The sequence below is a fragment of the Streptomyces sp. NPDC110618 genome (assembly GCF_055657065.1).
The window spans coordinates 114,628-172,298 of record NZ_JBVKBN010000001.1; the positions used below are offsets into that span (position 1 = coordinate 114,628).

A 57,671-nucleotide genomic window follows, 5' to 3' on the forward strand; every position below is an offset into this window, starting at 1 on the left:
CCGGTGACGGGGTCGGCGGCGTCGATCACACGCCGCTGCGCGGCGGTCGGCGGTCTGGTCACGGCGTGCTCCTTCCCACGGTGTGGCACCCGGTGCGGCTCCACCGTTGGGAAGGCTACGGCGAGGGTCTGACATTCCACCCGGCGATCACCGGCCGCCCGTGCTCGGTGCTCAGCCGGCACACGGTCCCGGTGGCCAGCTGGAACAGCGCCCCGTCCGAGGGCGGCAGCCCCAGTCGCCGCGCCGTCAGGACGCGCAGGAAGTGTCCGTGCGCCACCAGCACCACCACGCCCTCGGTGTTGGCGTGCGCCGCGTCCACCGTGGCCAGCACCCGGTCCGCGCGCCTGCCGACCTCCTCCACGCTCTCCCCGGGATGCTCGGGCGGCCCCGGAGCGACCCCGTCGGCGAACAGGAACCAGCCCGGCCGCTCACGCTGGATCTCGACCGTGGTCACGCCCTCGTAGGCGCCGTAGTCCCACTCCCGCAGGTCCGGCTCGATCCGCGTGGAGGTCAGCCCGATCAGCTCCGCCGTCTCCCGGGCCCGTTGCAGCGGGCTGACGAAGGCCGCCCCGATCCGGTGCGAGCGGATCAGCGGCACCAGCCGCCGCGCCTCCTCCCGCCCGTGCTCGGTCAGCGGAACGTCCGTCGTCCCGGTGTGACGCCCCGACCGCGACCACTCGGTCTCCCCGTGCCGCACCAGCAGAAGATCACTCATGCCCCACAGGCTAGATCCAGCCGGGAGAAGTCACGACAGCTCGCGGGCCCACTGCTCCAGCCGCGCGAACTCCGGCTCCCCGAGCCCCCGGCGCGGGTCTGCCCGCAGCAGCAGGGCGGGACCGGCGTGGGACTCCTCCACGTGCCGCACGTCCAGGTCGGTCACCATGTCGTCCACCCACACGAACGGTCGCCCCGCCGCCCAGGCCACCACCTGGCGGGTCTTCCAGTACAGGCCCTCGGGGTCCGGGACGAACAGGTCCGTGAACTCGATGACGGGCAGGTCGTCGGGGAGCCCGATCACCGGGGCGACGTACTCGTTGGCCTCGTGCATCCAGGTGGTCGCCCAGGTCAGTTCGTAGGGCAGGGACTGAAGCCGTGCCCCGTGGCCCGGGTGCAGGCGCACCGGCAGGCCGCGGCGCAGCCGCCAAGAGCCCGGGGGCTGCCGGTTCGCCCAGCTCGGCGGGTGGACCCTGCGGGTGACATAGTCGCGGTGGCGGGCGAAGACGGCCCGGAAGGGGTTCAGGGGGCCGTCGACGTCGAGGAGGAGCAGCGGGCGGTCGCTCATGGCCGACGACCTACCCGTCCACCGCCGCGGGTATCCGCCACGGCCGCGGCCCGCTGCCGCGGTTGCCCGCTCACCGCCCCCGGTATCCGCTACTGCCGGTATCCGCCGAGGAAGCGTCCGATCCGGCCGATCGCCGCCTCCAGGTCGTCGGCGTGCGGGAGGGTGAGGATGCGGAAGTGGTCCGGGGTGGGCCAGTTGAAGCCGGTGCCCTGGACGACCTGGATCTTCTCGCGCAGCAGCAGGTCCAGGACGAACTTCTCGTCGTCGTGGATCTTGTGCACCTTCGGGTCGAGGCGAGGGAAGGCGTACAGCGAGCCCTTGGGCTTCACACAGGACACGCCGGGGATCTCGTTCAGCTTCTCCCAGGCCACGTCGCGCTGCTGGCGCAGCCGCCCGCCGGGCGCGGTCAGCTCCTTGATGGACTGGCGGCCGCCGAGCGCGGCCTGGATGGCGTACTGGGCGGGCGCGTTGGCGCACAGCCGCATGGAGGCCAGCATGGTCAGGCCCTCCAGGTAGTTGCGGGCGTGCTGCTTGGGCCCGGTGACGACCAGCCAGCCCGAGCGGAAGCCCGCCACCCGGTACGTCTTGGACAGGCCGCAGAAGGTGAGGACGACCAGGTCGGGGGCGAGGGCGGCGGCCGAGTGGTGGACGGCGTCGTCGTAGAGGATCTGGTCGTAGATCTCGTCCGCGAAGACCATCAGGCCGTGGCGGCGGGCGAGGTCGAGGATGCCCTCGATGACCTCCTTGGGGTAGACCGCGCCGGTGGGGTTGTTGGGGTTGATGATGACCACGGCCTTGGTGCGGTCCGTGATCTTCGCGGCCATGTCGTCCAGGTCCGGGTACCAGTCGGCCTGCTCGTCGCAGAGGTAGTGCACGGGCTTGCCGCCCGCGAGCGTGGTGACGGCCGTCCAGAGGGGGAAGTCGGGCGCGGGGATGAGGATTTCGTCGCCGTCCTCCACCAGCGCGGTCACGGCCATGGAGATCAGCTCGGAGATGCCGTTGCCGAGGAACACGTCGTCGACGTCCACCTCAAGGCCCAGCGTCTGGTAGCGCCCCGCGACAGCCCGGCGGGCGGAGAGGACACCCTTGGAGTCGGTGTAGCCGTGCGCCTGGGGCAGCATCCGGATCATGTCCTGGAGGATCTCCTCCGGCGCCTCGAAGCCGAAGAGCGCGGGGTTGCCGGTGTTCAGGCGCAGCACGCTGTGGCCCGCCTTCTCCAGCGCGTCGGCGTGCTCGATCACCGGGCCGCGGATCTCGTAGCAGACATCGCTGAGCTTGTTCGACTGCCGGAACTCCATGCGCCCCTCCAGGATCTGGTGTTGCTTGGTTTTACCAAGTGGGTGCTTGGAAAGTCCAATGACATGTCTAGACTGCGTGCCATGTCACCACGCCGAAGCTACGACCAGTACTGTTCCGCCGCCCGCGCGCTCGACGTCGTGGGCGACCGCTGGACCCTGCTGATCGTCCGGGAACTGCTGGCCGGACCGCGCCGCTACACCGACCTGCACGCGGACCTGCCCGGCGTGAGCACCGATGTACTGGCCTCCCGACTGAAGGACATGGAGCGCGACGGCCTGACCACCCGGCGCCGCCTGCCCCCGCCGGGCGCCGCCTACGTCTACGAACTCACCCCGCGCGGACGGCAGTTGCTGCCCGTCCTCCAGGCGCTGGGGGAGTGGGGGCGGGCCGAACTCGGCGAGCGCAGGCCCACGGACGCGGTGCGCGCCCACTGGTTCGCGCTGCCGCTGCTGAGGGAGCTGGAGGGGGAGGGGCTGGTCGAAGTGGCCCTGGAGGAGGGGCGGTTCCATGTGTACGCCGGCGCCGAGGACGGGCCGGTCTACGGCGACGGCCCCGCCCCGGCCGAGCCCGACGCCCGGCTCGCCCTGGACACCGGTACCTGTACGGCCGTGGCGCGCGGCGAGTTGAGCGTGACCGACGCGGTACGGGACGGCCGGATCACGGTGACCGGCGACGGCACGCTCGCCAAGGCGCTGCGCGAGGGATAGACGCCGAGGGCCCGCCGCACCGGAGTGCGACGGGCCCCTGCACGGAAGCGGTCAGGCCCTGGTCGGCCGCCCGGAGCCACGCGTCAGCGTGTACCCGCCGACGCCCGCCAGCGCCGCCAGGATGCCGCCCACCGCGGTCCACACCCAGCGGTCGGACCACCAGCCCGAGGACCAGCCGTCGTCCGGGTCGATGCTCGACAGCACCGCCGAATCCTGCTCCTCCGCCTCGGACTTCACGGCCACTCCCGGCACCAGCGGCTCGCCCAGCGAGCCGTCCACGGCCGCCGCGCCGCCGATGTCCTTGGAGTCCACCCGCACCGAGGCGTCCACCGGCAGACCCAGGTCACCGGTGGCCAGGTTCACCACGGTCAGCCGGATGTAATAGGTGCCCGGCAGCGGGTCGTTGGCCCACGGCTCCGACCAGGCCCGCACCGTGCGCAGCACACAGGCCACCTCCACCGACGGGGCGTTGGCCGCCGCGGTGCGCGTCTGCGCGCCGTACTGGCAGGACTGGCGGCGCCGCAGCCCGTCGTAGACGTCGACCTGCCAGGTCTGCGCGGCATGCGTCTCGGGCAGCTTCACCGTCGCCTTCACGGTGGGCCGCTGCCCGGTGTCCGCCGGGAACGACCAGTACAGGTAGTCACCCGCCGAACCGGACGCGGTGGCGTCCTGGCCCTGCTCGATCTCCGTCGCCGTACGGAAGGAGGTGCCCGCCTCGGTGGGGGCGCCGTCCTTCGGCTCGTCCTCCGCCAGCGCGGGTGCCGCGGACAGGCCCAGCATCAGCAGGGCGGCGGTCAACGTTCTTGTGATCCGCATCAGTTGGTCCTCCAGACCGAGACGCGCCAGCGCGACAGCCAGCCCCAGACGAGCCCGGCGAGGAAGCCGGTCAGAATCAGCACGCCCAGCAGCCACCAGCCGCGCCCGAGACCGAAGGAGGCCACATCGTCGGAGTCCGACGGGCCGTCGACCACGTCGATGGTCAGCTCCAGCGGCAGACCCGGCGTGGTCTTCACACCCGAGGCCGCCGAGAAGGAGTGCGTGACCTGGAGGCACACGGTCTCGGCCGGGTCGTCCTCGCGGTCCGCCTTGGGGTAGCGCACGCCCGTGGAGACGGTGTCGGTACGGCCGTTGCCCGCCGCCTCACCGCGCACGATCTCGCGCCCGTGCACCGTCACGGCCCGCAGCAGCACCCCGTACGAGGGGTTCACCGCCCGGTCCGCGCCCACGCTCACCGAGGCGCGCAGCTCCTGGCCGGGCTCCACGTCCACCCGGTACCAGCGCTGCTTCCCGAACTCCTCGCGGTCGGTGTACAGGCCGGACTTGAGGGTGGGGGCGTCGGGGCAGCGGTCCGCGCCCTCGGTGGCCACCGGGGTGACCACCGGGTCGGCCGCCCGGTCCACCAACTGGTTGACCCGGTCGCGCAGTTCGTCGGTGTGCTCCACCGAGGTGTACGTCCCGCCGGTGGCCTCCGCGATACAGCTCAGCTGCTGCCGCAGCTTGGTGCTCGGGACCAGGCCGAGGGTGTCGATGGTCAGCCCGATGCCCTTGGCGGCTATCTCCCGGGCCACCTCGCACGGGTCGAGCGGGGCGCAGGTGTCCTCGCCGTCGCTGATCAGCACGATGCGCTTGGAGCCCTCGCCGCCGTCGAGGTCGTCGGCGGCCTGCAGCAGCGCGGGGCCGATCGGGGTCCAGCCGGTGGGCGTGAGCGTGGCCACCGCCGCCTTGGCCTCGGTGCGGTCCAGCGGGCCGACCGGGTAGAGCTGCGCGGTGTCCTTGCAGCCCGTCTTGCGGTTGTCGCCGGGGTAGTTGGCGCCGAGCGTGCGGATGCCCAGCTCCACCTCCTCGGGGGTGGCATCCAGCACCTCGTTGAACGCCTGTTTCGCGGCGGCCATCCGGGACTGGCCGTCGATGTCCTTGGCCCGCATCGAGCCGCTGACGTCGAGGACGAGGTTGACCTTGGGCGCGTCCTCGCCGGTGGGTTCGCCGGCCGCCGCCCCGGCCGGGAACGCCAGCCCCGCCGTCAGCGCGGCGAGGAGGGCACAGGCCCCCGACGCCAGCCGTGTTCTTGTGATCATCGGCGGATCTTATTGATCTGGAGTGTCACGCTCCAAAACGGCCCGTCACCGCAGGGGGTTGGGCAGCAGCGTCCACTGGTCCCCAGGCGTCCGCGGCGACAGCCTCATCAGCGTCAACGCCTTGGTGGGCAGCGGCTCTTCGCGCAGGGCCGCGAGATCGGCGGTACGCGGCAGGTCGGGTACGGCGCTCTCCAGGGCCGCACCGAGGGCCGCCGCCGAACCCGCGGTGCCCGCGAGGGCGCCCGCCACCAGGGAGCCGAACAGCTTGCGGCGCAGGGTCGTCACATCGTCGGTGACGATGCGTCCGGTCAGCTCGGGCAGGGCGATGCCGTGTCCGGCCAGCCGGGCCGGGCTGATCCGGATGTCGGCGAGGTCGCGGTAGACCAGCCGCGCCGGGGCGCCCTCGGCGTCCAGTACGACCAACAGGTTCTGTCCGTGCGCCTCCAGGGCCACGCCCAGCTCCAGCAGCCGCAGCCCGACCGTCAGCGCGAGCCGGGCGAACGCGGCCGTCCAGTCGGCGCGGGCGGGGAGTCCGGTGGTGGCGAGCGCGGCCACCGGCACCACCCGCTCGCCCGCACCCGCGTACTCCTGCGGCGACTCGCGCAGGACGGCGGCCAGGTCGGGGGAGTCGGCGGTGGCCGCGCCCAGGGTGCGCGTGAAGTGCAGCAGCCCGTCGGTCCGTTCGGCCAGGGACTCCGCGAACGCGGACAGGGTCGCCGACAGCGCGATGGAGTACCCCGAGATGTCCCGCACCGACGAGGTCAGCCGGGCGCTCAGCGCGGTCTTCACATGCGGCCCGTCCGGCAGCGCCAGCGTACGCAGCGACATCAGCGGGCGCGCACCCGCGACCGTCCGCTCGCAGGGCCGCTTGAGCACATGCGCCGCCTGCCAGGGGTGCACCGGGATCAACAGGCGCCCCCCGTCCCGCAGCTCGCCCGGCCACACCCCGGTCAGCAGGCACTCCTCCTCCGGCACCGGCCACAGCCCCAGCTCCACCTGCGGCCGGTGCTCGGGACCGTAGGCGAGCTGCTCGGCCACCGAGAACCCGGGCCGGGAACGGCAGTTGGGGTGGTACGGGTGCCCGTCGACCACCCGCTGCTCCCACTCCCAGTCGTGCACCGGCCACTCTTTCGAGGGACCCGGCCGACCGGCCCTCGACAGCGCCAACGAGGCGACGCTGTGCGCGAGTTCACCCACGAAGGGCGTGCCCCGGGCTGCGCCCAGATCGGTCATCAACAGCGCCGGATCGTCGTACCCCGTCTCCTCCAGCCGTACCTCGGTGACGTACGCGGCGGTGGCGTACGGGTCCGCGCGCGGCCCGGTGAGCCGGCGGCCGTCGGAAAGGCGCAGGGTGAGGCCGTCCCCGCGGCTTTCCCGGGCCGTCACCCACGGCAGCGGCTCATGGGCCAGCGCCCGCCACAGCCGGGTCAGGACGGCTGCGCGGGCGCCCGGAAGCTCCGCCGTGTAACGGGGGACCAGAGCCGGGCGGATGTCGGCCAACTCGGCCGCCACCTCGGCCTCGGCGGTGGGGGGACGGTGCACGGGCGGGCTCCTCGGGTACCAGTAGGGCGGCAGATCGGGCGGTGACTTGCAGACATACTGATCTTCACCGCCCGAACGGACCGTAGAGAACGAGTGAAGCGCGTGACACTCATGCCCCCGCCCGCCAACGCCGACGCGGCCGCCCGGCGCGCCGACGTCGCGGACCGCGCCGACGCCCTCGCGGCGGCGCCCCTGCTCAACTGCCTGCTGCGGGAGGTGGCCGAGCCGATCACCGGGACCGGGGAACCGTACACGCACCGCCTGCCCAGCGGCAGACTGCTGCGGGTACGCGGCGCGCGCCGCCCGGCCGCGCCCGAAGTGCGGGTGGGTGACCGCTGGGTTCCCTTGGGCCACGCCGAACTGGTCAAACTCGTCGCCGACGAACTGCGCCGCCACACCGGCCGGGACAACCACGAACTGCCCGCCGAGATGGTCGACAGCCGGGACGCGGTCGCCGCGCTGCTCGCCGCGCGGGCCACGGCGACCCCGCCCGCCGACCCGTACGTGCGCTCCGAACAGTCCCTGGTCACCGGACACCCGCACCACCCGGCGCCCAAGGCGCGCGGCGGCGGACCGGTCGCCGCCTGGCTGCCGTACGCGCCCGAGGCGTACGCCCGCTTCCCGCTGGTCCTGCTCGGCCTGCGTGAGGACGCGGTGGTCGAGGAGGGTGACACCGGCGCCCTGGACACCCTCGGCGAGGCCCCGCCCGGCTACCGGCTGCTGCCCGCCCACCCCTGGCAGCTCGACCTGCTCGACCTCCGACCGGCCTTCGCCGACGGCCGGCTGATCCACCTGGGCACAACGGGCTTCGACACCTGGCCCACGGCCGCGATCCGCACCGTCTACGCGCCCGACCGGGACCTGTTCCTGAAGTTCAGCCTGGACGTGCGCATCACCAACGACATCCGCCGCCTGTGGCGCCATGACCTGCTGAAGCTGCGCCGCACCGACGAGGCGGTGTGCCGCGCCTTCGCCACGGGCCCTGGCGCCTGGCTCAGCGACCGCGGCTACCGCACCGCCGACTTCGCCTTCGAGGAACTGGCGGTCCTGGTCCGCGACGGCCTCCACGACCGCGTCCACCCCGGCGCGACCCCGCTGCTCGCGGCCGCCCTGGCGGAGGGCTTCCCGGGCAGCCCCCTGGACAGCGCCGAAGCCCCGGAGGCGTGGTGGGAGGCCTACCTGGCGGCGGTGGTCCCACCCGTCCTCACCGCCTTCGCCGACCACGGCGTGGTCCTCGAAGCCCATGCCCAGAACACCCTCGTCGCCTTCGACGCCTCCGGCCTCCCCGCCCAGGCCCTGTTCCGCGACGCCGAGGGCGTGAAGCTCCTCACCGACGTGGACCGCGCGGCGGGCTGGGAGCGCCTGGTCTACTGCCTCCTGGTCAACCACCTGTGGGAGGTGGGCGCCGCCCTGTCCGAACGCCACGCCGGGCTGAACCCCTGGCCGGCCGTGCGCCGGTCCCTCGCCGCCCACGACCTCCCCGAGATTCCCGCCCTCCTCACCACCCCCACCCTCCCCGGCAAGACCAACCTCCTCCTGCGCTGGACCGAGGCGGACGGGGCGTCCGCCCGCTATAAGCAACTGCCCAACCCGCTGTGCTGATCTAGGCTGACCGTGTGCTGCGCCAAGTCAACGCCGTCCGATACGTCACCCCCCTGAGGTCGGGCGGCTCCGTGCCCGGTGTCGTCGAGGCCGACGACCTGGGGACCTACGTCGTGAAGTTCACGGGCTCGGCGCAGGGGCGCAAGGCGCTGGTGGCCGAGGTGATCGTGGGGGAGCTGGCGCGGGCGCTCGGGCTGCGCTTCCCCGAGCTGGTGCTCGTGGACTTCGACCCGGCGATCGCGGACGGCGAGCCGCACCAGGAGGTGCGGGAGCTGCACAGTGCCAGCGCGGGGATCAACCTCGGCATGGACTACCTGCCGGGCGCGAAGGACTTCACGCCGGAGATCGCCCGGCACTTCACCGTCGACCCGCTGGAGGCGGGGCGGATCGTGTGGCTGGACGCCCTCACCGTCAACGTCGACCGCACGGTGCACAGCTCCAACCTGATGGTCTGGCCGACGTTCGGCACCGCGCCCCCGCGCCTGTGGCTGATCGACCACGGCGCGGCCCTCGTCTTCCACCACCGCTGGGACACCTCCGACCCCGCGAAGGCGTACGACTTCCGCCACCACGCCCTCGGCCACTCCGCCCCCGACACCCGGGCCGCCGACGCCGAACTGGCGCCGAGGGTCACCGAGGAGCTGCTGCGGGAGATCACCGCCGAGGTGCCGGACGCCTGGCTGCTGGACGAGCCCGGCTTCGCCACCGCCGAGCAGGCCCGCGAGGCGTACGTGGGTTATCTGCACGCGCGCGTGCGGGCCTCGGCGTCCTGGCTGCCCACCGACTTCCCCACCCGGGAGGAGATCGCCGCCGAGGACGCCCGTCGCGCGGCACGCACACAGCAGGGCCGCCCGGACTGGCTCAAGCGGGTCCCCGACCTGCACGGCAAGCCGGCGGCGGAACAGGATTGGTCGGTGCACCTGGGATGAGTCATGTGGTCCGGATCGAGTACTGCACCCAGTGCCGGTGGCTGCCCCGCGCGGCCTGGCTGGCGCAGGAGCTGCTCACCACCTTCGAGACGGAACTGTCCGAGCTGGCCCTGAAGCCCGGCACCGGGGGCGTCTTCGTCGTCAGCGTCGACGACGAGGTGGTCTGGGACCGCCGCGAGCAGGGCTTCCCGGAGCCGACGGCGGTCAAGCAGGCCGTACGCGACCGAGTGGCCCCGGGGAAGTCCCTGGGCCACTCGGAAAAGTCCGCCACCTGACGGTGCGGGGCGTCAGCCCTTGAGCTGTTCGTACGCGGGCAGGGTCAGGAAGTCCGCGTAGTCCTCGTCCAGCGCCACCTCCAGCAGCAGGTCGTGCGCCTGCTGCCAGTGGCCGGCCGCGAAGGCCTCCTCGCCGAGTTCGGCCCGGAGGTTCGCCAGCTCCTCGGCGGCGACCTTGCGGGCCAGCTCGGGAGTCGCCTTCTCGCCGTTCTCGAACTCCACGCCCGCGTTGATCCACTGCCAGATCTGGGAGCGGGAGATCTCGGCGGTGGCCGCGTCCTCCATCAGGTTGAAGATGGCGACCGCGCCCAGCCCGCGCAGCCACGCCTCGATGTAACGGATGCCCACCTGCACGGCGTTGACCAGACCCGGGTACGTGGGCTTGGCGTGGAGCGAGTCGATGGCGATGAGGTCCGCGGCCTCGACGTGGACGTCCTCGCGCAGCCGGTCCTTCTGGTTCGGCCTGTCCCCGAGCACCTTGTCGAAGGACTCCATGGCGATCGGCACCAGGTCCGGGTGGGCGACCCAGGAGCCGTCGAAACCGTCGCTCGCCTCGCGGTCCTTGTCGGCCTTCACCTTCTCGAAGGCGACCTTGTTGACCTCCTCGTCCCTGCGGGACGGGATGAACGCGGCCATGCCGCCGATGGCGTGCGCGCCGCGCTTGTGGCAGGTGCGGACAAGGAGTTCGGTGTACGCGCGCATGAACGGGGCGGTCATGGTGACCGCGTTGCGGTCCGGGAGCACGAACTTCGGCCCGCCGTCACGGAAGTTCTTGACGATGGAGAACAGGTAGTCCCAGCGTCCCGCGTTCAATCCGGAGGCGTGGTCGCGCAGTTCGTAGAGGATCTCCTCCATCTCGTACGCGGCCGTGATGGTCTCGATCAGCACGGTGGCGCGGACGGTGCCCTGCGGGATGCCGACGTAGTCCTGCGCGAAGACGAACACCTCGTTCCAGAGGCGGGCCTCCAGGTGCGACTCGGTCTTCGGGAGGTAGAAGTACGGGCCCTTGCCGAGGTCCAGCAGGCGCTGGGCGTTGTGGAAGAAGTACAGGCCGAAGTCGACGAAGGCGCCGGGCACGGGCGTGCCGTCGACCTGGAGGTGGCGTTCGTTCAGGTGCCAGCCGCGCGGGCGCATGACGACCGTGGCCAGCTCCTCCGGGACCTTCAGAGCGTAGGACTTGCCGGACTTCGGATCGGTGAAGTCGATCTTCCGGGTGTAGGCGTCGCTCAGATTGAGCTGGCCGAGGACGACGTTCTCCCAGGTCGGCGCGGAGGCGTCCTCGAAGTCCGCGAGCCAGACCTTCGCGCCCGAGTTGAGGGCGTTGATGGTCATCTTGCGGTCGGTGGGGCCGGTGATCTCGACCCGGCGGTCCAGCAGGGCGGGCGGGCACTCGGCGACGCGCCAGGAGTCGTCCGCGCGGATCGCGGCCGTCTCGGGGAGGAAGTCGAGGGTGGAGGTGCGGGCGATCTCGGCGCGGCGCTCGGCCCGGCGGGCGAGGAGTTCGTCACGGCGGGGCGTGAACCGACGGTGCAGCTCGGCCACGAAGGCGAGGGCCGCGTCGGTGAGGACCTCCTCCTGCCGGGGCAGGGGCTCGGCGTCGACGATGGCCAGCGGGGACGGCGCTGGTGCGGACATGAGCTGTCACTTCCTTCAGCGGTGGCACCGGGTGCCAGCGGCACGCAGGGGTCGAGGAGCGCCCTCTGTGCGGTCGGGTGCTTCTGAGCAGTGGATAGTAGTTTCCTTATCGTGGAACTTCAATGGTTTGTTGATGTCGAGATTCTCCGGGTCGAGGCAAGGTGTCGCTCAGTGCCACCCCGCTCACTCAAGGTGGACCAGGTCCGCCTCGGTGTCGATGTCGTACGGCCGGGCCACGTCCCCGCACTCCACGAGCCGCACCCGCGCCCCACGCTCCTTCAGGTACCCACGTGCCCCTTGATCCCCGGTCGCGGCCTCGGCGATCCCCGCCCAGTGCGCGGCCCCGAACAAGACCGGATGCCCCCGTACGCCGTCGTAGGCGGCCGACACCAGCGCCGACTCCCCGTCGTAGGCGCCCAGCACCCGTGCCACCGCCTCCGGCCCGATCCCGGGCTGGTCGACCAGCGAGACCAGCGCGGCCCGCGCCCCGGTCCCGGCGAGGGAGTCCAGCCCTGCCCGCAGTGAGGTCCCCATCCCCTCCTCCCAGTCCGGGTTGTCCACCAGTACGCAGTCGTCGAGCCGCGCCCGCTCCCGTACGGCGGCGGCGCTCGCCCCCAGCACCACATGGATGCGCGTACAGCCCGCCGCGCGCAGTACTCCGACCGCGTGTTCGACGAGCGGACGTCCGCGATGTTCGAGCAGGGCCTTGGGGCGTCCGCCCAGGCGCCGGCCCCCGCCCGCGGCCAGGATCAGCCCGGCGACCTGCTGTTCGTTGTCCGTCATGTCTCCTGCATACCGGTACACCGCGAGGACGGCCCGGTTTCCGAGGGCTGAATTTCGGTCCGCGCGGTGGCGCGCCGCGCGGCGGTGGCGTTTACTGACCCGCGTCCCACGGGCGCCCGGTGGTGCCCAGGGGGCGCTCGGGCGGGCCACTACGTGGACGCCCACAACGGCGTGCGCGGGGGGAGAGCGGTGTTGCGGAGCTTGGGGCAGAGGCCGGTGACCGGCAGCGGTGAGGATCCGAGAGTGGCGGAACTGCGGACCGCGGTGTCCCGGCTGCGCCGCCAACTCGCCGCGCTCCCGGCCGAGTTCCCGGACAAGGCCATCGCGGAGGACGAACTCGCCAGCCTGGCCGCGATGACGGTCACCGGGGCGCCCGAAATCCCGCGCTTACAACGCTCGTTACTGCTGATCGCCGGCGCGATCGGCTCGGTGAGCGCTCTGTCCCGGGGGCTGAGCGACGTACGCAGCGCGGTGGAGCTGTTCGGGGAGCAGCGCGGTCAGGGGAATCCGCCGCGGTAGCCGTGGTCCGCGGCGCGGTGCTCGAACTCGTCGCACAGGTGGGTCTCCTGGACGAACCCGCTGCGCAGGGGCCAGTACGTGAAGATGCCGTGCGGCCCGTGCTTGTCGTCGCACCGCCGGTAGAGGTCCTTCACCTCGCGGAAGCAGGCCAGCCCCGCCATCATGCCGTTGCCTGCCGGGTGGTAGTCGGACCAGGCGCACGAGACGCACGCCTTGAGGCGGGTGCCGTCCGGCAGCGCGGTCGCGATCTCGCGCAGCGCGGTCTCGAAGTCGGGGTGGGTGGCGCTCGGTTCGCGGCCGTCCAGGCGCAGGGTGAGGGTCAGGTGCTCCGACTCCTCGGGATACCAGAGGTTCAGGGCGCAGTGCAGGGACGCCATGCGCTCGCCCCGCCCGGCGACGTCCACGGGCAGGGGCAGCTCCCACTCCAGCAGGCACGACCACAGGTCCCCGTCGCGCAGGTCGAACATCGGCTCGGGCGGCTCCCCGCCCACCGCGCCGAGCCCGTCCATGGCGTCGCCCTCGAAGCGGACGCCCCTGATCGTCGTACGGATCAGTTCACGGCCGTCCGACTCGAAGACGATCTCCTGCGAGCCGTGCCGGTCGGTGTACCGGCCGGGCCAGCGCGATAAGCCGGTCATGAGGGGTTCTGGGCGGTCGTCAGGGCCTCGGAGAGTTCCTGGGCGATCTGCTGGAGGACCGGGACGATCCGCTCGGTGGCCTCCTCGGTCACGCGCCCGGCGGGGCCGGAGATGGAGATGGCGGCGGCGGTGGGGGAGTCCGGCACCGAGACCGCGAGGCAGCGGACCCCGATCTCCTGCTCGTTGTCGTCGACGGCGTACCCGAGGCGCCGTACGTCCTCCAGGGCCGCCAGGAAGCCCTCCGCGGTGGTGATCGTCTTCTCCGTCGCGGCCGGCATGCCCGTACGGGAGAGCAGGGCGCGCACCTCGGCGTCCGGCGTGTTCGCCAGCAGGGCCTTGCCGACGCCGGTGGAGTGCGGCAGGACGCGCCGGCCCACCTCGGTGAACATGCGCATCGAGTGCTTGGAGGGCACCTGGGCGACGTAGACGATCTCGTCGCCGTCCAGCAGGGCCATGTTCGCCGTCTCGCCGGTCTCCTCGACCAGGCGGGCGAGGTAGGGGCGCGCCCAGGTGCCGAGCAGCCGGGAGGCGGACTCGCCGAGCCGGATCAGGCGCGGGCCCAGCGCATAGCGCCGGTTGGGCTGCTGACGGACGTACCCGCAGGCCACCAGGGTGCGCATCAGCCGGTGGATGGTCGGCAGCGGCAGCCCGCTGCTCGCGGACAGCTCGCTCAGACCCACCTCGCCGCCGGCGTCCGCCATCCGCTCCAGCAGGTCGAAGGCGCGCTCAAGGGACTGGACGCCACCGCTGGCGGACTTGGCGGAGTCGGTGGTGCTGGCGCTGGACGTCGGCACGGCGCGTTCCTTTCGGGACTGGCGGGAAGGGCAGCAGCCTACCCGGCAGGCAGTTGACTCCTCGCTTGTGCATAGCTACGTTCTGCGTACTGGAATTCTATTTCCGCTTTGTGGAAACGTCCAGAGTGGCGGTGTAGAAGGCGCTGAGCAGCAGTGTGCCCTTGACGACGCCGGGGCGGGAGTGAAGACTCCTTCAACAGAACGTTGAATTCCGTGCTGGGAGAGGCGCGGAGAGAGGGGTTCGGGTGGCCGACGTAGAACTGGTGCTGCGCTCGACGCGCGTCGTCACCCCGGAGGGGACCCGGCCCGCAGCGGTCGCCGTCACCGCCGGGAGGATCACCGCCGTACTGCCCTACGACGGACCCGTGGCCGCCGGCCGGACAGAGGACCTCGGCGACGACGTCCTGCTGCCCGGACTGGTCGACACCCACGTCCACGTCAACGACCCCGGCCGCACCGAGTGGGAGGGCTTCTGGACCGCCACCCGCGCCGCGGCGGCCGGCGGTATCACCACGCTCGTCGACATGCCGCTGAACTCCCTCCCGCCGACCACCACGGTCGAGCACCTGCGGATCAAGCAGCGGGTGGCCGCCGACAAGGCGCACATCGACGTCGGCTTCTGGGGCGGCGCGCTGCCCGACAACGTCAAGGACCTGCGCCCGCTGCACGAGGCCGGGGTGTTCGGCTTCAAGGCGTTCCTCTCCCCGTCCGGCGTGGACGAGTTCCCGCACCTCGACCAGGAGCAACTCGCCCGCTCGCTCGCCGAGATCGCCGCCTTCGACGGCCTGCTGATCGTGCACGCCGAGGACCCGCGCCACCTTCAGGCGGCACCCCAGCAGGGCGGACCCAAGTACGCCGACTTCCTCGCCTCGCGCCCGCGCGACGCGGAGGACACCGCGATCGCCCAACTCATCGCGCAGGCCAAGCGGTTGGACGCGCGCGTGCACGTACTGCACCTGTCCTCCTCCGACGCGCTCCCGCTGATCGCGGCGGCCAAGGCGGACGGAGTGCGCGTGACGGTCGAGACCTGCCCGCACTACCTCACCCTCACGGCCGAGGAAGTCCCCGACGGGGCCAGCGAGTTCAAGTGCTGCCCGCCGATCCGCGAGTCCGCCAACCAGGACCTGCTCTGGCAGGCCCTCGCCGACGGCACGATCGACTGCGTGGTCACCGACCACTCCCCGTCCACGGCCGACCTGAAGACCGACGACTTCGCCACCGCCTGGGGCGGCATCTCCGGCCTCCAGCTCAGCCTCTCCGCGGTCTGGACCGAGGCCCGCAGGCGCGGCCACACCCTGGAGGACGTGGTGCGCTGGATGTCCTCCCGCACCGCCGAGCTGGTCGGCCTCGCCGACCGCAAGGGCGCCATCGAGGCGGGCCGGGACGCCGACTTCACGGTCCTCGCGCCCGACGAGACGTTCACCGTGGACCCGGCGGCCCTCCAGCACCGCAACCGTGTGACGGCGTACGCGGGCAGGACCCTGTACGGCGTGGTCCGGTCGACCTGGCTGAGGGGCGAACGCGTGGTGGCGGACGGGGAGTTCACGAAGCCGAGGGGGGCGCTACTGGCCCGACCGCAGTGAGCGCGTCTTCTTCCACCCCCGCCCAGACCACCGAAAGGCATGAGCAGTGACGGCGATTGTGAGTTTCACCGGCGACGCGAACCCGTACGGGGGCGGTGACCCCTACGCGGACTACCGCACCGCCGAGTTCCCCTTCACCCAGTACGCCAACCTCGCCGACCGGCAGCTGGGGGCCGGAGTCATCGCCGCCAACGACGAGTTCTTCGCCCAGCGCGAGAACCTGCTCGTGCCGGAGCGGGCCGAATTCGACCCCGAGCACTTCGGGCACAAGGGCAAGATCATGGACGGCTGGGAGACGCGGCGCCGGCGCGGCGCCTCCGCCGACCACCCGTGGCCGACGGCCGAGGACCACGACTGGGCGCTGGTACGCCTCGGCGCGCCGGGCGTCGTCCGCGGCATCGTCGTCGACACCGCGCACTTCCGGGGCAACTACCCGCAGGCGGTGTCGGTCGAGGGCACCTCGGTGGCGGGGTCGCCGTCGCCGGAGGAGCTGCTGTCGGACGACGTGAAGTGGACGACGCTCGTACCCCGGACGCCGGTCGGCGGCCACGCGGCGAACGGCTTCGCGGTCGCCGTCGAACAGCGCTTCACACATCTGCGCGTCAACCAGCACCCCGACGGGGGCATCGCGCGCCTGCGCGTCTACGGCGAGGTGGTGCCGGATCCGGCGTGGCTCTCCGCGCTCGGCACCTTCGACGTGGTCGCCCTGGAGAACGGCGGCAGCGTCCTGGACGCCTCCAACCTGTTCTACTCCCCGGCGACCAACACCATCCAGCCCGGGCGGTCCCGCAAGATGGACGACGGCTGGGAGACGCGGCGGCGCCGTGACCGGGGGAACGACTGGATCGAGTATCGGCTGGTGTCCCAGGCCCAGATCCGCGCGATCGAGATCGACACGGCGTATCTGAAGGGGAACAGCGCCGGGTGGGCGTCGGTGTCGGTGAAGGACGGCGAGTCGTCGGACTGGCGCGAGGTGCTGGGCCGCACGCGCCTCCAGCCCGACACGAACCACCGCTTCCTGCTGCCGACACCGGCGGTGGGCACGCATGCCCGGGTGGACATCTACCCCGACGGCGGCATCTCCCGGCTGCGCCTCTTCGGCTCCCTGACGGAAGAGGGGGAGCGGGCGCTGGGGGCGCGGTACCAGGAACTGGGCGGCTGACCTCGCGCCGGGAGGTTTCCTCGCCCCCGCCGCCCCTACCCGTCCCGCCCCCAGGGGCTTCGCCCCTTTGACCCCGAGGGGTTGTTCGTCGGGTGCGGGTGGGTGGGGGCTGGGCGCGCAGTTCCCCGCGCCCCTGGCTCTGTTCAGCCCGTCCGGCGTTTGAGGACGAGGCCCGTTCAGGGCCGATCGGGGGTCTGGGGGCAGAGCCCCCGGGGTCGGGAATGGGCAGGGGCGGCGGGGGCGGGAAAGCCGCCGCTCAGGGACGGGCCTCGTCGAAGTCGAGGCCGCTCACCTCGTCCACGTACCAGTCGCCCTCGTCCACGCTCTCCTCCACATCGTCCAGGTCGTCCAGAGTCGCGACCTCGTCGCCCCCGAACCAGCGCCGAAACACCCCCCGGGCCCGGTACAGCGGCGTGAGCCGGCCCTCCGACAGGACCTGGAGGCTGGCCGCCGAGCCGCCCGCCCACTGCAGACCACCGGACGCGGTGAGCAGATCGAGACCGGTGACCGCCGCCGCATCGCCCGCGGCCCGCAGCGCCATACGGTCGTTGCGCTTGCTGGACATGACGATCGTGGTGCGCTCGGCATGCGTGACCTCGGTGATCACGACCTGCCCGTGCGGCCAGTCCCCCTTGCTTCGCCGCTCCAGCATCAGCTGTTCGACGTCCTCGATTCCGTCGATCTCCTCGGTCCGGCAGCCCACCGCGCGGAACAGCACCGATTCCGCCTTGCCGAACTCCAGGACGAGCGATCCCGCGGCGTTGACCAGCGCGGCCCCGGCGCCGAGGGACGAGTTGTGGTGGACGCGCACCGTTCCTTTGGAGTCACCGTGGTAGACCGTGGTGTTCCGCGGGGCCGACCGTCGCTTCACCGTCATGCCGAACAGTGATTCGAGCGTTCCCTTGCGTTCGAAGTGTCCCTTTCGCAGGACACCCACATCGCCGAGTTTCCGTACGGCCGACGGTGGCCATGTCGGTTCCATCGCCAAGTCGTCGCGGACGTGCTCGATGTACTTCCGGTACCGGCTGTTCGACATCGCGATCCCCCCATGCGGTTCCCCGCTGCACTGCCGCCCCTGCGAAACGGATGCCCTAACGTAGGTGAATTGACTCCCTGTCAGTGGCTGTTATTCGAAAGCGGCTTGAAGGGGGCAGGACCTGCGCGAAAAGGAACATCCTTGGGCATGAAGCAATCCGCAGTGCTCACCATTCGTCACTTCCATCTCGCCCCCTCGAACGGCCGTCCGGATTCCTGGATCTGGTCGCTGACGCCGCCGGAAGGACGGGGCGCGGAATTCCAGGACGTACGCGTGGCCGATCCGCGCGATCTGGAGGCGCTGTACGAACTGCCGGCGCGCATAGCCGAGTTACGCCGGGCCGGTGCCCGCAACGCTGTCCTGGAGAAGGCGGTGGAGGCCTGCGCCGGCTGGATCACCCGCACGGGACTCGGTGGGATGGCCGAGCGCATCGAGGCGCTGGCGCCCGTGGTGGTGGAGTTCCGACTGCCCCCGGAAGTGGCCGACCTGGAGGTGCTTCCCTGGGAGTTGGCGCTGGTCCGGGGTGTCCCCCTGGCCCGGCGCGGAGTCGTCTTCGTCCGCGGAGTCCGCCGGCCGGACTCCGGGCCTGTCGCCCAACCGTCCCAACCGTCCCAACCGCCCGGATCGCTGCCGCCGCACTTGCGCATGCTCGCCCTGTTCAGCATGCCGAGCACCAGCAGGCCGGTTGACCTGGGTGCGCACCGGACCCTCCTGCGCGCCGAGTTGCTCGACCTGACCGCCGGCGCGGGTGAGGACGCCGTCCCGTTGGAACTGCGGACGAGGCAGTTCGGGGTCAGCCGCGAGACCCTGAAGGGCATGCTGCGCGAGCCGGGCGGCTGGGACGTCGTCCATGTCGTGGCGCACGGCCGGCCGGGCGGCCTCACCCTCGAACGCGCGGACGGCACGGCCGACAAGGTCGGCGCGCGCGACCTCCTGCGCCTGCTGGATCCGGCACGGGACCGCACCCGACTGGTGTTCCTCTCCGCCTGTTGGTCGGGGAGCCGGGCGACCGAGGAGGACAACGGCGACGGACCGTCCGGCGACACCGCCGCTCTCGGCTCCCTCGCCGGCTCGGTCGCGGAACATCTCGGCTGCGCCGTCGTCGCCATGAGGTTCCCGGTGAGCAACGACTTCGCCCGCGCCCTCGCCGTACGCGTGTACCGGCACCTGCTGTGCGAGGGTCATGAACTGCCGCAGGCCCTGCACAATGCCGTGGCCGACTCGGTCACCGACATCGCGGCCGCCGAGGGCGGCACGCCCCTGTTCACCGCGGCGACCCCCGTGCTCTTCGGCGCCGCCGCCCGGACCCTGCGGTTGCCCGGTCGCCCGATGACGCGGGGCCCCCTGCGCGGGGTTCCCGTGCCCGCTGTCGGAGGACTACCCGAGCGCCCGCGTTCCTTCGTCGGGCGGCAGCGGGAGATGACCGGGGCGAGCGCCGCGCTCGCGCCGGAGAGCGGACTGCGCGGCGCGGTGATCCACGGAGTCGAGGGCATGGGGGCGACCACGTGCGCGTCCCTGCTCGCGCACGATCACCGCGAGGCCTTCGACATCGTGCTGTGGCATCCGAGGCCGGTCCGGAACGGGGCGGACGCGCAGCACGGGGCGGGCTCCTTCGACGACTTGTTGAGGAATGTGATCGTTCAGATCCCCGGCATCGGTGTGCCGTCCGGGCAGTCCCCGCTGTCGCAATGGAGGGAATTGGTCGACAAATCTCTTAGGTGTCATCTCCGCCTCCTCCTCGTGCTGGACGCCGTCGACCGCGCGATTGACCTGGACCCCCGTTTTGTCGACCTGATCGAGCAATTCACCGGGGTGGGTGGGACGAGCAGAATTCTGCTCACCTCACGGTCGGAGCTGCCGGGCGTCGCCCCCGAGCTGCCCCGCACGGAACTGCCCGCGCTGGACGTCCGTGAGGTGCGGCAGATCGTCCCTGCCCTGCCCCGTCTCGGGGTGCTCGCGCGGGAACGGCGCAACGGAGTGCTGCTGGAGAAGGCGCTGCGCGGTACGCGCGGTCGACCCGGACTGCTGATGGACGCGGAGGGTCATGCCGCGACGGTCCGGGAGTTGGAGAACTGGATCCGCAGGCATTGATATGCGGATTCGCATTCCCATTCGATTGGAGGGGCTCTGTGACCGCCTCCAAAACTGCCCTCGTCAAGGGTCAAGGAAATTCTCGGCCGAAACACGACACGAGAGGCGGCATACGTCTACTCTGCTCTGCACTGGCATATGCGTGGGGTTCTTGGGGGGACTGAGAACGTGTCGGGGGAATTCAACGCCTTACTGGAGGTTGTGAACTTCCACAAGGGCGAGAGCGGTCCGAGCTGGCTGTGGCGGATCAGTGATGGGGAAGAGACGGGGGAGATCGGTGAGTTTCCGGTCGACCTGAGGGCCGGAACGAGCGCGGAGAACCGCACCAACTACGGTTTCCTGCTGGATCCGTACGCCTTCTTACGGCGTGCCCGGCTGGACGAGGCCGGGGAGGCCAACCAACTGCACCTGCTGGGGCAGTGGCTGCGCACCTCGGTGCTCACCCAGGGGGTCTGGGACAGACTGCCCCTGGACCGGCCGTCGACCGTGCTGCTCCGGCTGGATCCGGACGGCCCGGAACGCGAAGTGCTCGGCTACCCGCTCCTCCTCGCGACGGACGACACCCGGGCCGCCCTGGCGGACCGCAAGCTCACCTTCGTCCACGACGTGACGGCGGGACGCCGCACCCGGAGCAGCCGGGCTCGGCGGGCGGGGCCCGAACTCCCGCTCCATCTCGTGGGCTTCTTCAACCGCACCAAGACGGGTGAGCCCCTGGACCTGCACGCCGAGCAGTCGCAGGTGTTCGGCAAGGTGCGGGCCATCGCCGCCAACGGGGCCGGCCTGGACATCACGACGCACACACGCTCGTACCACGTGACGCACGATCAGCTCAAGCAGCAGATGCGGAACAACAAGCGCGACAACCGGCAGGACCCGGGGGACTGGCAGATGATCCTTCATCTGGCCGACCGGGGCGCTCCGGGTGGCTGGTCGGCGGCCTCCGAAGCGGGGGACCCCGCCGCCAAGTCACCCCTGACCGCCGCGGAACTTGAGACCATGCTGAAGAGCGGCGACAACGACCTGCGTCTGCGGTTCGCCGTCATCAGCACCAGACCGGCCAGCAGCCCGTCCATCGCGGACCAGTTGGAGATGTTCCGCATCTCCTCCCGCCTCGCGCCAAAACCCCCGACGCCGGACCGGCCCGAACCGGCCGACGGCACCCTGGCCGTGGAACTGGCCCGGACGACCGGCTGCCCCGTACTCGCCTTCCGGCACCGGATCGGCGACCGGGCCGCGGTCGCCTTCCTCACCAAGGTGTACGAGTACCTGCTCGATTCCGGCATGTCCCTGCCCCGGGCGGTCGGCGAGGCACTCGTGGAGTGCGGCCCGGCGCTGACCGCACTCGACCGCGCGGCGCCCGTGATCCACGGCGCCGACGCCTGCGGCCTGGTCGTGCTCCCCCCGACGCTTCTCATGGGCGTCCCACCGACGCGGGAACACCCGCCACCCAGCCTCATCGGGCATCACGACCCGATGTGGAAGGCCAGCGCGATCTTCGCCCGGATCGCCGGCGGCGCGGCCAACGGCGCCGTCCTGCACGGCATGACGGGCGTCGGCAAGGAATCCTGCGCCGACGAACTGATCAGCCAGTACGCGGTCCACGGCTACCGGCATGTCCTGCGGTACCCGCCCAAGGGCAGACCGGCGGAGCGCACCCCGTGGGACGCGCTGCGCGGCTTCGTCGCCCTTCTGCTGGAGCATCCGGCGATTCAGCAGGCGTTCGAGAAGCGTGGGCTGACAGAAGTGCCCACGGGTGAGCGACTGGACGAACTGCTGGCCGGCGACACCGACTTCGAGCGGCTGTGCCGCGACATCGAGGAGTGCCTGACCGGCAGCAATTCCGAGTACTCCCTGGTCTTCCTCCGGGATGTGGGACACCTGATCGCGAACCTGCCGCGTGACCGGCGGACACCGACCGCCGGCGCCCACGGCGCGACGACGTCCGGTCCCTGGCTCCATCCGCGCTGGGAGCAGTTGATCGACGCGATGACGCGCATCCCGGCGCGCGGCTTCCGGCTGCTGATCACCAGTCCGCTGCCGCTCGACCTCGACCAGAGCCTGATGCCGGACATACCGGTTCCCCTCCTGTCCCCCGCCGAGGCGTTCCTGCACGCACAGAGCCTTCCGCACCTCGGGAGCATCATCACCGCCGCGGCCGGAGACATGACCGGGGAGGACCGGAGCAGGCTGGTCCACCACGTGCTCGCGCGGGCCGAGGGGCATCCCGGTCTGCTGCGCTTCGCCGACCAGGTGGCGGCGCAGCCCGACGGAATGACACGGCTGCGCTATCTGGCGACCGTGGGCCTCGACCAGTTGGTCAAGGACCCCGCGGAACCCGTGCCCGAGGCCTGGCAGTCGATCGAGGAGTGGACGCGGAAGGCACTGGCCTGCATCTCCCGTGAAGAACCACAGCACCTGCTGCTCCTCGCACTGTCCCTGCTCGATCCGCGGCACCGGGTCCTTCATCCGGACGACGACTCGGCGCCGGGCCTGCTCGCGAAGGTCTGGGCGCGGCTGCGTATCCGCTGCGAGCGCTACTGCGACTGGACGGCCCCGCACCCGGCGGACGGCGAGGGCAAGGTGTCGTCGACGCGCGGGGAGGAGGACGAGATCCGCGGCCTGCTGCAGCCGTTGGCCGACCTCTGCCTGATCGAACTGCCCGCGAACGGCAAGCACGTGCGGATCCGGATGCATCCCGCGGTCGCCGAGGCGGTACGACGCGACCACGGCACCTGGCTCGACGAGGACGGCTCGCTCACCGCCGAGGTGCAGGAGACGGCGCTGCGCCACACCGCCGACCGCGTGAAGACGGCCCTACGGCACCGGACGCACGGCAGAACGGCGGACGCGCTGCGGCTCATACCCGAGGCGATGCCCTATCTGGAGCTCGCCGGCGACTGGGAGACATGGCTCCACTTCGTCGCCGTACGGATGACCGGGCAGCGCAACGGTCGTGGCGGCCTCGACGACATGCTGCGCAGACTGGAGCGGGTCGCGGACGCCATAAGAGACAAGGACTCCGACCAGTTCAAGATGGCCCAACGCCTGAGCGGCGTGTTCAAGGACATCGGCGAGAACCGGGAACCGGGCCTGTCCGCACTCCTCGGGCAGGGCCCGGGCGATCCCGTCGTGGACGACTCGCCGCTGGCCATGGCCATGAGCGCCGGAATCCTCAGCGGACTGAGGGACACCGGCAGACTGCAACGGGCCCGCGAGGTGGCCGAGGACTACCTGCGGTACTGCGGCACGGACGGCAGACCCACGCTCGTGGCCGGCGCGGTGGAAGTGGAACTGCTGCGCCTGATGGTCGACGAGGGAAAGCTCACCGACGCACTCGCCGCCCTGGAGAACGCCTTCGAGACCTTCGCCGACGTCCGCTTCCGCGGCACGGCGCACGCCCTCCGGGCCGACGGGGAGATCCTGCGCCGCAAGCTGTTCACCATACGGCGCGACACCCACGCCCTGCTCGCCGAGGCCGCGCCGGAGGACTCCGCCGCCCGGGCCGAGTACCTGGAGCTGGCCCGTGCCGACCACGAACGGCTGGCGCGGCACCGGCGCCAGGAGGGGGCGGACCCGATCGAGGACCATCTGCACAGGGTGGAGGCCTGCTTGCTCGGGCTCGACCCCCGGCTGGGCGCGGACGACTGGCACGAGCTGAAGAAGTACGACGACGAACTGGTCGGCTCCCTCAGGGCGGTCGAGCTCTCCAAGGACGTCATCGTGCAGGCCATGACCGCCGCGGCCCGCGCCCGCATCAAGCGCAGGCAGGGCACCCGACCGGGAGCGGCGAGCGGCAGCCTGTCGGAACACAACGCCATGAGGACGGCGCGGGACTACGAACTCACGGCTCTGAGACTGCTCTACGCCCAGGGCACGCCGATGGACATCGGTGCCTGTCACCGGCGTATCGGCGACGACCAACTCCACTGCAGACACCAGGGCCTGCGGCAGAGCACGCACGCCCACCATCTGTACGCCGCCCTGCTCGGCAGACTCACCGGAGCGCACCTCCTGGCGGCGCGCGACGCGAACCTCGAACCGTGGCAGCGGGAGCCGGGCGTGCGCCCGGCGAGCGTGGACGAGATGTGCCGATACCTCCAGGACGACCTCTGGGGGAAGGACCGGGAGCCGGCGCACGGAACGCAGTACCCGCGCGGGCTGCTGCGCAGATTCATGGCCGACGACGAAGAACTGGAAAGGATCTTCGAGGATCTCTTGGGGGGATGAGCAGTCCCCGTCGACAGAGTGCACGAAGTATGGGGGGTGGGTGAATGACACAGGTCGTCCACCTGAGGATCAAGGCCGCCGAGGCGTCGTCGCGGACGGACTACACCGTCGAGACGGCGCTGATCGGGGAGAGCGGTGTGGAGCGCAGGCCGCCGGAGACTCTGGAGCTGCCGCGGGCCCTGACCGATCCCGACGGTCCTCAGGCCCTGTGGGAGCGGGTGCGGGAGCTGGTCGCGGACGAACCGGGCCTGTGGGTGCTGCGGCTGCACGGACCGGAGCTGCGCCGGTTGAACTGGGAGGGGATGGCGGAGAACACGGCGCCCGGGAAGGACGGAGCGGCGCCCAGGGTATTGCGCACCGCTGTGGGCCCCCGCGCGTTCCAGCCGGGCGAGCAGCCCTCGTTCGGGGATCTCCCGGTGCGGGTATTGGTGGTGGGGGTGAATTCGCACCTGGAACCCCACACGGTGGACGACCCTCCGTGGCACGAGGACGTGGCCGTGTACGACGCGGTCTACAGGCCCGACGAACAGAACGCGGTGTCCGCGGACGCGCAACGGTGGGAGGTCGAAGTGCTCCCCATGCCCGTGAGCCACCATGTGCTCGCCGAGACGGTGAAGGCCAGTAAGCCCCACGTGCTCCACCTGGCGGGGGACTCCGCTCGCGCGCTCTTCGAGGAGGGGGTGCCCGACGTCAACCTCGCATCCGTCCGGCTGGTCGTCTCCAGCAGCGGGATGGACCGGGCCGAGGCACACGAGCTGCTGGAGCCCTTTGCACAAGCGGACGCGGTGAAGCCGGTCCGCGCGGTGGTGTCCCTGACGCCCGGACCGAAACCGGACACCGACCACGCTCTGTGCACGTCGCTGGCCGAGTTCTACCGCTCGCTGATCGCCGGCGAGGGGCTCGACGAGGCCGCCCGGTCCGCCAGGGAGGCCGACCCGTCGGCTTCCGTGACCGTCACGGTCAACTGCTGCCCGGACGCGGTGCTGCCGCGGTCCTCGGCGTCGTCCCGGTCATCGGCCTCCGACGTCTACCAACCCCTGGAGCGGGCCACCGACCGTGTCGGGCAGCGCAGAACGGCGCTGGAGCAGCTGGAGTCCGGCGCCGCCGTCAGACCGCTGATCGTGGTGTCCGGCGGTGAACCGGACGACAGGATCGGCAGCACGTGGTTCCTGCTGTCGACGTTACGCGTGTGGGAGGAGAGGCCGGGGGCCCGCGCCCTCTATCTGGACTTCGGCCGTCTCGGCCGTACCAAACCGCCCAGGTCGGCGGACGACATGCCGCAGGCCGACGACACCGTGCTGGAGACCGTCGCGTTGATCGCCGACAGCGTACGCGCGCACAGCGATCGTCACGGAGGCTGGGGACTGGACGACGACCTCGTCGCCGTGGACCGGCTGGTGCAGCGCCACCGTGACGACGTCGCCCGCGACGGCGGTATTCGCACAGGGGTCAGCCCGATTCGCGACAGACTGGTGCGGGCCGCGGTGGAACTGCTCGTCAGGGCCGCGCCGCCCGACACCCACCTCGTACTCGCTCTCGACCACTTCCTGGACAGCGGCAAAGTGCCGTACCGGGACGCCCGCAGCCTGGTGAGTGACGTCTTCAAGCCCGCACTGCACGGACCCGGGGCCATCACCGTCATGGCGACCGCCAAGCGCCCGCGGCACGACCAGACCGAGGATCTGCTGCTCGCGTTCGCGGCGGAGCCCCATGAGATCACGCTTCAGCGATGGTCGCCGCACCACGGCTGGCCGCTCCTGCGGGAATTGGGCACACGAATGGGTTACAAGTGGCACGACAAGCCGGGGTGGCGAGCGCTGGTGCGAGAGAAACTCCACACGGTTGAGGAAGACTTCGGCCCACAGCTTCTGCAAGAGGTGTGCGACATCGCGCTCACCAGGCTCGGCTGAGCCGAAGGACAAAGGGGGGAGGACGAATGGAACGGACCGGACGGGGATCGGCCGCCGTGGACGGGGAATACACGACGGCGTACCGACATTTCAGCGACTCGCGGGAGTACGACGCGAATCGCTACGACGTGCTCAAGCGGTGCAGCCTCATGACCTGCCTGAGCGAACCCGCCTTCGACGTCGCCACCGCCGGATTCAGCTTCTCGTTCGACCAACTGCGGCGGGTCCTCGCCGCGTACCCCGCCGAGGACGGCTGGTACCAGCTCAACGGCATGATCCGCAAAGGCGCCTGGGCCGCCTGGTGGAGGGACGACCGCGAGGACTTCACAGCGGACGGACTGCCGGTCTCCATGGTCGCCACGGCCGCCCGCCTGGCCACCCATCTGACCGGCACCGAGGGCAACACCGCCATGGTCGAACGGCTGCGGCTCCTGGTGCTCGCCGGCGAACACCAGCAGGCGGGCGAGGTGTTCGACAAGTGGTACCCGGCCTTCGAGAACGTCGCCGACTTCGAGGTCTGCCGCAGGCTCGCGGAGGCCGTCGCCCCCAAGGACCTGCATCTGTTCGCCGCGGGCGCTCTCCCCGCCGAACTGCTGGAACGGCGTGCGCGGGCCGAACGCCGGCTGGAGATGAGCCGGGGGCTGCACGCGTACTTCGAACAGACCCGGCACTACGTGTCGCGCCGGGAGGCCGAGGGCATCCTTGAGTCGGCGGTCCTCGGCACCGCGCCCCCGGCCCAGGACGGGACGCCGGACGGATTTCCGCTCGGCCCGCCCCGCGTCATCCACCTGCACGCCGGTGGCGGCATGGGCAAGAGCACCCAACTCGCCTGGCTGGTGGCCAAGTTCGGCCTGGACCAGGACCCGCCCGTGCTGTCCGCCGTACTCGACGCGCAGACCATGGTGACCCAGCGCCTGCTCCACTTACCGGAACTCCTGCTGGTCAACGCCGCCGAGCGGTTCCTGGAACAGGCGGAGGTGCTCGGTTCAAAGCGGCGCAGTCAGCGCATGCGTGACTTCCTCGGGATGTACCGGCACCGCCGCAGGGACCTGGACCGGGAGTTCGTACCGCCGAGCAGCACCCCCTTGCAGCGGTGGGAGGCCACCCCGATGCCGGGGACGCCGGTGGACGACTTCGCCGACGCCCTGAACGAGATCGCGCAGGGCGCCCCGGTCCTGCTCTGTCTCGACACCACCGACGAACTGCTGCAGGCCGAAGAGGAGGAACTGGCCCCCCTGCTGCGGATGTTCAGCCACCTGACCGGCCAGGTCCTGTGCCTGCGGGTCGTACTGTCCGGCCGGTCGAACGTCACCGAGCGGCCCGTCTTCTGCGCGGCCTTCTCCGACGTGCCCTGGCGGGCCCTTGAGCTCAAGCCCTTCACCGCCCGGGAGGCGCGGAGCTACCTCGAACTCCGCGGGGTGACCGCCGACCGGGCGGCGCGGATAGTCGCCGTCTGCGAGGAGGACATCGAGGGCTCACCGGCCTTCAACCCGCTCGTCCTCGCCCTGCTCGCCGGCTCCCCGGACGAACTGCCGACGGCGGGGGAATCGGTCTACTTCAGTGTCATCGACCGCGAACTGCGCTTCATCCCCGACGAGGACGCCGCCGACGCCCTCATGTACTGCGCGGTCGCCCGGCATCCGACGTACGAGTACTTCCTGCAGGTCGTCGTGCCCCTGCTGTTCGACGGACGCGACCGTGCCGGTGAGGGCGGCCTGGATGGGCCCCACGACCCCAGGGAGCTGTGGGACCGGCTGATCGGCTACGCCAAGCGCTCGGCGTGGATCAGGGCCACCGACACCCGGCTCGACGTTCATGTCAACGTGCGGCGCGCGCTGCGCCACAGGATGCGTTCCATGAAGGTGGACGCCTGGCAGCGGTTCCACCAGTCGGCCTCCCAGCGCTGCGCCGAGTTGGCCGGGCGCGCGGGGAGCCCCGAGGAAGCGGCGGGATGGGTCGCCGAGCAGGTTTACCACCAGCTCCACTCCGCCGTGTACGAAAAGCGCGACCATGACGCGTTCCTCGACGAGGTCGCGCGGACCTGGCGCGACCAGGTCGCGGCGGCCTGGCAGCGGGGCGACTTCGCCACCGTGATCGACCTCGCCGACCGGCTGTTCAGCACCGATCTGGAGATCTCCGAGAACGAGGACGAGTGCCCCGGCCTGCCCGATCCGCGGGTGATGCCGCTGCAGCTCTGGTACGACATCGCGCTCGAACGGGCCTACGGCGAACTGCACGCCGTGCTCTACGGCGGCAGGTCCGGCTGGTTCGACGTCGCACGCTTCTCGAGGCTGGTCAAGCGCCGGGCCGCAATGACCCATGACGAAAGCTCGCCCAAGCCGGACCGGCTGCGCGCCGACATCATTGACGCCGCCCTGAAACTGCACGCCGGACTCCGCCAGGGCCTGGCCCCGGTGAACGAGGCACACGCGCTGCTGCGGGCCCTGCCGAAGGAGCCGCGCGACGCCGACGGTCCGGAGCACATCTGGATCGCCGACGCACAGCTCCTGCTGGCCAGTTGCGCGGTCAGGCTCGGCCGGGCCGAGCAACACGCCCACCACAGGCATGCCAAGGCCGACCACGACTACACCGCGATGTTCGAGACGGCCGCCCCGCTCCGGGCACCCCTGGCCGGACTCGTCGCCCGCTACGCGATGCAGGACTGGGACCTGGTGGACCGGCCCGATCTGGTACGGGCCTGGCACCGACGACTCCAGACGCTGCCGCACGCCGTGGACGAATGGACGCGTCTCCTGGTGGCCGACGCGGACCTGCGCTGCGGGCTTCCGCTGACGGCCGAGCTGGGCAACCGCTCCGGCTTCGGGCACGGTGTGCTGCGTGCCGACCTCCTCCACGCCAGGTCACAACTGCTGCTCGGCGAGGCGGAAGAGGCCGAGAGGCTGCTGCGGGAGGTCACCCTGCCCGCCGTGTCGGGACAGATGGAGCCCGATCTGGCCTTCGAGACCTTGATGGTGCTGGCCCGCGCCCACGCCCAACTGCTCGAACTCGCGGAGGCCGAGAAGTACGCCCGGATGGCGATGGGACGTGCCCGCGACGACGAACGCCGGTTGCTGGTGATGGTCCACCGGGCCGCCACCGCGCTGTCCGTCACCGGCGACCTCGGCCAGGCGGACCAGTGGATCTCCCTGTCCCGGCCACTGCGGGAGGAACCCCGGGGCGCGGCCGGCTCGGCCATGAACGGCGTCGAGTGCGCGCTGCTGCACCGCTGGGGACGCGTCGAGGACGCCGGGACACTGCTGCGGAGCTGGTCGGACCGGCTGCGGTCCCGGCTCGACGCACCGGGGGAGTCCGTCCCGCCACCCACCGCCGCCGAATGGCTCTCCCACGGTTTTCACGCCCTGGTGTGCGCTCCGGCCGACGAGGTCGGCGATCATCTCGCGACGGTCACCGAGGCACTGAAGTCCATCCCCGGCACGAACCGGCGGATGATGCTCCTCGCGGAGCAGGCCAGGCTCTACACGACCGTCGCCGAGGAGCCCGTGCTCACGGACCGGGCCCGCGTCAGGGCCCTCGAACGGCTGCTGCAACGGCAGCAGTCCGATCCCGGCGGCTCCGTGTCCGGCCGAGCCGCCGGCCTCGCCGCACTGTGGACGGCGGAACTCCGTACGATCATGCTCGGCCCGGGCACGCGAGCCGCCCCCGTGATGCGCACCGCCGTCTCCCGGCTCGGCGCCGACAACCGGCTGGTGCACGCGACCTGGCTGCGCCTGCACCGCGTGCTGCCCGCGGACGTCGCGCCCGCCCCCCTGCCCGCCGCGCAGGACCACGAGCTGGCGAAGCGGCCGACCCTGCGCGCGGCCGACCTGATCGCCAGGAACCACCGCACCAGCGGCCGCGACCGCCGCAAGGCCGTCGCCGAAGCCGCCGGACTCCTCCGCCTCACCAGGGATCTCGACGTGCCCACCGTCTGGCATCTGCGCGCCGCACGCGAGGGCGGCGACGTGGGCGTCCCGGCCGACACCCTGGCGGAACTGCTGGAGCAACCCCGGCTGGAGGAGGCCCGCTGCCGCAACCTGCAGTTCGCGCTGCGCCGGCTCGGCCGGTACGAGGGACCGGGGCTGCCCACGGGCAAGACCGACGAATCCTGGCGCAGGGCCTGGGCGGCCTTTCAAGGTGAGGCCCGCGGAGAGGTTTTCACCTATCTGCGGGAGGCCGTCCGCGCCGCGGCCGAGGAACGGCCGGTCACCCAGGTCGAGGTGAACGTCCGGGGCAGGGCCGTGGCCACCGCGCCGGTGTCCGGAACCGATCGTCCCGTGTCGCCGGGGACGGACCCGGCCGGGGGGCCCTTGGTCTGGCGGGCGACGGAGGACTTCCTGCTCGCGCGTGAGTCCCTGCGCCTGACCGAGGACGAGCCCGTGGACGTGATCCTCCTGCGCGGCGAGATGCGCCCGTTCGACCAGGGGGCGGCCCTGCGCCTGCCGGGCAGCGCCCGGTCCATCCGCCCCGAGGACGTCGATCGCGCCGTACGGCGTCTGTGCGCCGACCAGCGGCAGCCGCCCCCGCTCGTGGTGCTGGACGCGCTGTCGCAGGACACGGCGGACGGCGGGGACGCCCGGCTGGCCGATCTGTTCGCCTTCCAGCTGCACTTGCTGGGATTCATTCCGTCGGTGCTGGTCGCCGGGCCCGTGGACGCCGATCAGGACGGCAGCCTGCGCCGTACGGCCCGCGCTCACGCCGTCGCCTTCGGCCGGACCGCGCATCAGATCGCGGAGCGGCTGCAGCAGCAGTTCGCCGCACGGCACGGGGAGGACAGGTGGCGCGTGCCGCGTATCCGGCTGCTGACCCACATCCCCGAGGAGGAGAACTTCGGCATCGGGCTGCTCTGACGCCTCGCCGGACCGGCCCGCCCCGACCGGCCCGCTCGGCGGGACGGTCAGGGCAGCAGGTTGATGAACCTGACGGCGACCACGAACGCGATCACGACGCCGACGAGGAACAGCAGAGCCTTGCCGAGGAGTACGTAGTCATCGGTGTTCCCCTCCGGCTCCGCCGGTGCCGGGCCCCCGGCATGACGGGGCCCTCGCGCCTTGCCGCCCCGTCTGCCGCGCAGAAACCCGGTCCTGGGCCGAAGGCCGATGTCCGGCGGTCTGTCGGGCGGCGGAGGCACTTTCGTCAACGGCCCCAGGCGCAGGGCGACGCGAGTGGCCCACGGACCCAGCACGTCGAAGAAGGAGTGGTGAACGTCTAGTTCCCCCCGCTCCGTCTGATCGAGCATCCCCCGCATCACCGAGCGCAGCGGGTCGCTGGAGAAGAGGGTGTGCTGATCGCGGACGAACCAGGCCCAGTCGCGAGCCGGCTCCTCGTGGCACAGGGCGGGGCGGATCAGCAGGTCGAACAGGGACTGCGCGTCGTACCGGAACTCCGGGCGGCGCCCGGTTGCGCGCACCCCGAGCCGGCAACGGATCGCCGTGAGACACACGATCCTGGTCTGCGACTCGTTCCAGACCGCGGCCCGGCCCGACACCTCCCGCAGCAGCTCCTGCCCCTCCTCGTCGCTGCGCGCACAGAGCAGCCTCTCGACGAGCGCGGCGGCCTCCCGGTTGTGGCGCTCGGCGGCCGTGTCGGCGAAGAAGTCCTCGCCACTCGGGGAGAGCACGAACTCCTCCGGAGGCGGATCCAGCGGCGCCGCCGAGAGCCGTGGTGCCACGGGTTCCGGCTCGTCCGCCGGCTCGGGGACCTGGCCCGTCTCCGGCCCGTCGGGCGCGGGGTGTTCGTCCGGCTCCTCGGCGCTCTCCAGCGTCCCCTGGACCTCCTGTGCCTCCTGTGCCTCCTGTGTCACCTCCGCCTCTAGCTGCGTCTCTTCCGGCGCCCCCGCTGGATCCAGGGCCGGACCCGCGGGCAGGGCCCGGAGGGGGGCGGTTCCGGCGTGGCGGGCCAGCAGGTCGCGCAGCCGCTCGGCACGCTCGGCCGCAGTCATCTCGTACCAGCCCGACCGGTCGCGCAGGAGGTCGAGCCCCGGCAACCCGTGAGTCTGGTAGCGCATCACCAGCAGGGACGCGGCCTCATGCGCCGGACCGTCGGGCGCGAGCCGGCCACCGAGGCGCAGTCGGCCGTACTCACGGCTGCCGGGGAGGGGCCACTTGGGCATGACGATCAGGCGGTAGGCCTCGGATTCGACGGACTCCAGGGTGGAGAACGTCCAACGCCCGGGCACCACGGGGGAGAGCATGTCCACGAGGGCGAGCAGCGCGGCGCGCGGTTCCCCGGCGACCAGGGACGCGTCGATGGAGAACCTGGACCTGGGACGGGTCAGCAGCCACGTCGTCAAATAGCACAGCCCCTCGGTGAGGGCAGGCCCTCGACCGGTCTCCCGGAGCCGGTCCGCGCCCTCCCGGCCCCGGCGTTCCAGCTCGGTCGGGTCGGGTCGGTCAAGACGCTGGCCCAGCTCCACCCGAGCGAATTCGTCCCCCAGGGGCCAGTCGGACTCGTCGAGGCCCAAGGCCAGTTCCGCGGTGAGCCGGCCGGGCTCCGCGACAAGGGCGTGACTGAGGAGGTTCTCCCGCCGCAAGTGGTCGACGGTCATGACCCGGCGCACGACGACGTCCTGGTGGGAGGAGAGCCGTTCGTAGGCGATCGAGTTCCCGACGGCGTCGCCGGGAGGACGCAGAACGGCACTCGCGAGCTGGAAAAGGCTCACGTCCTGCGCCATGGGCAGGGACGAGGCCACCGGGCCGAAACCCCTGTTGCGGGAGGGATTGTCGGGTTGATACGTGCACACCACCTGGTGGATCCCGGCGTTCGAGACGGCCACGTCCTCACACCTTCCTCAGCCGCGGTGGGGACACCGGGGTGGCCAGCAGACCCCACATCTGGAACACGGACAGCAGTGGACCGAGCACCCGCCGGGGCCGGATGCCGCCGGCGAAGGCGGTGGGGGAACCGGACGCGGGAGAGCCGCCGTTGGGCGCGGGCAGCACCGCCGGGGACATGCCGGTGGCCGACACGAAGTGCAGGGTGCAGTGGCGGCACTCCATGAAGGGGCGCAGCCACGGGGTCGCCTGATGATGTTCCAGAAAGGCGAAGACGTCCTGGCTCTCCCGGAAGACGTCCTTGGGGTCCGGGGGACTGCTCGGCCGGCCGTCCTCGCGCAGCCACTGGTCGATCGGCGGCTCGAACCGCAGGACGTCGCACTTGTTCAGCACGATCGCCGTCGGCACGTCGCACAGCCCGTCGGTGCGCGGCAGCCGGTCCAGCACGGCCGAGAAGGTGGGGTCGGGTAGGCCCACCGTGTGCGGCTGGATCCCCGCCACTTCGCGGGCCAGCGACAGTTGCTTCAGCCGCAGCGCCCTGAGCGCGTCGACGACGAACACCAGCGCGTCCACGCCGAGCAGGAACTCGGTGGCCTTTCCGGGCAGATGGAGCGACTCCCCGGCGATGTCGAAGAAGGCCACCGGCACGGTCCGGCCGTTGACGGTGATCAGCAGGGCGTCGGTGAACTCGACGAAGTCCGTGGGCCGGGTGGCCGGCAGTACCTTGCCCGCCTCCAGCTGGTTGACCGCGCGGGCCAGGAACTCGTGGTGCTGGGAGGTGTTGACCGAACGGCAGCGGATGCCCAGGGAGTCCAGACCGCCCCGGCCGATCTCGGCCATCATCGCCGCCAGCAGATGGGTCTTGCCGGTGCCGGACTGCCCGACGAAGGCGACGGTCAGCGGTTTGCCGAACATCAGGTACGGCACCGGCAGGAAGTGCTGGTCCGGCTGGTCGTTGGGGCACTTGAGGAAGGAGCGGTTCAGCTGGTCCTGCCGCCGCATCGGGTTGGGCTCCGAATTCGGGTCCCACGGCACCATGTTGTTCGTCTCCGGATCGGACACGAACAACTGCCGTTCGTCCAGGTGCAGTTCCTGGAGGCAACTGGGGCAGTGCACCGGCTGCTGCTGGGGCGTTTCCTGGTTCACTGTGTGCCGTCTCCCGCCCTGCGGCCGCCGAATCCCCTGCGCCCCGGCCCGGTACGCGGTCGTCGCCATGCCCGGCCGCCGAACTGGTCGTACGAACCGCCGCGGCCGTCCGCCCGCTCCTCCGGTTCCGGCCGCTCCGGTTCGGGCCGTGCCTCCGCCGGCGCCATCGGCCACGCCGACGGCCCCTTGTCGTCGAGGAGTTCGGCGAACCGCAGCCGTCCCGCCGCCAGGGGGTCCGAGGGGCGGCCGAGGTCCTCCCAGGGGTCCGGGGCGGCGATGCGCCGCAGCATCGTCCGCGCGTCCGGCCGCTGCTCGGCGCGTTCGGCGAACACGTCCTTGAGCAGGTCGTCACGTACGGGACCGGCGACCGGCGGCATCCGGGTGCCGCTCGGTTCCCGGGCGTGGGCGACGAAGTACACGAGCTGACCGGCGCTCCAGATGTCGTCGCGGTGGTCGTTCGCGCCGACCCCCTCGCGCTGCTCGGGCGGCGCCCATGGCAGTGCCCCCATCCGCTGCCGCGGCCGGCCCACCCGGTCGGCGCTGCCGAAACCGGTCAGCTGCACCCGGGAGCCGTCCCAGCGCACCGTCGCCGGGCTGATCGACCGGTGCACAAGACCCGCCCACTCCAGCAGCCGCAGGGCCCGGAACAGGCTGGACTCGAACTTCTTCTGCTCGGCCGACAGCATCAGCGCACCGGCCCGTTCGGCCAGGGTCCGCCCGTCGCGCGGGAGGTCGAGCAGCAGGAAGGGCTGCTCCACCTCGATGCCGTACCCGGCCAGCCGACTGAACTCGGGGGGATAACTGACCTCCATGAAGGCGCGGACCAGGGTGAGTCCGGCACGGATCTCGGCCTCCAGCGCGTCCACACTCTCCGCGCGGGTGGTGTACGCCGGCAGCAGACGCCGCTGCAGATACAGCCGCCCGTCCTCCAGCCGGATGGTCCGGGTGCGGAAACCGGAGGCGGGGGTGGGCTGTTCGTCGACGCCGTAGTCGAGGACCCGGACCCGTTCGGGCATGCCGGAGGAGTCGACGAAGGACAGGCTCTCGTTCATCCCGTCACGCTCCGGGCTGCCGTGCGTACCATCCGGGCTTCCTTGCGTACCAATCGTGCGCGTCCTTCCCCGTCACCCTGTCTCGCCCGACGCGTGCGAGGCCGACGGGAAGGACGAGGGGTCCCCGGCGGGGGCACCGTCCGCGTCCGGGGCCGGCCACACGGGCCGTACCGCTCCCGTCGACAGGGGCACCAGCCGCAGGAGTCCGGCGAACCGGCCGGAGGCGGTCCAGACGATCTCCGGCATCCCCGCCTCGGCCGCAGAGCCGCCCTGCGCGGCCCAGCGGGCGCCCCGCGGGGCCTCGGAGCCGCCGTCGCCCCGGCCGCCGGCGCCCTTGTCCGCGCCCGAGGAACTCACCACGGCCTTCCAGAAGGCCCCCTGCATGGCCTGCGGTACGAAGCCGAAGCTGCGCGCGGCGCCCGGCGCGCGGTCGAGCATGCGCAGCTGGTCCGGGGAGCACAACTGCAGCGCCTCATTGCGGCTGTCGGGCAGCAGGACGTCGACGATCCGGCGCAGGTCCACCCCGACGAGGGTGGCCGGATCGGGGCGGCCGGCCGACGCCGACGCGAACGGGGGCGGAGGGGTCGTGCCCATCCGCGCCAGCTGCTGCTGGTACTCGTGCATCAGCTCGTCGGTGCGGGAGACCACGGGCAGCGCCGCGGCGCTGGACGGGTCGCGCAGCACGACCTCCCAGTACGGGGCGAGCACCTCGGCCACCAGATCGGTGACGTCCCCGGCGAGGGTCGTCCGCAGCGCCTCCCCGGCCTGGCCGACGTACTCCACGGCGAACGTACTGCCGCCGCGCCCGCCGGAGGGACCGGTACGGCCGCTGCCGCGCTGGGCGGAGTCCCAGGCCGGGCGGGCTCTCCGGCCGAGCTGCTCGGCGAACTCCGCCAGGGTGTCGCAGACCGACTGCACCAGATGGGCCAGCGCCTTGGCCTGGTCGGACGCCCCGGCCCGGGCGTCCGCCAGCAGCCAGTGCTGCAGGACGCCCTGGTCGAGGACGTCACCGAGCCGCTCCACGGCCTCGGCGGCCTCCGCCAGGCAGGCGTCGGACCGCCACTGGCGTACGGCCGCGACCCACAGCGAACGCGCCGACAGGGCCGTCGCCAGCAGGGCCAGTACGAGCAGCGGCGCGCCGGTCCACACCGGTGGCCCGAGCGTGCGCAGACCCACCCCCGCCGCGCCGCCCACCAGCCAGGCGACGGCCAGCGCGGCGGCGGTGGCCGGGGGAACCCGGCGGGGCGAACCTGCGGTGCGGACCGCACCGAGCCCGACCAGCACCAGGACGACGAGGACACCCCACACTCCCAGGGGGCTCAGCCCCGCCAGCAGTGCGGCCGCGGCCGCCCACAGGGCCGGCGGCACCGGATCGGTGCCGATCACCGGTGGCGGCGGATCGCTCAGCGTGTCGAGCAGGTCGTCGGGGCAGATCCGGTGCAGCCGGTCCAGCTGGGCCGCGCTCCCGGTGGGCACCGCACGCCCGGCGAAGTCCCGCAGCCAGGAGACGATCTCGGGCAGCGGGCGGCGTCTGCGCAGCCGCTGCACCACCTGGCCGCGCAGTTCCTCGCCGACCTCCTCGGGGCGGGTGCCGGGCACCAGCGGGAGCTGGACGCCCATCTGCGCGAGATGGTCACGGCCGTCCGCGTCGAGCCCCGCCCGCCCGTCGGCCCATGCGAAGGTCTGCTCGATGGCGTCCCGGTAGTCGGCCAGGGCGTACCCGGCCTCCCGCGCCGACTGCGCCACGTCGTCCGCCGGGTCGCCCGGCCCCAGCAGCCCGCGCCAGCCCGCCAGCACGTCCAGCCGGTCGTTCAGCCGGCCGAGGCATTCGGCGGTGCGCCAGTGGGCCTGCCGCAGCACACTGCCCTCCGGCAGGCACTCCTCCACCGACAGGTCCTCGGGCTGGACATCGCCGGTGAGCACGTCCAGGGCTCCGCCGGGAGCGGGCCCGGAGCGCAGTTCGTCCGGTGGCGAGACACAGGCGTCCAGGGCCAGCAACTGGACGCGCATCAGGTCCTGTTCGGGCACCTCGTGCACGAGCAGCCGCAGGGCGGGGCTGGCGACGGCGCCCGGCAGGTCGCTCAGCGCGTCCATCGCCTCGTCGAACACCTCGGCCACGCGCAGCAGATCGATGAGGGGTTCCAGCCCGACGATGTCGTCCGCGGCGAGGTCCGTGTCGGTCAGCGCCAGCGAGCCCGCCTGGCCCGGGCGCCAGCCGATGCCCCGTACGTCGCCGATCCACAGCGTGGCCGCGACCGGGGGCCGCAACTGCGCGGGCAGGCTCAGCACCCGCTCGTCCGGCCCCGGCAGCTCTCCCACCGCCAGGCACAGCAGGTTTCCCACCAGGGGGTTGGAGCACAGCCGTTCGTAGGCGGCGTGGTGTACGGGCAGCGCGGCGACCGTGTCGATGACGAGGACGCGCGAGACGTCCGCGGAGCGTACGTGCGCGTCGCGCATCGCGTCGCGGAAGCGTTCTTCCAGGGCCCGCGGGTCCATCACCTCCGTCAGCTCGTGGCGCAGGTCGATACAGACGACGAGCCGGTCGTCGGTGGAGCCGGTCATGGTCACTCTCCCCGCGGGTCCTTGGTCAGGTCGGCGCCGAAGCGCCGGTCGTGCACCGGGGGCTGGTAGGGGCCCGACGCGGGCTGGAAGGACTGGTGGAGTTTGCGCAGGGTCCAGCCGGACATCCGGTGCGCCCGGGGGAAGGGCAGGTCGAGGGCGCCGGGCAGGATCTCCTTCCAGAAGGCGGCCAGGTCGGCGAACCCGGCCGGCCGCTGTCCGTCCTCCTGCCTGGCCAGCACCTCCATCAGCCTGCTCTGCTGCGGCGCCACCTCGTGGACCAGCGTGTGGAACAGGCCGTGCGGGGGGATCGGCGACACCTCAAGGCCCAAGGGGGTGGTGGTCATCAGCTGTTCGCAGAAGGCGTTGCGGATGCCGCCGCTGTCCTCGGCGAGCGTCCAGGCCTCGTACGCGCGCAGCAGGTTGCCCCAGCTGGACAGGCCGCCGCCGGGGGCGTCGAGCGGGCAGACCATCGCGGCGGATTCCCGGTCCTGCAGCCCGATGCGGATCTGGCGCGGGCTGGTGATGTCACCGAAGACCTGGACCTGGTTGTTCCACATGGCGCACAGCAGCCGGTGCAGGATGTGGCGCCGGTCCGCGGCCGTGCCCATCAGGAAGTCGTAGCCGTAGCCCAGCCGTTGGCGCCATCTCAGGTGGTCGCCCGGCTGCTCGGCGGCGAGCGCCTCCGCCCACAGGGTGAGGGTCTCGCGCACCTCGGGCACTTCGGTGAGGCTCATGGAGCTGCGGAAGAGCACCACGGTGATGGACTCCGTGGACACCGGCCGGAACTCGATCTCGCGTTCGCTGTCGCGCGGCAGCCGCATCTCGCGCTCCAGGAACCTGCGTACGGTCGAGTCGGAGGAGGTCGCCGGGTACACGATGAGCACCTTCAGCCGGCCGCTGCCCTCCGGCGAGAAGCCGACCGGCAGCAAGGAGGCCAGCTTGTGCCGGCACTGTTCGAGCGCGTCGTCGCCGACCTGTCCGCCCCCGCCCGTGGCCGCCTCGGACAGCAGGGTGCCCAGGCGCGGCAGCAGCGGGCGCTCCTCCCGGTCGCCGGGCTCCACGAACAGTCGCTTGATCCGGTGCTGGAGCTGGTCCTTGATGACATGGACCGCGCGGCGCGGGTCGGAGCGGGCCTCACCGAACGCGGCCCGCCACTGCTCGGAGCTCACCAGGCGGCCCAGCAGGGCCCGTTCGTCGTCGGACTCGCGCAGCCCCTCGGCCAGCAGCAGGCGGCGTACGACCGCCTCGTAGAACGAGGTCAGATCCGCCTGTGCGGGTAGCAGGTACGACACACCCGTGCGGGGCCGGTACAGGTGCCGGGTGCGCTGGCTGAAGGAGGCGTGCTCCTCGTCCGCCTGCTCGCGGAAGGCGGCGAGCAGCGCGTTGAGCTCGGACTTGACTCCCGCCAGTGTGCGGTCCCAGCGCGGCGCGTGGTCGGCCCAGTGGCGGTGCCAGGTGCGCCGGGACTCCCACTGGTACCACGTGTCCTGCTCCTGGAGCACGGCCGTGACCTCGGGGTCCGTCCACTTGGCCTTGACCAGTCCGCCCATGCGGTCCCGGATGCCGCGGGGCTGCGGGGGACCGGTGGTCAGTCCGGGCGGGCGCTCGGGCTCCCGGCGCCGGTTCTCCAGCAGACCGGCGAACCCGACCCGGTCCAGCCGGTCCTTGGCACCGGGATCCCCGAGTACCACCCGGTGCAGTTCGGTGACGTCGCACCGGCCCAGCAACTGCCGTACTCCGCGCACCGGGTCGAAGCCGGCCGCCAGCTCGGCCACGCGCTGGCGCAGTTGCCGGTCCAGGTCGCCGAGCGCGTCCTCCATGGCGGTTTGCCGGGTGGCGAGCGCGTCGAGGATGGCACGGGCTCCGGTCACCGGACGGGGCTCGTTGATGGGCAGGCTGGTCCGGCTCCACAGCGGGTCGATGTTCGAGGCGGTGAAGAACTCACGGACGAGTTCCCGTCCGGAGCCGTCCGGGGGGCGCGGCGCCGCGTCCTGCTGGCGCAGCGCGGTGGCCTGGAGGCGCGAGGCGAGCAGTTCCGCCAGCTCGTCGACCGGCACGGTCATGGAGGCGACCAGGCTGGTCGACACCCCCCGGTGCCCGATGCCGGTCGGCGCCACGGCCGCCCGCTCGACGTTGGTGTTGATGAAGGAGTCCGCGAAGGACTGGTAGAGGTGGTCGCTGTCGTGGGTGCGGCCGTCGTCGTCGCCGAGTTCGGTGCCGAGCAGCGACATCACCAGCGAGACCACACTGCGGTGCAGGTCCTCGCGCTCGATGCCGGAGGTGCGGCTGAACAGGAACGCGGTCTGCGCCGTCGAGGGGCGCAGCCGTACCGCCAGCCCGCCCGGGTACTCCAGCCTCAGCTGGCCCTGGGTGCCCACGTCGTCCAGGTCGTCCTCGGCGTCGGGCGCGTTCTGGTCGTCGACCAGTCGGAACAGGTCCACCAGCGCCCGGCCGGCGTTGAGCCGTGCGGCCCGGCCGCCGCCGCGGCCGTCGTCGAACGCGGACGGCATCAGCACCAGCGGATAGATCTTCACCCGGTAATGAGCCTCTTCGAAGGCCTGTCCGATCAGGTGGAGGTAGTCGTAGAAGATGCCCGAACCGGTGCCGCCGGCCACCGAGAAGGCCACGAACACGTCGCAGCTGTCGGCCAGCGTGCCGCCCAGCGAGGTCAGGTCACCGCCCGACTTGCTGATCATCGAGATCGCCTCGCGCAGCGGCGCCATGGCCGGGCCGAGGCCACTGCGGAAGGTCTCGAACAGGGCCGCCCGGCCGACCGTGGGCAACTGACCGGCGCCCCGGATGAGCGGGGCGATGCGTGGTTCGCCGGAGCGGGGCGGCAGCCAGGAGCACAGCGGTCCGGGCAGGTTGGTCCGCAGGCTGCGGGACACCTCCGGATAGGAGTCGAACCGGGGCAGCAGCCCGAACGTGGCGTGCGAGGTCCGGCTGTACGCGGCCTTCAGCGGGCCTTCGGCGCGCATGTGCGGCAGCCGGTTGAGTTCGGCCTCGTTGAGGTCGGCGTACACGAACTGCACACAGTCCGGCAGTTGGTAGGGCAGCAGCTGGCGGCCACGGAGCACGGGGAACAGGCTGGTGCCGTCGGGACCGCACAGCGCCTCGCGCAGTCTGTTCTCCAGTTCCGCGCCGATGAGGCACCCCGTGCCCCCGAGGCCGACGAAGAGCATCGGCTGATAGATCTTCACAGGGATTCACCTCGTGGGGACATGGTGTACGCGCGCGGCTCACCGGCGGTCGGTCCGCCGGGTCCGCGGACGACGCCCGCGTCAGAAGTCGTCGTCATAGGGCCGCCGTGCGGTCATGGTGGCGTTCTGGGCAGCGGATCCGCCCCGGCCGCGGCCCTGCCGGTTCCGCGCCCCCGACTGCTCCTTCGGCGCGGCCCGCTCCCCGCCGCGCACCCCTCGGCGGGTACCGGCCAGGCGCGTCGAGCGGGTCGTGGGGCGGTGGTCGGCGAACCCCAGGGACAGGCTGTCGGAGAGGGCGGAGCGCTGGCTGCGGGGGACCACGATCCGCTTGCCGCCCGGCAGCCGGACGCTGAGGCCGCCGTCGGTGGTCCGGCGCACCCGGTGCCGGCCCGGCGAGTCGTCCAGCAGGAGCCGCTGGCTGCCACCGGCGGCGGCTCGGAGGGAGAAGCCGAACTCGGCACCGGCGTTGGCGGGTGCCCGCAGGCGGCTGAGCTCCATGTCGCCGCGGTAGAGGATCAGTTGGATGTCGGAGGTGTCGCGGACCCGTCGGCGGTCCTGCCAGCGCAGTCCCAGCAGCACCGCCAGCGCCAGCACCAGCGCGGCCCCGGCGCCCACGTGCTTGTCGTACCGGTCGAGGAAGCCGGGCACCGGCACGACCCTGACCCTGACGAAGGTGGTCGCGACGACCTGGCCGGAGGTCTCGTCCCGCAACGTCAGCCTGCCGGGCACCGCGCCGTGCGCCGTGTCCGGTGCGAAGTCGAGGCTCAGCGGCACACGCACGGTCTTCCCGGCGGCCACGGTGATCTTCCCCGGGCTCACGGCGGGCGCGTTGCCCTTCGAGCCGCCGAGCAGTGCCAGGCTCAACCGGTGCGCGGTGTCGTCGTCGTTGCGCAGTTCGATGCTGCCGCGCGCGGTGTCACCGGGGTGGACCTCGTGGTCCTCCAGCACGAGGGCGCCGCTCAGCAGCGGCTCTGCGGCGGCCACCGCCGTGGGCAGCGGGCTCTCGTCGCCCGCGATGCCCTCGCCGACCATCAGACCGGTGAAGGACAGGGCGCCGTCGGCGGTGCGCGGTACGGTGACGCGGGCGGAGAACTCCCCGTCGTGGGCCCGTGGATCGGTTCCCTCGCCGTCGTCGGCGAGGCGCACGGTACGGGCCGGGAAGCCGTCGCCCGTCAGCTTCACCGACACCTTGATCCCGGCGAGCTGGGCGGGCTCGGTGAGTACGACGCCCTGCCGGGTCTGCAGGGTGACATGGGCGGTGACCTGCTGCCCGGCTCTCGGGGAGGGTGGGTCGACCACGATGTAGGAGCGCAGGACGCCCTGCCAGATCGCGGTGGCGGTGATCCGCTGCGCCGGTGCCCCGTCGAGCACTTCGACATGGACCCGCCAGGTGCCGGGGTAGGGGTTGCGGATGCGCAGGGCCTCCACGGGGCCGGATTGGCCGACCAGTTCGAACTCCGAACCGTCGGCCCTGCCGTTCAGTGGCACCTTGTGTCCGCGCGGGTCGTAGTACGTCACCGTGACGTCGTCCGCGTTCTCCTTGATCACATCGATGGTCCCGTCCGTCGCCACGGGCGGGATCGTCACCTCCAGGTCGGCGCTCGACTCCACGGACTCCGCGTCACCGGAGGTCGTGCGCGCGCAGCGCGCGCCCGCGAAGGCGGTGAGCAGGACCTCGGCCACGTCGTCGGAGCCCTTGGTGACCCGCGCGGCGGGGCGGGCGGAGGGCAGATCGGCGCAACGGCTCTGGTAGCCGCCCTCCGCCAGCTCGTCGAGCTGCTTCCGGTCGATGGACGAGCCGAAGCCGAGGGGCCAGATCTGCACCTTCTCCGCCCGTGCCTGCGCGACCTTCTTCGCGAGCGCCTTCTCGGCGTTGGCGTTGCGCGAGGCGGGATCGTCGCCGTACGCGGGGCTGTCATGGACGTCGAGCCGTCCGTCGGTCAGCAGGAAGACGATCTTGGGGGTGCCCTCGTCGCTGTCGGAGAGCAGGGACAGTGCCTGTGTCAGGGCCGCCGGGAAGTCGGTGCCGTTGCCCTCGGCGTCGGTGCGCCGGTGCAGCCGGGTCACGCAGGAGCTCAGCCGCTCCCGGCCGGCCGCGTCCGCGCGGGTGGGCGGGCACACGGTCTCGACGGGTCCCGGGCCCGATCCGGTCGCGCTGCCGAAGCCGACCACGGCCACGCGGGATTTCTCGGACACCTCTCCGAGCGCGAGCACCGCGGCGGCCGCGCGCTCCGCTGCGACATCGGCCTTGGACAGGCTCCCGGACTCGTCCACCAGCACAACGAAATCAACCGGTTCCGGGCTCAGGGCCCGCTGATCTCCGTCGGCGTGGGCAGGCGGGGGAAAATTCAGGGGCAGCAGCGCGAGTAGGAGGGCGCATATCCATCTCGCCGCGCCCCGCGGGTCGTCCGGTCGAAATACGGTGCGGCGTATTGAGTCTCGCGGCGTTCTGTTCTGCCGTGTCGACGAAGGGCAGGAGGCGCCCGTCATCATCGGCCCACCCCCCTGACAACCCGCGAGACCGTGCAGTAGTTGTAGCACCGGGCGATGACGGGCGGTAAGGGTTTGACCCAATTCGAAGAGTGTGACTGTTGATCGCGGGGAAATGGGGTGGGGATTAGCCCGGCGTTCGAATATTCGTCCGCACTGGGCCGTTATTCGGAATCCCGGTTTCCGTGTTTGTTCGATGGAATTAGTTCATTCGTTCCAGTTTTCGAATGGGGGGTGCTTGCTCTGTCCGGTCAGGCCGGGCGGCGGGCTCAGGTGCCCCGCCTCCGGCTCTCGGCCGCCGCGAACAGGGCGCCGGCCAGGACGAGCAGGGTGACGCTCGCGTACACCTCGTAGCCGTCCAGGAAGTCGAGCCTGTGCACCAGGCCCACCTTCCAGTCGACGAACGAGTGCAGCAGACCCGCCAGGCCCTGCAACAGGGCGACGACACCGAGGAACTCCAGTAGCGGCTTCATGGCACGAGCCTCGCGCCGCGACCCGGGCCCGCACATCGGCCGCGGGGCGAGCGCCCGCCGACGGAAGTCCACGCTCCGGCCGCCCGTCGCGCCGAAAGTATGCGATGCCGCGACTTTGGTCGACGATGACCTCGCGAGTGCGGTGCCGCGGCGCCGGGCTGCGTAGATTTGTCGATCGTGAGTGGTGAAACCCCGAGCCCCGAACCGCAGCCCTTCCCGGCGCAGCGCTGGCTGCTGCCCTCGGCCGTGGTCAAGGAGCTCGACCCCGACGGGGGACGCCCGGGGCGGCGGCACCGGCGTACCGCGCGGGACTGGGTCGTCGACTTCAGCTGCTTCCTGGTGGCCGTCTTCATCGGCCTGGTGTCCGCCGACACGATCGACCGGGAGAACATTCCCGACCCCCTGGCCGTCGTCGACCAGCTCCTCGGCGCGCTCGCCTGTGCGGCGGTCTGGCTGCGGCGGCGCTGGCCGCTGGGGTTCGCCGTGGCGATGGTCCCGGTCAACTTCGTGTCCGTCACCGCGAGCGGCGCCGCCCTGGTCGCGATCTTCACCCTCGCCGTGCACCGGCCCTTCCGGTACGTGGCCTGGGTGAGCGGCGCAGCGCTGGCCATGAGCGCGGTCTTCTACTGGCTGCGCCCCGACCCCGATGTGCCCTACCCGTGGATCGTCCTCCTCGCCGCGATGCTGAACGCCGCCGTCGTCGGCTGGGGCATGTTCGTCCGGTCCAAGCGGCAGCTGATGCTCAGCCTGCGTGACCGGGCGCGGCGCGCCGAGACCGAGGCCCAGTTGCGTGCCGAGCAGGCGCAGCGGCTGGCCCGCGAGGCCATCGCGCGGGAGATGCACGACGTCCTCGCCCATCGGCTGACCCTGCTCAGTGTGCACGCGGGCGCACTGGAGTTCCGGCCGGACGCGCCCCGGGAGGAGATCGCCCGGGCCGCCGGTGTGATCCGGGAAAGCGCCCACGAGGCCCTCCAGGACCTGCGGGAGATCATCGGCGTGCTGCGCGCGGGGGAGCGGGACGACACCAGCCGGCCCCAGCCCACCCTGGGCGGGCTGGAGTCCCTGGTCGCCGAGTCCCGGGAGGCCGGGATGAAGGTCACCCTCGCCAACCGCGTCACCGACCCCGCCGCCGTCCCGGCCTCCGTAGGCCGCACCGCCTACCGCATCGCCCAGGAGGGCCTGACCAACGCGCGCAAGCACGCCCCCGGCGCCGAGGTCACCGTCACGGTCACCGGCGCCCCGGGCGACGGCCTGCACATCCGCGTCCGCAACCCGGCGCCGGAGCACGACGCGGCCCCCGTTCCCGGCTCGGGCCAGGGCCTGATCGGACTCACCGAGCGCGCGACCCTGACCGGTGGCCGCCTGGAGCACGGCCCGACACCGGACGGCGGATTCGAGGTACGGGCATGGCTGCCCTGGGGGTGACAACTGCGCCCGGCGGGAACGCGGTTGACTTGCCCGGACGAATGGAAGACCTTTGATCGTTCCATTCGCCCCGGCATCCGCGGGGAGTCGCACCGGCTGCGTACCCGCTACGGTGCCGCCCTGCGCGCCTGACGCTCCGTCAACCGTGATTACGTGAGGCCCATGACTGCGATCAGACTTCTCCTCGTCGACGACGACCCGCTGGTCCGGGCCGGTCTGTCCCTGATGATGGGCGGCGCGGACGACATCGAGATCGTCGGGGAGGCCACGGACGGCGCCGAGGTGGAGGAACTCGTCGAGCGCTTCCGGCCCGACGTCGTGCTGATGGACATCCGCATGCCCTCGGTGGACGGACTCACCGCCACCGAGCGGCTGCGCGGACGGCCGGACGCCCCGCAGGTGGTCGTGCTGACCACCTTCCACGCCGACGAGCAGGTGCTGCGCGCCCTGCGCGCGGGCGCCGCGGGGTTCGTGCTGAAGGACACCCCGCCCGCCGAGATCGTGGCGGCGGTACGGCGGGTGGCGGCGGGCGATCCCGTGCTGTCGCCCACCGTGACCCGGCAGTTGATGGAGCACGCGGCGGGCGGCGCGGCCGACACACGCCGGGCACGCGCGCGTGAGCGTGCGGCCGCGCTGAACGACCGTGAGCGCGAGGTCGCCGTGGCGGTGGGGCGGGGGCTGTCCAACGCGGAGATCGCGAGCGAGCTGTACATGAGCGTCGCGACGGTGAAGACCCATGTCTCCCGCATCCTGACCAAGCTCGACCTCAACAACCGAGTGCAGATCGCCCTTCTGGCCCATGACGCCGGGCTACTGGAAGAACCGGGAGCGGACGGGAACTAGGGTCTGTCGTCGAAATCCCGTCGTCCGCCCGGAGCGCGGGCCGAGTGCCGGGCATCGCGCGGCAGGCGGGAAGTGGCGACAGACCGAGGGCGCTGCGATTGGAGCAGCCCGGCTGGGACTGACGGCGCCCCTCTACAGACCCGAGCGGGGCGGGGGAAGTGTGCAGCTTCAGGGTGGAGGAGGGCGCCAACGCGATGGGGGTCCCTCCCGCGCGAGCGAGCCGGGGCTGTCCTCGGTAGACGAGGTTGCGGAGGGCGCGGGGTCCTCCCGCGCGAGCGAGCCGGGTGTGGGGGAAATGGCAACCGACGACAACGCCGAGCGCGTGCCGGGGCCCGCGACGCCGGGACGATCCGAACGACGGGCACTCCCGGCGGTGCCCGTGCGTTGTCCGGGTGTCGGAGAGAGGTGTCAGGGGGAGCGGGGCATGCGGGAAGTCGTCGATCTGGGGGAGTTCGGGGAGGACTTCCACAGCGATCCGCATCCGGTGTACGAGCGGCTGCGGGCCAAGGGGCCCGTCCACTGGGTCCGGCCGCCGGGATGGGAGTCGGAGACCTGGCTGGTCGTCGGGTACCGGGAGGCCCGCGCGGCGCTGGCCGACAATCGGCTCGCCAAGGACGCCTCCAAGATCGGGCTTTCCTCCCTCGACGAGGAGATGATCGGGAAGAACCTGCTGGTCAGCGACCCGCCGCAGCACACCCGGCTGCGCGGGCTGATCTCCCGCGCGTTCACCGCGCGCCGCGTGGAGGAACTGCGCCCGCGCGTGCAGCGCATCACCGACGACCTCCTCGACGCGATGCTGCCGTACGACCGCGCGGAGCTCGTGGAGTCCTTCGCGCACCCGCTGCCGCTGACCGTCATCTGCGAACTGCTCGGTGTGCCGGAGCTGGACCGCGCCGAGTTCCGCAAGATGTCCACCGAGGCGGTCGCGCCGAGCAGTTCGGGCAGTGAGTACGACGCCTTCGTGGGCCTGGCCGGTTACTTCACCGAGCTGATCGAGGACAAGCGGGCCGCGGGGCCGACCGGCGACCTGCTCAGCGAGCTGATCCGGACCACCGCGGAGGACGGCGACCGGCTCTCCCCGGACGAACTGCGCGGCATGGCCTTCATCCTGCTCATCGCGGGCCACGAGACCACGGTCAACCTCATCACCAGCGGTGTGCACGCGTTGCTCACCCATCCCGAGCAACTCGCCGCCCTGCGGGCCGACATGAGCCTGATCGACGGCGCGGTGGAGGAGATGCTGCGCTACGAGGGCCCGGTGCACAACGCCACGTTCCGGTTCGCCGCCGAGCCCCTGGAGATCGGCGGGGCCGCGATCGCGCAGGGCGACGCGGTCATGGTCTGCCTGACCGCGGCGAACCGCGACGCCGAGCACTGCGCCGACCCCGACCGCTTCGACATCCACCGCGACACCCGCGGCCACGTCGCCTTCGGCCACGGCATCCACTACTGCCTGGGCGCCCCTCTGGCCCGCCTGGAGGCCCGTACGGCGATACGGACCCTCCTGGAGCGCGCCCCCGGCCTGACCCTCGACGGCCCGCCCGGCCCCTGGCTGCCGGGCATGCTGATGCGGGGCATGCGGAGCCTGCCGGTGCGCTGGTAGGGCGCGGCCCGGTGACAGCACAACGCCGGGTGTCCGTGCGACACCCGGCGCCATGGCTGCGTCCCGATTCAGACTCCTACGGCCTCCCGGCCCCCGGCGATCTCCGCCAGCCGCACCGGTCTGTGCTCGGCCCGCGACCGTTCGCAGGCCTCGGCGATACGCAGGGCCTGGAGGGCCTCACGGCCGTCGCAGGGGTTGGCGCGCTCGCCGTGGATGACCTCGACGAAGGCCGCGAGTTCGGCCTCGTAGGCGGGGCCGAAGCGTTCCAGGAAGCCCGGCCAGGGCTTGTCGGCGGCCGGCGGACCGGTCGGTTCGGTGGAGGCGATCGGGGTGCGGTCGTCGAGGCCGACGACGACCGTGTCCCGCTCCCCGGCGAGCTCCATGCGGACGTCGTAGCCGGCGCCGTTCAGCCGGGTCGCGGTCGCCGTGGCGAGGGTGCCGTCGTCGAGGGTGAGGACCACCGCCGCCGTGTCCACGTCGCCCGCGGCACGGAACATCGCGCCGCCCGCGTCGGACCCGGCCGCGTAGACCTCGACCACCTCGTGCCCGGTCACCCAGCGCACGGCGTCGAAGTCGTGGATCAGCGTGTCCCGGTACAGCCCACCGGACACCGGCAGGTACTCCGCGGGCGGCGGCGCCTGGTCGCTGGTGAGCGCCCGCACGGTGTGCAGCCGCCCCAGGCGCCCCGCGCGCACAGCCTCCCGCGCCCCGACATAGCCCGTGTCGAAGCGGCGCTGGAAGCCCATCTGGAGGACCGTTCCCGCGGTCTCCACCTCGCCGATCGCGTGCAGTGTGCCCGGCAGGTCCAGCGCGATGGGCTTCTCGCAGAAGACCGGAAGCCCCGAGCGTGCCGCCCGCCCGATCAGCTCGGCGTGCGCCGCGGTGTTGGTGGTGATCACCACGGCGTCCACGCCCCATTTGAAGATCTCGTCCACCCCCGGTGCCGCCGTCTCGCCGAGACGCAGGGCGAGTTCCGCGGCCCGCCCGGGGTCCGTGTCCGTGAGGATCAGCGAACCGACCTCACGATGACGGCTCAGGGTGTTCGCGTGAATGGTGCCGATCCTGCCCGTACCGATGACTCCGATGCGCATGGGAAAAAGGTGCGGTCGCATCCGCCACCCTGTCAATGCGTATGTCCGGACAATCGAACTACACAACTTCCCGTCAACCGGCCACGGAGCTACGCTCGCCCCGTGGCGAAACCAGAAGTGGACCCGACCGTGTCGCTCGACCTGACCGTGGACCGGAGCAGCCCGGTGCCGTTGTACTTCCAGCTGTCCCAGCAGCTGGAGGCCGCGATCGAGCACGGCGCCCTCACACCCGGCAGCCTGCTGGGCAATGAGATCGAGCTCGCCGCGCGGCTCGGTCTGTCGCGCCCCACCGTCCGCCAGGCCATCCAGTCCCTGGTCGACAAGGGCCTGCTGGTGCGCCGCCGCGGCGTCGGTACCCAGGTGGTGCACAGCCAGGTCAAGCGCCCCCTTGAGCTCAGCAGCCTCTACGACGACCTGGAGGCGGCCGGTCAGCGCCCGGCCACGAAGGTGCTGGTCAACACCGTCGTCCAGGCCTCCGCCGAGCTCGCCGCCGCGCTCGGCGTCCCCGAGGGCAGCGAGGTGCACCGGGTGGAGCGGCTGCGCCTGGCCCACGGCGAGCCGATGGCGTACCTGACCAACCACCTGCCCGGCGGGCTCCTGGACCTGGACACCGCCCAGCTGGAGGCCACCGGCCTGTACCGGCTGATGCGCGCCGCCGGGATCACCCTGCACAGCGCCCGCCAGTCCATCGGCGCCCGTGCCGCCACCGCCGCCGAGGCCGAGCGGCTGACCGAGCCCGAGGGCGCCCCGCTGCTCACCATGCAGCGCACCACCTTCGACGACACCGGCCGCGCCGTCGAGTACGGCGACCACATCTACCGGCCGAGCCGCTACTCCTTCGAGTTCCAGCTCCTCGTACGGCCGTAGCCGACCCCCCGACAAAGTCCGGACAAGTCGTAATGTCCGAACAATGCGACCCGTCGGTGCTCCCCGGCCGCGAGGCGCGTGATCCCTGTGTTCGATACTGGGGCGTTTGGGGCTGGTGCGGCCATCCTGGTGCAGTCATCCTGGTGCAGTCATCCTGGTGCAGTCATCCTGGTGCAGTCATCCTGTGCGGTCATCAGCCCTTTGCGCACGTAAAAAGCACAGCAAGAAGGGCACGGCCTCGTGGCACGGTTGAGGACCTGGGCAGGAATCGCGCTGGCGGGGGCACTGACCGTGTCGCTGGCCGGCTGCAGCGACACCGGCGGCAAACGCGCCGAGGACGCCCGCAAGGCCGCGGCGGCCCAGGGGAGGGCGGCGGTGAACACACCCCGCTGGACCTTCGCGATGATCACCCACTCGGGCGACGGCGACACCTTCTGGGACATCGTCCAGAACGGCGCGAAGCAGGCCGCCGTGAAGGACAACATCAACTTCCTGTACTCCCACGACGACGAGGCCCAGCAGCAGGCGCAGCTCGTCGACGCGGCGGTCGACAAGCAGGTCGACGGGATCATCGTCTCCCTCGCCAAGCCCGACGCCCTGAAGGCCTCCCTCGCCCGCGCCCGCAAGGCCGGCATACCCGTGATCACCGTGAACTCCGGCTCCGCGCAGTCCAAGGAGTTCGGGGCGCTCACGCACATAGGCCAGGACGAGACCGTCGCCGGTGAGGCGGTCGGCGAGGAACTGAACGCCCGCGGCCGCGAGAAGGCCGTCTGCGTCCTGCACGAGCAGGGCAACGTCGGCCACGAGCAGCGCTGCGACGGCATCAGGAAGACCTTCGACGGCACCGTCCAGAACCTCTACGTCACCGGCACGAGCATGCCCGACGTGCAGTCCGCCATCGAGGCCAAGCTCCAGGCCGACAAGTCCGTGGACGCCGTCGTCACCCTCGGCGCGCCCTACGCCGACACCGCCGTCAAGGCCAAGCGGGGCGCGGGCAGCAAGGCCGAGATCGACACCTTCGACCTCAACGCCAAGGTCGCCGCCTCCCTCAAGGACGGCACCCTCGGCTTCGCCGTGGACCAGCAGCCCTACCTCCAGGGCTACCAGGCCGTGGACCTGCTGTGGCTGTACAAGTACAACGACGACGTCCTCGGCGGCGGCAGGCCGGTCCTGACCGGGCCGCAGATCGTCACCGGGGACCGCGCCGCCGCGCTGGAGGAGTACACGCAGCGGGGCACCCGATGAGCGCCGCCACCGCCGCCCTGGACGAGCGGCTCCTTGAGACCTCGCCGCTGCGCAGGCTGCTCGCCCGCCCCGAGCTGGGCTCGGTGGTCGGCGCGCTCGCCGTCTTCGTCTTCTTCGCCCTGGCCGCCGACGGCTTCCTGCGCGCCGCGAGCCTCAGCACGGTCCTGTACGCCGCCTCCACCATCGGGATCATGGCGGTGCCGGTCGCCCTGCTGATGATCGGCGGCGAATTCGACCTCTCGGCGGGCGTCCTGGTGACGTCGTCGGCCCTGGTGTCGTCGATGTTCAGCTTCCAGATGACCGCCAACACCTGGGTCGGCGTCGGCGTGTCCCTGCTGGTCACCCTCGCCGTCGGCGCCTTCAACGGTGTCATGCTCACCCGCACCAAGCTGCCGAGCTTCATCGTCACGCTCGGCACGTTCCTGATGCTCACCGGCCTGAACCTCGGCCTCACCAAGCTGATCGCCGGCACGGTCTCCACCAAGCCGATCGCCGACATGGAGGGCTTCCCCAGCGGTCACGCCGTGTTCGCCTCCACGCTCACCGTCGGCGGCGTCGACTTCAAGATCACCATCCTGTGGTGGCTGGCCCTGGTCGCCGTCGCCTCCTGGATCCTGCTGCGCACCCGCGCGGGCAACTGGATCTACGCCGTCGGCGGCAACCAGGACGCCGCCCGCGCGGTGGGCGTGCCCGTCGCCAGGACCAAGACCGGCCTGTACATGGGCGTCGCGTTCGGCGCCTGGGTCCTCGGCCAGCACCTGCTCTTCTCGTACGACGTCGTCCAGTCCGGCGAGGGCGTCGGCAACGAGCTGATCTACATCATCGCGGCCGTCATCGGCGGCTGTCTGATCACCGGCGGATACGGCAGCGCGGTCGGCTCCGCCGTCGGCGCCCTGATCTTCGGCATGACCAGCAAGGGCATCGTCTTCGCCGAGTGGAACCCGGACTGGTTCAAGTTCTTCCTCGGCGGAATGCTTCTTCTGGCGACCCTGCTCAACGCCTGGGTCCGCAAGCGCGCGGAGGCCGTCAAGTGACCCTCGTCGAGCTGGCCGACGTCAGCAAGCACTACGGCACCGTCCGGGCCCTCGAAGGGGTCTCCCTCACGGTCGGGGCGGGGGAGGTCACCTGCGTCCTCGGAGACAACGGCGCCGGCAAGTCCACCCTCATCAAGATCATTTCGGGGCTGCACCCGCACGACGGGGGCGTCCTGCGCGTGGACGGCGAGGAGACCCGGCTCAGCTCCCCGCGCGAGGCCCTGGACCGCGGGATCGCCACGGTCTACCAGGACCTGGCCGTCGTCCCCCTCATGCCGGTCTGGCGGAACTTCTTCCTCGGCTCCGAGCCCCGCAAGGGCAAGGGCCCCTTCAAGCGCCTGGACGTCGCGCACATGCGCCGCACCACCTGGGAGAAGCTGCGCGCCATGGGCATCGACCTCCGGGACGTCGACCAGCCCATCGGCACCCTCTCCGGCGGAGAGCGCCAGTGCGTGGCCATCGCGCGGGCCGTCCACTTCGGCGCCCGCGTGCTCGTCCTCGACGAACCGACCGCGGCGCTCGGTGTGAAGCAGTCCGGCGAGGTGCTCAGGCTCGTGGCGCGGGCCCGCGACGAGGGCCTCGGGGTTGTGTTCATCACACACAACCCGCACCACGCGTACCTCGTGGGCGACCGCTTCGTGCTCCTGAAGCGGGGCACCATGGTGGGCGACCACGCGCGCGACGAGATCACGCTCGACGAGCTGACACGCCAGATGGCGGGCGGCAGCGAGCTCGACGATCTGCGCCACGAGCTGGAGCGCGCCTAACCGGTGAACGCCGTACGGGGAACGGCACCGTGCCCTTTCCCCGTACGGCACCCCTACCGTCGGTGAGGCACAATCAACCCCGATGAGCACCTACGGCACCTTCACCGCCCCCATCGGCTCCCGCCGCGCGCCGGCGCTGCGCACCGTCGGCACCCGGGAGCGCCGTTCCCATCTGACGGCGCCCCGCGTGCCCACCGTCGGCATCGACATCGGCGGCACCAAGGTGATGGCCGGAGTCGTCGACGCCGACGGCAACATCCTGGAGAAGCTCCGCGCCGAGACCCCGGACAAGTCCAAGAGCCCCAAGGTCGTCGAGGACACCATCGTCGAACTGGTGCTGGACCTGTCCGACCGGCACGACGTGCACGCCGTCGGCATCGGCGCGGCCGGCTGGGTCGACGCCGACCGCAACCGCGTCCTGTTCGCCCCCCACCTGTCCTGGCGCAACGAACCCCTGCGCGACCGCCTCGCCGGACGGCTCGCGGTGCCCGTCCTGGTCGACAACGACGCCAACACCGCCGCCTGGGCGGAGTGGCGGTTCGGCGCGGGCCGCGGCGAGGACCACCTGGTCATGATCACGCTGGGTACCGGCATCGGCGGCGCGATCCTGGAGGACGGCCAGGTCAAGCGCGGCAAGTACGGCGTCGCCGGCGAGTTCGGCCATATGCAGGTCGTCCCCGGCGGGCACCGCTGCCCGTGCGGCAACCGCGGCTGCTGGGAGCAGTACAGCTCCGGCAACGCCCTGGTGCGCGAGGCCCGGGAGCTGGCCGCGGCCGACTCCCCGGTCGCGTACGGGATCATCGAGCACGTCAAGGGCAACATCGCCGACATCACCGGCCCGATGATCACCGAGCTGGCCCGCGAGGGCGACGCCATGTGCGTGGAGCTGCTCCAGGACATCGGCCAGTGGCTCGGCGTCGGCATCGCCAACCTCGCCGCCGCCCTCGACCCGTCCTGCTTCGTCATCGGCGGTGGCGTCTCGGCCGCCGACGACCTGCTGATCGGCCCCGCGCGGGACGCCTTCAAGCGCCACCTCACCGGGCGCGGCTACCGCCCCGAGGCCCGTATCGCGCGCGCCCAGCTCGGCCCCGAGGCCGGCATGGTCGGCGCCGCCGACCTCGCCCGGCTGGTCGCCCGCCGCTTCCGGCGCGCCAACCGGCGCCGCGTGGAGCGCTACGAGCGCTACGAGAAGTACGTCGCCTCCCGCCGTGCCTCCCAGGGGTCCGCGTGAGCCCTGATCTGCCGCGTCAGGCCGAGCCGGTGGACGAGGTGCCGGCCCGGCCCGCCGAGGACCGGCGGCACATGATCCGCCGCCGTGCCCTGACCCTGCTCATCATCGTGCTGCTCATCGGCGTCCCCGCCGGCTACCTGGTGATCTCCGCCAACCAGAGCCGCGACAGCGGCAAGGACAAGGAGGCCAAGTACGCCACGAAGGGGCTCGCCGAGGGCTGGCCGTCCAAGCTCCAGCGGCGCCTGTACCAGGTGCCGGTACCGCACCCGGCGAACCAGGTCGCGCACTACGAGACCAACAACTGGCGCACCAGCCGCCTGTACGTCCAGTTCCAGACCACGCACGCGGGCCTGGACGCCTTCCTCGCCGAACTGGGCCTGAACCGGGACGACCTGAAGCTGGGCGACATCACCATCAGTACCCGCGACCAGCGGATCACCGGCTGGAAGTTCAAGGGCGAGGGCGCCCGGCCCGGCGACAACCTCGGCGTCGTCCGCCATCAGAAGAACCCGGCACCCACCCAGGACATAGTGGTCAACACGGGCAACCCAACGTTCCCCATGGTCTACGTCGTCTCCCGCACGGTGCCCTAGCCGCGGCCCGTCGAGCTGTCCGGGGCGGCCGGAGCGCCCTTCCAGGCGGAGCCCGCAGCACGGTAGGCGCCCGCTCCCGCCCGGACGGACTGGAGCGCCCCGCCGGGCTGCTCTCGACCGCCCGCCCCTTGAGGCAACCGCCTCGCCCGGACTGCCGGGGCCCGTCGAGCTGACCGGGGCGGCGGGAAGCCAAGCCGGCCGCTCCTCGGAATGCCGTCCCGCCCGCCGTGGGGAGCGCCCGCTCCGGCCGGAGCGTCCCGGCCCTCCAGGACTGTCCGCCCCGCACCGGAGCGTCCCGGCCCTCCTGAACCGTCCGCCTCGCCTGGGTCGGGTGTCGGGGTTGTCCGCCTCGCTTCGTCTGGGTTGTCCGTCAGGCTTTCCGCTCTGCCCCGCCCGGGTCGGCCGTCGGGGGCTGTCGGTACCGTCTCGTCCGGGCCGTCCGCCAGGACTCCGCTCCGCCCGGGTCGGGTGTCGGGGTTGTCCGCCTCGCTTTGTCCGGGTTGCCGGTCAGGCTTTCCGCTCAGGCCAGGTCGGGTGTCGCCGGTACCGTCTCGTCCGGGCCGTCCGCCAGGACTCCGCTCCGTCCGGACCAGCCGCCGGTACCGTCTCGTCCGGGCCGTCCGCCAGGACCGCGCCCCGCCCGGACCGGCCGTCGGGGCCGATTGTCAGACCCCGCCCGTAGAGTCGAAGACGTTCGATCCGACTCGGGGCAGGGGGGTGACACATGGCCCACATCGCAGCGGTCACCGGCGACCGTACGGACGGTCCGCCCGCGGCGGGCGCGGTGCCGGTGCGCCTGGCCGCCGTGTTCCTGCCCGGACCCCTCCCGCGCGAGGGCCGTATCGCCTTCTGGGACCCCGACGACGGCCCGCTGCCGACCGGCCCCGGCCCCACCGAACTGACGGTGGTACGTCCGCACGGCTCCGGAGTACGGCGCAGGACCACCCCCGCGCTGACCCTCCCGCTCGACACCGCCCTGCCCCTCCTGCTGCGCGCCCGCCACGACCGGACCGCCCACCCCGCCACGGCCGCCTGGGGCGCCGCCGCCCAGCACGCGCTCCGGCTCACCGCACGCGGCAGGCTCCTGCCCGGACTCACCCCCAGCGGCCACGACGCCTGGCGGGCCGGACCCCTCGACCCCGACGACCTCGCCCACCTGCGGGCCGTCGCCGCCGCCCTGCCGTACGAGGGCCACGCCGTCCCGCTGCCCGGCCCCGGACCGCTGCGGCTGCCCGAACCGGAAGCGCTGATGCGCTCCTTCCTGGACGCGGTCGCGGACACCCTGCCCCGCACCCCGGCCGCCCCGCACGCCTCCGGGAAGCCCTTCGCCGACCGCCGCCCGCAGCGGCTGCCCGACGCCCAGGACTGGGCCGCCGAGGTCGCCGCCGGAATGGACGCGGGCGTACGGATCTCGCTGCGCCTGGACCTGTCGGCCCACGACCTCTTCGACGCCGAGCAGGGCACCCGCAGCGCGGGCGCGGCCGTCGTCCAGGTGCACAGCCTCGCCGACCCCACCCTGGTGGCCGACGCGGCGGCCCTGTGGGCGGGCGAGGCGGACGCGGCCTTCGGTCCCCGCGCGCGGGTCGACGCGGCTCTCGCGGTGCGCCGCGCGGCCCGTGTCTGGCCGCCGCTGGACCGGCTCGCCGAGCAGGACGTGCCCGACGTACTCGCCCTGTCCGACGACGAGTTGGGCGACCTGCTGGGCGTGGCGGCGACCCGGCTCGCGGCGGCCGGGGTCGGGGTGCACTGGCCCCGGGACCTCGCCCATGACCTCAGCGCGAGCGCGGTCGTACGGCCCGCGCCCGGCTCGGCGACCGACGGCACCGGATTCTTCGACAGCGAGGAACTGCTCCAGTTCCGCTGGCAGTTGGCGCTCGGCGGCGAACCGCTCAGCGAGGCGGAGATGGACGCGCTGGCCGAGGCGCACCGCCCGGTCGTCCGGCTGCGCGACCACTGGGTGCTGGTGGACCCGGCACTGGTCCGCAAGGCCCGCAAGCGCGAACTCGGCCTGCTCGACCCGGTGGACGCGCTGTCCGTCGCGCTCACCGGCACCGCCGAGGTCGACGGCGAGACCGTGGAGGCGGTCCCGGTCGGCGCCCTCGCCGCCCTGCGCGACCGCCTCACCGCCGGAATCCGCCCCGCCGAACCGCCCCCGGGCCTGAACGCCACCCTCCGCGACTACCAACTACGCGGCCTGGCCTGGCTCGACCTCATGACCACCCTCGGCCTCGGCGGCTGCCTCGCCGACGACATGGGCCTCGGCAAGACCATCACCGTCATCGCCCTGCACCTCAAGCGCGCCCACAGCGAACCCACTTTGGTGGTCTGCCCGGCCTCCCTCCTCGGCAACTGGCAGCGGGAGATCACCCGCTTCGCGCCCGGCGTCCCCGTCCGCCGCTTCCACGGCCCCGACCGCACCCTGGACGACCTCGACTCTGGCTTCGTCCTCACCACCTACGGCACCATGCGCACCGCCGCACCCACGCTGGCCGCACAGACCTGGGGCATGGTCGTCGCGGACGAGGCACAGCACGTGAAGAACCCGTACTCGGCGACCGCGAAGGCGCTGCGCACCATTCCGACGCCCGCGCGGGTCGCCCTGACCGGCACGCCCGTGGAGAACAACCTCTCCGAGCTGTGGGCGCTGCTCGACTGGACCACACCGGGGCTCCTCGGCCCGCTGAAGTCCTTCCGCGCCCGGCACGCGCGCGCCGTGGAGAACGGCGAGGACCAGGAGGCGGTGGAGCGGCTGGCCAGGCTGGTCCGCCCCTTCCTGCTGCGCCGCAAGAAGTCCGACCCCGGGATCGTGCCGGAGCTGCCGCCCAAGACGGAGACCGACCACCCGGTGCCGCTCACCCGCGAACAGGCCGTGCTGTACGAGGCGGTGGTGCGCGAGTCGTTGCTCGCCATCGAGACCGCGGAGGGCATGGCGCGCCGGGGCCTGGTCCTGAAGCTGCTCTCCGCGCTCAAGCAGATCTGCGACCACCCGGCGCTCTACCTCAAGGAACCGGTCGCCGCGGACGGACAGCTCTCCCGCTCGGGCAAGCTCGCGCTGCTGGACGAACTCCTCGACACCGTCCTCGCCGAGGACGGCTCCGCGCTGGTGTTCACCCAGTACGTCGGTATGGCCCGCCTGATCACCTCCCACCTCACCTCCCGCGCGGTCCCGGTGGAACTCCTGCACGGCGGC

At 71.9% G+C, this 57,671-nt stretch carries 41 protein-coding genes (2 of these 41 only partly in view); 21 read left to right on the forward strand and 20 right to left on the reverse strand.

Features of this window, described 5'->3' with window-relative positions:
• The 4 genes from ACZ7L7_RS00485 to ACZ7L7_RS00500 all read right to left on the reverse strand — a co-directional run.
• Positions 1-62: the 5' end (the start) of a hypothetical protein gene (locus ACZ7L7_RS00485; protein WP_453603571.1), read on the reverse strand. Its footprint begins 571 nt before the window's first position; 62 of the gene's 633 nt are visible here — the first part of the coding sequence; the start codon lies at positions 60-62; the stop codon falls past the left edge of the window.
• 53 nt (positions 63-115) lie between these two features.
• Positions 116-715, reverse strand: a complete 600-nt coding sequence (locus ACZ7L7_RS00490; protein WP_472074285.1) for a histidine phosphatase family protein — start codon at positions 713-715, stop codon at positions 116-118.
• Positions 716-745: 30 nt separating this feature from the next.
• On the reverse strand, positions 746-1,282 hold the full coding sequence (locus tag ACZ7L7_RS00495; RefSeq protein ID WP_472074286.1) for an HAD domain-containing protein: 537 nt from the start codon (positions 1,280-1,282) through the stop codon (positions 746-748).
• Between the two features lie 89 nt (positions 1,283-1,371).
• The gene (locus ACZ7L7_RS00500; protein WP_285512956.1) at positions 1,372-2,580 is read right to left on the reverse strand and encodes a pyridoxal phosphate-dependent aminotransferase; all 1,209 of its coding nucleotides are present in this window, start codon (positions 2,578-2,580) and stop codon (positions 1,372-1,374) included.
• Positions 2,581-2,661: 81 nt separating this feature from the next.
• On the opposite strand from ACZ7L7_RS00500, the gene ACZ7L7_RS00505 reads away from it, so the two are divergent.
• Positions 2,662-3,288 (forward strand): winged helix-turn-helix transcriptional regulator, encoded by a 627-nt coding sequence (locus tag ACZ7L7_RS00505; protein WP_285512955.1) that lies wholly within the window; start codon positions 2,662-2,664, stop codon positions 3,286-3,288.
• A gap of 51 nt (positions 3,289-3,339) precedes the next feature.
• On the opposite strand, the gene ACZ7L7_RS00510 is transcribed toward ACZ7L7_RS00505, so the two are convergent.
• The 3 genes from ACZ7L7_RS00510 to ACZ7L7_RS00520 are packed head-to-tail and all read right to left on the reverse strand — an operon-like array spanning position 3,340 to position 6,905.
• Positions 3,340-4,104, reverse strand: coding sequence for a hypothetical protein (locus ACZ7L7_RS00510; protein WP_285512954.1), 765 nt, complete (start codon positions 4,102-4,104; stop codon positions 3,340-3,342).
• A complete protein-coding gene (locus tag ACZ7L7_RS00515) occupies positions 4,104-5,363 on the reverse strand; it encodes a VWA domain-containing protein (protein WP_285512953.1) in 1,260 nt (419 codons plus the stop codon). The genes ACZ7L7_RS00510 and ACZ7L7_RS00515 overlap by 1 nt, the downstream gene beginning before the upstream one ends.
• A 45-nt stretch (positions 5,364-5,408) precedes the next feature.
• Positions 5,409-6,905, reverse strand: a complete 1,497-nt coding sequence (locus ACZ7L7_RS00520; protein WP_285512952.1) for an IucA/IucC family protein — start codon at positions 6,903-6,905, stop codon at positions 5,409-5,411.
• Positions 6,906-7,016: 111 nt separating this feature from the next.
• On the opposite strand from ACZ7L7_RS00520, the gene ACZ7L7_RS00525 reads away from it, so the two are divergent.
• The 3 genes from ACZ7L7_RS00525 to ACZ7L7_RS00535 are packed head-to-tail and all read left to right on the forward strand — an operon-like array spanning position 7,017 to position 9,711.
• Positions 7,017-8,507: an IucA/IucC family protein gene (locus ACZ7L7_RS00525; RefSeq protein WP_472074553.1), complete on the forward strand. Its 1,491-nt coding sequence runs from the start codon at positions 7,017-7,019 to the stop codon at positions 8,505-8,507.
• A gap of 14 nt (positions 8,508-8,521) precedes the next feature.
• Complete coding sequence (locus tag ACZ7L7_RS00530) at positions 8,522-9,436, forward strand: HipA family kinase (RefSeq protein ID WP_285512951.1); 915 nt, start codon at positions 8,522-8,524, stop codon at positions 9,434-9,436.
• Positions 9,433-9,711, forward strand: a complete 279-nt coding sequence (locus ACZ7L7_RS00535) for an Rdx family protein (protein ID WP_093718642.1) — start codon at positions 9,433-9,435, stop codon at positions 9,709-9,711. Before ACZ7L7_RS00530 ends, ACZ7L7_RS00535 begins: the two co-directional genes overlap by 4 nt.
• 12 nt (positions 9,712-9,723) lie before the next feature.
• Here ACZ7L7_RS00535 and aceB read toward each other — a convergent pair whose 3' ends face one another.
• Both aceB and ACZ7L7_RS00545 read right to left on the reverse strand, forming a co-directional pair.
• A complete protein-coding gene (gene aceB, locus ACZ7L7_RS00540; RefSeq protein ID WP_472074287.1) occupies positions 9,724-11,346 on the reverse strand; it encodes a malate synthase A in 1,623 nt (540 codons plus the stop codon).
• Between the two features lie 183 nt (positions 11,347-11,529).
• Positions 11,530-12,129: a nucleotidyltransferase family protein gene (locus ACZ7L7_RS00545; RefSeq protein WP_285512949.1), complete on the reverse strand. Its 600-nt coding sequence runs from the start codon at positions 12,127-12,129 to the stop codon at positions 11,530-11,532.
• A gap of 216 nt (positions 12,130-12,345) precedes the next feature.
• Between ACZ7L7_RS00545 and ACZ7L7_RS00550 the strand changes: the two genes are divergently transcribed.
• Positions 12,346-12,648, forward strand: coding sequence for a DUF5955 family protein (locus ACZ7L7_RS00550; protein ID WP_453603561.1), 303 nt, complete (start codon positions 12,346-12,348; stop codon positions 12,646-12,648).
• Here the strand turns inward: ACZ7L7_RS00550 and ACZ7L7_RS00555 are convergent.
• Together ACZ7L7_RS00555 and ACZ7L7_RS00560 are read right to left on the reverse strand one after the other, a co-directional pair.
• Positions 12,627-13,286 carry a DUF6304 family protein gene (locus tag ACZ7L7_RS00555; protein WP_472074288.1) on the reverse strand — a complete coding sequence of 220 codons (660 nt, stop codon included), beginning with the start codon at positions 13,284-13,286 and terminating at the stop codon, positions 12,627-12,629. The genes ACZ7L7_RS00550 and ACZ7L7_RS00555 overlap by 22 nt on opposite strands.
• The gene (locus ACZ7L7_RS00560; RefSeq protein ID WP_285512946.1) at positions 13,283-14,080 is read right to left on the reverse strand and encodes an IclR family transcriptional regulator; all 798 of its coding nucleotides are present in this window, start codon (positions 14,078-14,080) and stop codon (positions 13,283-13,285) included. Before ACZ7L7_RS00560 ends, ACZ7L7_RS00555 begins: the two co-directional genes overlap by 4 nt.
• A 245-nt stretch (positions 14,081-14,325) precedes the next feature.
• On the opposite strand from ACZ7L7_RS00560, the gene allB reads away from it, so the two are divergent.
• Together allB and alc are read left to right on the forward strand one after the other, a co-directional pair.
• Positions 14,326-15,663: an allantoinase AllB gene (gene allB / locus ACZ7L7_RS00565; protein WP_453603556.1), complete on the forward strand. Its 1,338-nt coding sequence runs from the start codon at positions 14,326-14,328 to the stop codon at positions 15,661-15,663.
• 46 nt (positions 15,664-15,709) lie between these two features.
• Positions 15,710-16,825, forward strand: a complete 1,116-nt coding sequence (gene alc, locus ACZ7L7_RS00570; RefSeq protein ID WP_453603555.1) for an allantoicase — start codon at positions 15,710-15,712, stop codon at positions 16,823-16,825.
• A 256-nt stretch (positions 16,826-17,081) separates the two neighbouring features.
• Here alc and ACZ7L7_RS00575 read toward each other — a convergent pair whose 3' ends face one another.
• Positions 17,082-17,861, reverse strand: coding sequence for a hypothetical protein (locus ACZ7L7_RS00575; protein WP_453603553.1), 780 nt, complete (start codon positions 17,859-17,861; stop codon positions 17,082-17,084).
• Between the two features lie 147 nt (positions 17,862-18,008).
• Between ACZ7L7_RS00575 and ACZ7L7_RS00580 the strand changes: the two genes are divergently transcribed.
• The 4 genes from ACZ7L7_RS00580 (at position 18,009) to ACZ7L7_RS00595 (ending at position 30,936) form a co-directional block, all read left to right on the forward strand.
• Positions 18,009-19,952 (forward strand): CHAT domain-containing protein, encoded by a 1,944-nt coding sequence (locus ACZ7L7_RS00580; RefSeq protein WP_472074289.1) that lies wholly within the window; start codon positions 18,009-18,011, stop codon positions 19,950-19,952.
• A 201-nt stretch (positions 19,953-20,153) separates the two neighbouring features.
• Positions 20,154-24,179 carry a hypothetical protein gene (locus tag ACZ7L7_RS00585; protein WP_471592873.1) on the forward strand — a complete coding sequence of 1,342 codons (4,026 nt, stop codon included), beginning with the start codon at positions 20,154-20,156 and terminating at the stop codon, positions 24,177-24,179.
• Positions 24,180-24,223: 44 nt separating this feature from the next.
• Positions 24,224-26,089 (forward strand): CHAT domain-containing protein, encoded by a 1,866-nt coding sequence (locus ACZ7L7_RS00590; RefSeq protein ID WP_471592874.1) that lies wholly within the window; start codon positions 24,224-24,226, stop codon positions 26,087-26,089.
• Between the two features lie 56 nt (positions 26,090-26,145).
• Complete coding sequence (locus tag ACZ7L7_RS00595; RefSeq protein ID WP_471592875.1) at positions 26,146-30,936, forward strand: hypothetical protein; 4,791 nt, start codon at positions 26,146-26,148, stop codon at positions 30,934-30,936.
• A gap of 47 nt (positions 30,937-30,983) precedes the next feature.
• Here the strand turns inward: ACZ7L7_RS00595 and ACZ7L7_RS00600 are convergent, their stop codons facing one another.
• The 7 genes from ACZ7L7_RS00600 to ACZ7L7_RS00630 all read right to left on the reverse strand — a co-directional run bounded on the left by ACZ7L7_RS00600 (position 30,984) and on the right by ACZ7L7_RS00630 (position 43,782).
• Entirely contained in the window at positions 30,984-32,861 is a 1,878-nt protein-coding gene (locus ACZ7L7_RS00600) for a hypothetical protein (RefSeq protein ID WP_472074290.1), read from the reverse strand.
• A 4-nt stretch (positions 32,862-32,865) separates the two neighbouring features.
• Positions 32,866-34,005, reverse strand: a complete 1,140-nt coding sequence (locus ACZ7L7_RS00605; protein WP_453603544.1) for an ATP-binding protein — start codon at positions 34,003-34,005, stop codon at positions 32,866-32,868.
• The gene (locus ACZ7L7_RS00610) at positions 34,002-35,057 is read right to left on the reverse strand and encodes a serine/threonine-protein kinase (protein WP_471592877.1); all 1,056 of its coding nucleotides are present in this window, start codon (positions 35,055-35,057) and stop codon (positions 34,002-34,004) included. The genes ACZ7L7_RS00605 and ACZ7L7_RS00610 overlap by 4 nt, the downstream gene beginning before the upstream one ends.
• 72 nt (positions 35,058-35,129) lie before the next feature.
• Positions 35,130-37,619 (reverse strand): hypothetical protein, encoded by a 2,490-nt coding sequence (locus ACZ7L7_RS00615; RefSeq protein ID WP_285512935.1) that lies wholly within the window; start codon positions 37,617-37,619, stop codon positions 35,130-35,132.
• A 2-nt stretch (positions 37,620-37,621) separates the two neighbouring features.
• Positions 37,622-40,819 (reverse strand): tubulin-like doman-containing protein, encoded by a 3,198-nt coding sequence (locus ACZ7L7_RS00620; protein WP_285512934.1) that lies wholly within the window; start codon positions 40,817-40,819, stop codon positions 37,622-37,624.
• An 81-nt stretch (positions 40,820-40,900) separates the two neighbouring features.
• Entirely contained in the window at positions 40,901-43,312 is a 2,412-nt protein-coding gene (locus tag ACZ7L7_RS00625; RefSeq protein WP_471430226.1) for a VWA domain-containing protein, read from the reverse strand.
• A gap of 266 nt (positions 43,313-43,578) precedes the next feature.
• On the reverse strand, positions 43,579-43,782 hold the full coding sequence (locus ACZ7L7_RS00630) for a hypothetical protein (protein WP_285512933.1): 204 nt from the start codon (positions 43,780-43,782) through the stop codon (positions 43,579-43,581).
• Between the two features lie 177 nt (positions 43,783-43,959).
• On the opposite strand from ACZ7L7_RS00630, the gene ACZ7L7_RS00635 reads away from it, so the two are divergent.
• From ACZ7L7_RS00635 to ACZ7L7_RS00645, 3 genes are all read left to right on the forward strand, one after another.
• Positions 43,960-45,207: a sensor histidine kinase gene (locus tag ACZ7L7_RS00635; RefSeq protein ID WP_453603537.1), complete on the forward strand. Its 1,248-nt coding sequence runs from the start codon at positions 43,960-43,962 to the stop codon at positions 45,205-45,207.
• 162 nt (positions 45,208-45,369) lie between these two features.
• Positions 45,370-46,050 carry a response regulator transcription factor gene (locus tag ACZ7L7_RS00640; RefSeq protein WP_453603535.1) on the forward strand — a complete coding sequence of 227 codons (681 nt, stop codon included), beginning with the start codon at positions 45,370-45,372 and terminating at the stop codon, positions 46,048-46,050.
• A gap of 424 nt (positions 46,051-46,474) precedes the next feature.
• Positions 46,475-47,653, forward strand: a complete 1,179-nt coding sequence (locus tag ACZ7L7_RS00645; protein ID WP_285512930.1) for a cytochrome P450 family protein — start codon at positions 46,475-46,477, stop codon at positions 47,651-47,653.
• Positions 47,654-47,721: 68 nt separating this feature from the next.
• On the opposite strand, the gene ACZ7L7_RS00650 is transcribed toward ACZ7L7_RS00645, so the two are convergent.
• Positions 47,722-48,744, reverse strand: a complete 1,023-nt coding sequence (locus ACZ7L7_RS00650; protein ID WP_285512929.1) for a Gfo/Idh/MocA family oxidoreductase — start codon at positions 48,742-48,744, stop codon at positions 47,722-47,724.
• Between the two features lie 129 nt (positions 48,745-48,873).
• On the opposite strand from ACZ7L7_RS00650, the gene ACZ7L7_RS00655 reads away from it, so the two are divergent.
• From ACZ7L7_RS00655 to ACZ7L7_RS00685, 7 genes are all read left to right on the forward strand, one after another.
• Positions 48,874-49,611: a GntR family transcriptional regulator gene (locus tag ACZ7L7_RS00655; RefSeq protein WP_285513060.1), complete on the forward strand. Its 738-nt coding sequence runs from the start codon at positions 48,874-48,876 to the stop codon at positions 49,609-49,611.
• A gap of 240 nt (positions 49,612-49,851) precedes the next feature.
• On the forward strand, positions 49,852-50,856 hold the full coding sequence (locus ACZ7L7_RS00660) for a sugar ABC transporter substrate-binding protein (RefSeq protein ID WP_453603530.1): 1,005 nt from the start codon (positions 49,852-49,854) through the stop codon (positions 50,854-50,856).
• Entirely contained in the window at positions 50,853-51,890 is a 1,038-nt protein-coding gene (locus ACZ7L7_RS00665; RefSeq protein WP_472074291.1) for an ABC transporter permease, read from the forward strand. The genes ACZ7L7_RS00660 and ACZ7L7_RS00665 overlap by 4 nt, the downstream gene beginning before the upstream one ends.
• Positions 51,887-52,657, forward strand: a complete 771-nt coding sequence (locus tag ACZ7L7_RS00670; RefSeq protein ID WP_471430231.1) for an ATP-binding cassette domain-containing protein — start codon at positions 51,887-51,889, stop codon at positions 52,655-52,657. The genes ACZ7L7_RS00665 and ACZ7L7_RS00670 overlap by 4 nt, the downstream gene beginning before the upstream one ends.
• Positions 52,658-52,739: 82 nt before the next feature.
• Entirely contained in the window at positions 52,740-53,888 is a 1,149-nt protein-coding gene (locus ACZ7L7_RS00675; RefSeq protein WP_285512925.1) for an ROK family glucokinase, read from the forward strand.
• Positions 53,885-54,481, forward strand: coding sequence for a sugar kinase (locus ACZ7L7_RS00680; RefSeq protein WP_453603527.1), 597 nt, complete (start codon positions 53,885-53,887; stop codon positions 54,479-54,481). The genes ACZ7L7_RS00675 and ACZ7L7_RS00680 overlap by 4 nt, the downstream gene beginning before the upstream one ends.
• 724 nt (positions 54,482-55,205) lie before the next feature.
• Positions 55,206-57,671 carry the 5' portion of a DEAD/DEAH box helicase gene (locus ACZ7L7_RS00685; RefSeq protein ID WP_471430233.1) on the forward strand. The gene runs 372 nt beyond the window's last position, so the window shows 2,466 of its 2,838 coding nt (coding positions 1-2,466); it begins with the start codon at positions 55,206-55,208; its stop codon lies beyond the right edge, outside the window.

Excerpts from the sequence above, each read along its gene's own strand:
- ACZ7L7_RS00490 (WP_472074285.1), bottom strand. The coding sequence starts at position 715 with ATGAGTGATCTTCTGCTGGTGCGGCACGGGGAGACCGAGTGGTCGCGG.
- ACZ7L7_RS00495 (WP_472074286.1), bottom strand. The coding sequence starts at position 1,282 with ATGAGCGACCGCCCGCTGCTCCTCCTCGACGTCGACGGCCCCCTGAAC.
- ACZ7L7_RS00500 (WP_285512956.1), bottom strand. The coding sequence starts at position 2,580 with ATGGAGTTCCGGCAGTCGAACAAGCTCAGCGATGTCTGCTACGAGATC.
- ACZ7L7_RS00505 (WP_285512955.1), top strand. The coding sequence starts at position 2,662 with ATGTCACCACGCCGAAGCTACGACCAGTACTGTTCCGCCGCCCGCGCG.
- ACZ7L7_RS00510 (WP_285512954.1), bottom strand. The coding sequence starts at position 4,104 with ATGCGGATCACAAGAACGTTGACCGCCGCCCTGCTGATGCTGGGCCTG.
- ACZ7L7_RS00515 (WP_285512953.1), bottom strand. The coding sequence starts at position 5,363 with ATGATCACAAGAACACGGCTGGCGTCGGGGGCCTGTGCCCTCCTCGCC.
- ACZ7L7_RS00525 (WP_472074553.1), top strand. The coding sequence starts at position 7,017 with ATGCCCCCGCCCGCCAACGCCGACGCGGCCGCCCGGCGCGCCGACGTC.
- ACZ7L7_RS00535 (WP_093718642.1), top strand. The coding sequence starts at position 9,433 with ATGAGTCATGTGGTCCGGATCGAGTACTGCACCCAGTGCCGGTGGCTG.
- aceB (WP_472074287.1), bottom strand. The coding sequence starts at position 11,346 with ATGTCCGCACCAGCGCCGTCCCCGCTGGCCATCGTCGACGCCGAGCCC.
- ACZ7L7_RS00545 (WP_285512949.1), bottom strand. The coding sequence starts at position 12,129 with ATGACGGACAACGAACAGCAGGTCGCCGGGCTGATCCTGGCCGCGGGC.
- ACZ7L7_RS00555 (WP_472074288.1), bottom strand. The coding sequence starts at position 13,286 with ATGACCGGCTTATCGCGCTGGCCCGGCCGGTACACCGACCGGCACGGC.
- ACZ7L7_RS00575 (WP_453603553.1), bottom strand. The coding sequence starts at position 17,861 with ATGTCGAACAGCCGGTACCGGAAGTACATCGAGCACGTCCGCGACGAC.
- ACZ7L7_RS00580 (WP_472074289.1), top strand. The coding sequence starts at position 18,009 with ATGAAGCAATCCGCAGTGCTCACCATTCGTCACTTCCATCTCGCCCCC.
- ACZ7L7_RS00590 (WP_471592874.1), top strand. The coding sequence starts at position 24,224 with ATGACACAGGTCGTCCACCTGAGGATCAAGGCCGCCGAGGCGTCGTCG.
- ACZ7L7_RS00610 (WP_471592877.1), bottom strand. The coding sequence starts at position 35,057 with ATGAACGAGAGCCTGTCCTTCGTCGACTCCTCCGGCATGCCCGAACGG.
- ACZ7L7_RS00615 (WP_285512935.1), bottom strand. The coding sequence starts at position 37,619 with ATGACCGGCTCCACCGACGACCGGCTCGTCGTCTGTATCGACCTGCGC.
- ACZ7L7_RS00625 (WP_471430226.1), bottom strand. The coding sequence starts at position 43,312 with ATGATGACGGGCGCCTCCTGCCCTTCGTCGACACGGCAGAACAGAACG.
- ACZ7L7_RS00630 (WP_285512933.1), bottom strand. The coding sequence starts at position 43,782 with ATGAAGCCGCTACTGGAGTTCCTCGGTGTCGTCGCCCTGTTGCAGGGC.
- ACZ7L7_RS00640 (WP_453603535.1), top strand. The coding sequence starts at position 45,370 with ATGACTGCGATCAGACTTCTCCTCGTCGACGACGACCCGCTGGTCCGG.
- ACZ7L7_RS00645 (WP_285512930.1), top strand. The coding sequence starts at position 46,475 with ATGCGGGAAGTCGTCGATCTGGGGGAGTTCGGGGAGGACTTCCACAGC.
- ACZ7L7_RS00650 (WP_285512929.1), bottom strand. The coding sequence starts at position 48,744 with ATGCGCATCGGAGTCATCGGTACGGGCAGGATCGGCACCATTCACGCG.
- ACZ7L7_RS00665 (WP_472074291.1), top strand. The coding sequence starts at position 50,853 with ATGAGCGCCGCCACCGCCGCCCTGGACGAGCGGCTCCTTGAGACCTCG.
- ACZ7L7_RS00675 (WP_285512925.1), top strand. The coding sequence starts at position 52,740 with ATGAGCACCTACGGCACCTTCACCGCCCCCATCGGCTCCCGCCGCGCG.